The organism is Streptomyces sp. NPDC088766, from assembly GCF_044750845.1.
Classification (GTDB): domain Bacteria; phylum Actinomycetota; class Actinomycetes; order Streptomycetales; family Streptomycetaceae; genus Streptomyces.
On sequence record NZ_JBIVKQ010000019.1, the window covers coordinates 1 to 57671 of the forward strand.

Here is a 57671-nt window from a genome sequence, read left to right on the forward strand (position 1 = left end):
CACCGCCGCGTTGTCGCATCACCCGAGTACATCCGGTACGCGGGCAATGCTCCGCCTTGCGATGCACCGCACCGGACGCCGCGAGCTTTCCGGCAGACCTTTCCGGCCACAGCACTAGCACCCCGTCAGTCCGGCCTCGGTGCCTTCACGCCGTGCACGCGCGCGTACGTGTCCGCCAGCCAGGGCCCGAGATCCTCGACGTACCCCCGCAGCACGCCGGCGTCCCCGGTCGGCTCGTATCCGCGTACGGCCGCCGCGCGGAGCTGTTCCGCGCGCGCGGGGTGGTACGCGGCGAAGGCCTCCGCCATCTCGTGCAGGTCGCTGGTCCAGCCGTTCCAGCGGGGCATGACCAGGGTGAAGGCGGTGCGCACGAGGTGCCGGGACATGAACCGGACCAGTGGCAGCCGGGCCGCGTCGGTGTCGTCCGCCTCGGCGATGCGCGCGCGCCAGCGCGGGAGGAGCAGCGCGAGGTCACCGTTGGTCTCCCGTGCGAGCAGGGACGTGGGCCGGTAGCGGGGCAGGTGCCCGGCCAGGTCCTCGCCCAGCAGCGGCGTGCACAGGCACGCCACGAACCAGCCCAGGTCGTACCGCTCGGCGTCGCTCAGCAGCCGGGCGCGGCCGTGGAGCAGCGTGCCGGCCCCGTCGATCTGCGGGTACTCCCGGTCGAGGGCCTCGCCGAGGGAGCGGACGCCTGCCCGGTCCGCCCCGGTGGGTTCCTCGTGCAGCGCGACCAGGAGGTCGAGGTCGCTTCGCCCCACGCGCGCGGTGCCACGGGGAACCGACCCGTACAGATACGCGCTGTGCAGCCGCTCCCCGAACAGGTGCGGCAACCGGTCCCGTGCCGCGGCGACGACGGGACGGAAGACGTGCTGCACGCGCGCGAGGGAACCTTCGCGTGCGATGAACCCCTGGGCGTCCAGACCTGGACGGATGTCGCTCATGGGGCCACTGTGCTGCGGGAGGCGGCGACCGGCCTCACCTTTTTCACCTACGCCGAGGGCAGGGCCGCCCCGGCGCACGGGACCGAGGCCGCCCGGCGCACGGGGTCCGGGGACGGGCCCCTCCCGGCAACGCTCACACCGACAGCCCGGGCCCGCCGACGGTGGCCCACACGGACACGCCGTCGGCCGGACCCGGCGGTCAGCGGGACCGCTTGGCCAGTCGTTCCACGTCCAGCAGGATGACCGCCCGAGCCTCCAGGCGGAGCCACCCGCGCTGCGCGAAGTCGGCCAGCGCCTTGTTCACGGTCTCGCGGGACGCGCCGACCAGTTGGGCCAGCTCCTCCTGCGTGAGGTCGTGGACGACGTGGATGCCTTCCTCGGACTGCACGCCGAAGCGGCGGGACAGGTCCAGCAGGGCGCGCGCGACGCGGCCGGGAACATCGGAGAAGACCAGGTCGGACATGGCGTCGTTGGTCTTGCGCAGGCGCCGGGCGACGGCGCGCAGAAGCGCGGTGGCCACCTCGGGGCGGGCGTTCAGCCAGGGCTGGAGGTCGCCGTGGCCGAGGCCGAGCAGCTTGACCTCGGTCAGCGCGGTGGCGGTCGCCGTCCGCGGGCCCGGGTCGAAGAGCGACAGCTCGCCGATCAGTTCGCTGGGGCCGACCACGGCCAGCATGTTCTCGCGGCCGTCCGGTGACGTGCGGTGGAGCTTGACCTTGCCCTCGGTGACGACGTAGAGCCGGTCGCCGGGGTCTCCCTCGTGGAACAGGGAGTCGCCACGGGCGAGCGTCACCTCGCTCATGGAGGCGCGGAGCTCCGCGGCCTGCTCGTCGTCGAGTGCCGCGAAGAGCGGGTTGCGCCGGAGGACGTCGTCCACGAGTTCTCTCCTTGTCGACCTGCTCAGGGGATCTTGCTCCCCCGTGTGCCAGGGGTCCGTGTTCCCCATTTTGCCGGGCGGTCCAAACAGTGTGATCTGTCACAAGGATGCCGCACAGGTGTCCTGGGGTAAGCGTCAGGGGTCCAATTGGGGGCTGATCTTCAGGGCCCGGGGCGGATGTCGGTGTCGGGCTTTAGGCTGGCCGGGTGTCCGAACAGCCGGTGAGAACACAGGCCAAGGGGGCTGGGTGGGTGGTTGGACGTCGCGATTCCGCTGTGGGCGAACAGGGCTCCGGCGGTGACGGGAAGAGGGCGGAAACCGTGAAGAAAGCGGCCGCGAAGAAGGCGGCGGGGAAGAAGGCGGCCGCCGCCAGGACGACAGAGACTGCCGCGACCGCAGAGACAGCCGCGGCACCGTCGAAGCCGCCCAAGTCGCCCGGGCCTTCCAGGAGCGAGTCCCGCACCGCCCTGGTCCGCCGCGCCCGCCGCATCAACCGTGAGCTCGCCGAGGTCTACCCCTACGCCCACCCCGAGCTGGACTTCGAGAACCCCTTCCAACTCGTGGTCGCCACCGTCCTGTCGGCCCAGACCACCGACCTCCGGGTCAACCAGACCACCCCCGGCCTCTTCGCGAAGTACCCCACCCCCGAGGACCTGGCCGCCGCCGACCCGGAGGAAGTCGAGGAGATCCTGCGTCCGACCGGCTTCTTCCGCGCCAAGACCAGGTCGGTGATAGGGCTCTCCAAGGCCCTGGTCGAGCAGTTCGACGGAGAGGTTCCCGGCCGTCTGGAGGACCTGGTGAAGCTGCCCGGCGTCGGCCGCAAGACCGCCTTCGTGGTGCTGGGCAACGCGTTCGGCCGACCGGGGATCACCGTGGACACGCACTTCCAGCGGCTGGTACGGCGCTGGCGGTGGACCGAGGAGAGCGAGCCGGACAAGATCGAGACCGCCGTCGGCTCCCTCTTCCCCAAGAGCGAGTGGACGATGCTCTCGCACCACGTGATCTTCCACGGCCGCCGCATCTGCCACGCCCGCAAGCCCGCCTGCGGCGCCTGCCCCATCGCGCCGCTCTGCCCGGCGTACGGCGAGGGGGAGACGGACCCGGAAAAGGCGAAGAAGCTCCTGAAGTACGAGAAGGGCGGCTTCCCCGGCCAACGGCTGAACCCGCCCCAGGCCTACCTGGACGCGGGCGGCCGCCCCGCTCCCCCGCTGGGGGCCGGATGAGGCAGGGTGGGACCCCGCCGAACCGGAACGATCCGCGCCCCCTCGGGCGTTGGACCGGGCAGAACCGGGGGGTGGTGCGGTGATGGCGCGCGCGAGTGACACACAGGGCGGGGCGGTGACCCTCAGCAAGGAGGGGCTGCCGGCCTGGCTGGGGCCGGTGGTGGACGCCGTGCAGACGGTGCAGCCGCTCCAGCTGAGCCGCTTCCTGCCCCCCAAGGACGGAGGCGGGCGGCAGTCGGCGGTCCTCATCCTCTTCGGTGACGGCGAGCGCGGCCCCGAGCTGCTGCTCATGGAGCGGGCCAGCTCACTGCGCTCGCACGCCGGGCAGCCGTCCTTCCCCGGCGGCGCCCTCGACCCGCAGGACGGCGATCCGCACGGTGACGGCCCGCTGCGGGCCGCCCTGCGCGAGGCCGAGGAAGAGACCGGCCTCGATCCGGCAGGCGTCCAGTTGTTCGGTGTGCTGCCCAAGCTGTACATCCCGGTCAGCGAGTTCGTCGTGACCCCCGTGCTGGGCTGGTGGCGCGAGCCGAGCCCGGTCGCGGTGGTCGATCCGAACGAGACCGCCCGCGTGTTCACGGTCCCCGTGGCGGATCTCACGGATCCCGCCAACCGCGCCACGGCGTACCACCCCAGCGGCCACCGAGGCCCGGCATTCCTGGTCGAATCCGCCCTTGTGTGGGGCTTCACCGCCGGTGTGATCGACCGCCTCCTGCACTACGCGGGCTGGGAGCGTCCCTGGGACCGCGAGAAGCTGGTGCCACTCGACTGGCGGTCATGACAGGGTGTCGTCCGTGCTGTGTTACCCGGGGGGCGACCCTCCGGACCCCGGCCGGCCTGCCGTGGCCGGGTACGAAGAGGCGAGGCCTGAACGGTGAACGTGCTGGACATCCTGTTGCTGGTCGCGGCCGTCTGGTTCGCTGTCGTCGGCTACCGCCAGGGCTTCGTCGTCGGCATCCTGTCGGTGATCGGTTTCCTGGGCGGCGGTCTCGTCGCCGTCTACCTGCTGCCGGTCATCTGGGACTGGCTGACGGACAACTCCGAGGTGAGCACGACGGCCGCCGTCGTCGCCGTGGTCGTCGTCATCGTCTGCGCGTCCGTCGGGCAGGCCCTCACCACCCACCTGGGCAACAAGCTGCGCCGCTACATCACCTGGTCCCCGGCCCGCGCGCTGGACGCGACCGGCGGCGCCCTGGTCAATGTCGTCGCGATGCTGCTGGTGGCCTGGCTTATCGGGTCCGCCCTGGCCGGTACGACGCTGCCCACGCTGGGCAAGGAGGTCCGTAGCTCCACGGTGCTGCACGGCGTGTCCGAGGCGCTGCCCGCCCAGGCCGACACCTGGTTCGCCGACTTCTCCTCCGTCCTCGCCCAGAACGGCTTCCCGCAGGTCTTCAGCCCGTTCGCCAACGAGCCGATCACCGACGTCCAGCCGCCCGACCCGGCCCTGGCGAACAGCGCCGTGGCGGTCCGCGCGCAGCGCTCCATCGTCAAGGTCGTGGGCACCGCGGAGAGCTGCGGCAAGGTCCTGGAGGGCACCGGCTTCGTCTTCGGCGAGCGCCGCGTCATGACCAACGCGCACGTCGTGGGCGGCGTCGACGAGCCGACCGTCCAGATAGGCGGCGAGGGCCGCAAGTACGACGCCACGGTCGTGCTGTACGACTGGAAGCGCGACATCGCCGTCCTCGACGTACCCGATCTCGACGCGCCCGTGCTGCAGTTCACCACCGGGGACGCGGCGAGCGGGGACGGCGCGATCGTCGCCGGCTTCCCGGAGAACGGCTCGTACGACGTCCGCGCGGCGCGCGTGCGGGGCCGCATCACGGCCAACGGCCCGGACATCTACCACCGCGGCACCGTCCGCCGCGACGTCTACTCGCTGTACGCGACGGTCCGTCAGGGCAACTCCGGCGGACCGCTGCTCACGCCCGAAGGCAAGGTCTACGGCGTGGTCTTCGCCAAGTCCCTCGACGACGCCGACACCGGCTACGCGCTCACCGCGGACGAGATCCGGCAGGACATCGCCCGTGGACGCGCCGCCAACCAGCAGGTGGACAGCGACAACTGCGCCCTCTGACGTGGGGGGGGGGGGGGGGCGGGCCCCCCCCCCCCCGCCCCCGCGGGGGGGGGGGGGGGCCCCCCCCCCCCCCCCACCACGCCCTGTCGGAGGCAGCGGTTCGGCACTGTGGGAAACAGCGGTTCGTCACCGGGGGACCCGTCCCGGGAAGAGGACCGCGCGAGAGCGTCAGTCGCGCGGGTGACGCAGGCGTACCGAGACCCAGCGGGCCCGGCGGCGAAGGATGCGCGGAATGCCCACCCGGAGGTCGTTGCCCTGCAACTGCGGGCCGCTGCCTCGTTGGTGGGAGTCAAGACCACCGGCCGAGCGGCGGTCGCGTACTGCGTCACTGTAGTCGTGCGTCCAGCCCATACACCGACGTCTGCCCGGGCCCCAAGGTCGATAACCGCCCGGTAGCCCGCCAATTGGCCTATGCGCCGGGCAATTGGCTGTTCGTGGAACACGCGTTCAGTTCCGGATACCGGGCGCGACGATCCGGTCACCGATCGGGTTCGGGATCCTTCAGCCAGTTGACCAGTTCGGTGGAGAAGACGGCCGGATCCTCTTCGTGCGGGAAGTGCCCGAGCCCGTCGAACAGCCGCCACCGGTACGGCGCTTCGACGTACTCGCCCGAACCGGCCGCGCTGCGGGTGCGCATCACGGGGTCCAGGGAACCGTGCAGATGCAGAGTCGGCACGCGCACCGGCCGCTTCATGCGCCGGTAGAACTGGATCCCGTCCGGCCGGGCCAGCGACCGCACCAGCCACCGGTAGGGCTCCACCGAACAGTGCGCGGTGGAGGGGATGCACATCGCCCGCCGGTACGTCTCGATCGCCTCGTCCTCCGGCTGCCGGGGCCCGGACCACTCCCTGATCAGACGGCCGACCAGCTCGCCGTCGTCGGCGGTGAGCTGCCGCTCCGGGATCCAGGGCCGCTGGAACCCCCAGATGTGGGAGCCGGCCGTGGTCTGCCGGACGTCGGCGAGCATTGCGGAGCGCCAGCGCCTCGGGTGCGGCATCGAAACGACCGCGAGCCGTCGTACGAGCTTGGGGCGCATGACCGCCGCGGTCCATGCCAGATAGCCGCCCAGGTCGTGGCCGACCAGCGCGGCGTCCGGTTCGCCGAGGGAGCGGATCACGCCGGTGATGTCGAGGGCGAGGTTGGCCGGGTCGTAGCCGCGGGGCGTACGGTCGCTGCCGCCCACGCCCCGCAGGTCCATGGCGACGGCCCGGAAGCCGGCGTCGGCCAGCGCGGTCAGCTGGTGCCGCCACGTCCACCAGAACTGGGGGAAGCCGTGCACGAGCATCACGAGCGGGCCGTCGCCCAGCTCGGCGATGTGGAAGCGCGCGCCGTTGGCGGCGACCTCCCGGTGGGTCACCTTGGTCTCGCCGACGAACTCGGGCCGTACGACCGAGGCGGGCTGAGCCGAAGGGGTGGCGGGGTCCGTCATGACGACGAGCGTGCCACAGGCTCGAGGGCTTTGCGGCCACCGTCCTGGGTCAGCTCGGGCCGCGGGTGCGGCTTGGCGTTCTGCAGGACGCCCGCCGACTCCTTCACCGAGGCGGCGACCTTCTGTGCGCCCTTGCCCTTCTTGGCCTTCTTGGCGAAGGCGACGCCGATCAGCGCCAGGACCACGGCGACGAGGACGTTCGCCGCGAAGGACAGCAGGAAGCAGATCGCGAGATTCCAGTCGCTCCAGGTACGGATGCCGTACGCGAGGGCGAAGTTCAGCATCGGCAGCGAGAACAGCAGGATCGCGCCTGCCACCGTGAACGCGCCACCGCTCGTCGCTCCCCGTTTCACGTCCTGCTTGAGCTGGGCCTTCGCCAGCGCGATCTCGTCGTGCACCAGCGCCGACATCTCGGTCGTCGCGGAGGCGAACAGCTGGCCGATGCTGCGTTCGGCGCCGACCGGGCTGCCGTCGGGTGCGCTCATCGCGGTCTCCCTCGTCTTGTACGGTTCCGCCGTCTTCTGCCTGACTGCGTGCGGTCCCGTCTTTGTACCGTCCCGTCAGATCATGCCGGACGGTCGTCCTCCTCGCCCGCCCCGCCCGCCACTTCGGCAAGCCCGTGGCGCGCCGCGGCCTTCTCCGCGGCGAGCCGGCGGTGCTCGGCGGCCTTGCGGTCGTAGATCTCCGCCATGCGCGCGTGGTACGCCGGATCGTCCTCCTCGTAGACGTCCGGGATGCCGTCGAGGTCGTCGTCGCGCTCCTCGTCCTGGCACATCCGGCGGTACTTGGCGTTGCGCACCTTCAGCAGGACGGTCGCCAGGACCGCCGCGATCAGTGAGCCCGTCAGTACGGCCGCCTTGACCTCGTCGGTCAGGACCGCGTCGCCCTCGAAGGCCAGCTCCCCGATCAGCAGCGAGACGGTGAAGCCGATGCCGGCGAGCGAGGCCACGGCGAAGACGTCCGCCCAGGCGAGGTCCTCGCTGAGCGAGGCCCGCGTGAAGCGGACGGTCAGCCAGGTACCGCCGAAGATGCCGACCGCCTTGCCGACGACGAGCCCCAGGACGACACCCAGCGTCTCCGGCTTGGTGAACACGTCTGCGAGCGCGTCGCCGGAGACCGACACCCCCGCGCTGAACAGGGCGAACAGCGGAACCGCCAGGCCGGCCGACAGCGGGCGTACGAGGTGTTCGATGTGCTCGCCGGGGGATTGCTCCTCGCCCTCACGGGTGGTGCAGCGCAGCATCAGGCCCATCGCGACGCCCGCGATGGTGGCGTGGACGCCGCTGTTGTACATCAGCGCCCAGATCACCAGCGCGAGCGGCACGTACACGTACCAGCCGCGTACGCCCTTGCGCAGCAGCAGCCAGAACAGGCCCAGGCCGACGACCGCGCCGCCGAGCGCGGCGAAGTCGATGCCGTCGGTGAAGAAGACGGCGATGATCAGGATCGCGAACAGGTCGTCGACGACGGCGAGCGTGAGCAGGAAGGCCCGCAGGGCACTGGGCAGGGAAGTGCCGATGACGGCCAGGACGGCGAGCGCGAAGGCGATGTCGGTCGCGGTGGGCACGGCCCAGCCGTCCAGGGCACCGCCCCCGGTGAGGTTGGTCAGCACGTAGACCAGCGCCGGTACGGCCATGCCGCACAGGGCGGCGACGACGGGCAGCGCGGCGGCCTTCGGGTCCTTGAGATCACCGGCGACGAGTTCGCGCTTGAGCTCGATGCCGGCGACGAAGAAGAAGACGGCGAGCAGTCCGTCGGCCGCCCAGTGCTCGATCGACAGGTTCAGCCCGAGCGCCCCGGGGCCGAGGTGGAAGTGACCGACGCTCTCGTAGCTGTCGTGCAGCGCGGGTATGTTCGCCCAGATCAGCGCGGCGACGGCGGCGACCAGCAACAGCACGCCGCCGACCGTCTCGGTGCGCAGCGCGTCCGCGACGTAGTTCCGCTCGGGCAGGGACAGGCGTCCGAAGACCTTGCGGGGAGGGGTGGTGCGGGGGGTGTCGGCGCGGGGCGCGGTCACGGTGGGCCTCCGGTGGATGGACAGCACGGAACTCGTGCCGACCAGACTTCCCGGCTCACCTTTGTTTAGTTTACCTAAAGTGAGCCCGGAGCATTCCGGTGACTCCCACGGTAGGCGCGTCCTGGGCACCCGGCGCACCAGTGCGCCGGGTGCCCAGGACAGCTGTGCTCAGTCCTCGCTGCTCGCGGTCGGCAGGTTGGTCTGGATGAGGTCCATGACGGTGGAGTCGGTGAGCGTGGTCACGTCACCGAGCTGCCGGTTCTCGGCGACGTCGCGCAGCAGGCGGCGCATGATCTTGCCGGAGCGGGTCTTGGGCAGTTCGGCCACCGGCAGGATCCGCTTGGGTTTGGCGATCGGGCCGAGGGTGGCGCCGACGTGGCCTCGCAGTTCGGCGACGAGGCTCTCGTCGTCGGCGTTCGCGGTGCCGCGCAGGATCACGAAGGCGACGATGGCCTGCCCGGTCGTCTCGTCGGCGGCACCGACCACGGCGGCCTCGGCGACGGACGGGTGGGAGACGAGGGCGGACTCGACCTCGGTGGTGGAGATGTTGTGGCCGGAGACGAGCATGACGTCGTCGACCCGGCCGAGCAGCCAGATGTCGCCGTCGTCGTCCTTCTTCGCGCCGTCGCCCGCGAAGTAGCGGCCCTCGAAGCGCGACCAGTAGGTGTCGAGGAACCGCTGGTCGTCGCCCCAGATCGTGCGCAGCATCGACGGCCACGGCTCGGTCAGGACGAGGTAGCCACCGCCGCCGTTCGGCACCTCGTTCGCCTCGTCGTCGACGACGGTCGCGGAGATGCCGGGCAGCGGCCGTTGTGCGGAACCGGGCTTGGTCGCGGTGACCCCCGGCAGCGGCGAGATCATCATCGCGCCGGTCTCGGTCTGCCACCAGGTGTCGACGACGGGTGTGCGGTCCGCGCCGATGTGCTTGCGGTACCAGATCCACGCTTCGGGGTTGATCGGCTCGCCCACCGACCCCAGGACCCGCAGGCTGGAGAGGTCGAACTTCGCGGGGATGTCGTCACCCCACTTCATGAACGTACGGATCGCGGTCGGTGCCGTGTACAGGATCGTCACCCCGTACTTCTGCACGATCTCCCAGAACCGGCCCTGGTGCGGGGTGTCCGGGGTGCCCTCGTACATGACCTGCGTCGCGCCGTTCGCCAGCGGCCCGTACACGATGTAGGAGTGGCCGGTGACCCAGCCGACGTCGGCGGTGCACCAGTACACGTCGGTCTCGGGCTTGAGGTCGAACACGGCGTGGTGGGTGTACGCCGTCTGGGTGAGGTAGCCGCCGGAGGTGTGCAGGATGCCCTTCGGCTTACCCGTCGTACCTGAGGTGTACAGAATGAACAGCGGGTGCTCGGCCTCGAACGCCTCCGGGGTGTGCTCGGCCGACTGCCGCTCGACGATCTCGTGCCACCACACGTCACGGCCCTCGGTGAAGGCGACCTCCTGGCCGGTGCGCCGCACCACGAGGACGTGCTCGACGTTGTCCACGCGCGCGACGGCGTCGTCGACGGCCGGCTTCAGGGCGGAGGGCTTGCCGCGCCGGTACCCGCCGTCGGAGGTGATGACGACCCGGGCGTCGGCGTCCTGGATGCGGGTGGCGAGCGCGTCCGCCGAGAAGCCGCCGAAGACCACCGAGTGCGCGGCACCGATCCGGGCGCACGCCAGCATCGCGACGGCCGTCTCGGGGATCATCGGCATGTAGACGGCGACCCGGTCGCCCTTGCGCACGCCCAGCTCCAGCAGGGCGTTGGCGGCCTTGGAGACCTCGTCCTTGAGCTGGGCGTAGGTGATGGCGCGGCTGTCGCCCGGCTCGCCCTCGAAGTGGATCGCCACCCGGTCGCCGTGCCCGGCCTCCACGTGCCGGTCGACGCAGTTGTACGCGACGTTGAGCTCGCCGTCCTTGAACCACTTGGCGAACGGCGGGTTCGACCAGTCCAGTGTCTCCGTCGGCTCCTTGGCCCAGGTCAGCCTGCGGGCCTGCTCGGCCCAGAAGCCGAGCCTGTCAGCCTTGGCCTGCTCGTACGCCTCCGCCGTGACATTGGCGTCGGCGGCCAGGTCGGCGGGCGGCTCGAACCTGCGCTCTTCCTTGAGCAGGTTGGCCAGGCTTTCGTTGCTCACGACATCTCCCTTTCCAAGGGTGTCCGTTGTGTCCCAGGCCACAGCTCATCAGACCCGGGAGCCGGTGACAAGAGTCGACAGAAAATTGGTTTAGACCTGTCGGGGCCGTGTGGTGCGGCTCCCTTTCTGTCGCTCCGAGTCATCCGTACCCACGGACCCCGACCGGACGGAGTTCATGGGATGTAACGGCTTTCACACTCGCGGGAGGCGGGAGGCGGGAGGCGGGCCGAAGAGGGGAGGCGTGGTGAGGTGATAAGGCTGGGGGAGCCCGCAGGTGGATGGGGCCGGTGCGCGGGCACCGAGGGAGCGTGAGCCGGGCGATGCGGGGCGGGCTTGCGAGGAGTGGGTGGGCTTGCGAGGAGTGGGTGGGGCGGGCCGACCGCCGTGCGGCGCAGCCGGCCCGCCCCGCCCGGTCGCTCACGCGCTCAGATCCGCCACCCCCACATGGTCGAACACCTCGCGCCCGCCCGCGCGGTCCTCACCGAGCAGGTACGCCTGTGCTTCGCCCACGTGGAAGTACATCCCGTGCAGCTCGAGCTCACCGGCCCGCAGCGACCGCGCCACCGACTCATGGCCCCGCAGATGGTCCAACTGCTCGACCACATTGGTCAGGCACAGTTGCTCGACCGCGTCGGCTGTCGCCCGTCCGGCCAGCCGCGCCCCGGGCCGGCCGGCGTCGGCCATCCGCTCCAGGCTGGGCAGCCCGTGCCGCAGCCACCGCTGCAACGGTGTCTGCGCGTCACCCGGTTCGGCGTCGAGCAGCGCTTGCATGGCCCCGCAACCGGAGTGCCCGCAGACCGTGATGGACCGCACCTTCAGCACGTCCACCGCGTACTCGATCGCGGCTGCCACCGAGTCGTCCCCGCTCTCCTCGCCGGGCGGTGGCACGAGGTTGCCCACATTGCGCACCACGAACAGGTCGCCGGGACCACTGGAGGTGATCATCGACGTGACCAGCCGCGAGTCGGCGCAGGTGAGGAACAGCTGGGACGGCTGCTGCCCTTCCCGGGCCAGCCGTGCCAGCTCGCCCCGCACCAGCGGTGCGGTGTTCCGCTGGAACGCGCTGATCCCGCGGAGAAGCTGACGTGCACTGGGCCGGGAGCCGGCGGCGCCGAGGGCCTGGACATGCTCGGCCCGCTCGGCGGGGCCGGCCTGTTCGGCCCGTTCGACCCGCTGGGTGTGTGGGGTCTGCTCGGCCTGTCCGGTCGGCTCGGTGAGTGCCGGTGGCGCGGCGGACCTGGCGAGCCCGCTCGCGGCGGCCGACCGGGTGGACTCCGCGAACTCCGTGGGGAGCGTGCCGGTCCGTTCGTCCGGTTCTTCGCCGGACGGCTCCTTCGACAGGGCCTCCTGGTGCTCCGTGGCGTGGGCACCGGGCGGCGGTGCCGACATCGGGCCGTCGCACTGATGGTTGCGCCAGGGTGTCCAGGGACGGCAGCGACAGCCGGTGAGCGGACTGTCCGCCGTGCCGGCTGAGACGGCAGCTCCGACGGGCGGGACGGCAGGGTCGTCGCCCTCGCCGCCGGAATCGGAGCCGGAGCCTGAACCGACGGCCCCCGCGCCGGAGCGGCGGCCGGTCAGCTCGACGAAGCCGCCCTGCGCGGTGTGCGTTCTCTGCCAGTCCTGCAGTGTCTCGTACGCCGCGTGATCCATGAAGGAGCCGTCCAACTCGACGGTCACACGAGCGCCTTGGGGCACGTGATGCAAGGCGCGGCTGAGGCGTGGTACCGCCAGGAACGTCAACTGTCCTCGTACATGTACGTGATGGGTTCCTTCCTTCTCGTCGTGGGTGATGCGGGTGCGGGCGAGACGGTGCATGGAGACGCCGACGGCCACGGCGATCCCCAGAGTGACGCCCTGCAGGACGCCGAGGAACACCACGCCCAGGGTGGTGATGGCGTACACCGGCACCTCTCGGTGGCGGGTCACCGTGCGGATGTGGTGCAGGGACACCATCTGGATGCCGACGGCCATGACCAGGGCTGCGAGCGAGGCGAGCGGGATCAGCTCCAGGACCGGGACCATCAGCAGCGCGGCGACTACTACGAGAACGCCGTGCAGCATGGTGGAGTTCCGGCTGACGGCACCGGCGTGCACATTCGCGGAACTGCGTACCGCCACGCCCGCGACGGGCAGTCCGCCCAGTGCGCCGGAGACCAGATTGGCGGCACCCTGGCCCAGCAGTTCGCGGTCGAGGTCGGAGCGGCCGACCAGGGCGGGCAGGCCGGGGCGGGCGGCGATCAGCTTGTCCACGGCGACCGCACCGAGCAGCGACTGCACGCTGCACACCAGTGTGATGGTGAGGACGGCGGCGACGAGTCCGAGCACCGGCCCTTCCGGCATCCCCGCCAGGGCATGGCTGCTCCAGGACGGCAGCTCGACCCGGGGCTGGGTGAGCCCGGCGAACGCGGCGGTCGCGGTGGCCCCGGTGACGGCGACCAGCGCGGCGGGCACCTTGCGCAGCAGACCGCCCAGGCGGCCGGGCAGGCGCGGCCAGAGCAGCAGCAGGGCCAGCGTGAGAACGCTGACCGCCACCGCGGCCGGGTGCAGGTCGAGCAACTGGGCGGGCAGGGAGCTCAGATTGTCGAGTACGGAGCTCTGCGGGCTTCCGCCGAGGACGATGTGCAGCTGGGCGACGGCGATGGTGACACCGATGCCCGCGAGCATGCCGTGCACGATGGCGGGGCTGACGGCGAGCGCGCTGCGTGCCACGCGCAGGCAGCCGAGGCCGAGTTGGGCGAGGCCGGCCAGGACGGTGATGGCGCAGGTGGTCCGCCAGCCGTAGCGGTGGATGAGGTCGGCGGTGACGACGGTCAGGCCGGCGGCGGGCCCGCTGACCTGGAGGGGCGAGCCGCCGAACCGTCCGGCGACGAGCCCGCCGACGGCGGCGGCGACCAGGCCCGCCTGGAGGGGTGCGCCGGTGGCCAGGGCGATGCCCAGGGACAGGGGCAGGGCGATGAGGAAGACCGCGATCGCGGCGGATACGTCGGCGCCCGCCATGTGGAAGCGGCGGTGCGGTGCGGGCGGGGGGCTGTGGGGCGGGTGGACTCGCTCGGTCTGTGGCGAGTCCGGCGTACGAGTGGGGATGCAGGCTGACATGTTTCCCGTCTCCTCCGGGGCTGCGCGGTCGCATTTGCGGCCGTGGGTCACGGCGTACAGCGGCGGGATGGATCAACTATCAGTAAACGAATCGTAATGCAGAGTAAAGGCTAAGCATGTATTTTTCGGGCAAATAGGTCAATCGATCACCCGGATGAGCGAACCGGGCATTTTGTCGGCTTGTCGTATTAATTCCTTCTCGGGCCTCGTGCGACGTTGACGGCGCCGTTGTTGGCCCTGGAGAAGGAAGAAGGTGGGCGGAAGATGGCCGCCACCCAGAGGATCGCCGCGGGCGCCGTGATCGCCGCGGCGGTCGCGTCGCTCGCCGGCTGCGCTACGGGAACCGGGGGTTCCCACGGTTCTGAAAGAGGGGTGTCGGGGCCCCAGAAGGCGAAGCCGGCCGCCCCCGCACCCGGGAGCGCCGTCCGCCTCATCGGCGACGGCTCCACCGCGTTCACCGGGGCCCAGCCCCATCTGCCCAGACCGGAGCGCCTCAAGCCGGGGCAGAAGCCGCCGCAGTTCGTCGTCTTCTCGTGGGACGGCGCGGGCGAGGACAGTCAGCGGCTGTTCTCCCACTTCCGCAAGGTGGCCAAGGAGAACAACGCCACCATGACCTATTTCCTCAGCGGTGTGTACGTACTGCCGGAGCACAAACGCGACCTCTACAGGCCGCCCCAGCACTCGCCGGGCCGCTCCGACATCGGCTTCAACGACGAGCAGGGCATCGCCGACACCGTGAAGCAGCTCCGCCTGGCGTGGCTGGAGGGCAACGAGATCGGCACCCACTTCAACGGCCACTTCTGCGGCAAGGACGGCGGTGTCGGCGAGTGGTCGGTCGAGGAGTGGAAGGAGGAGATCGCCCAGGCCAAGCAGTTCGTCAAGACCTGGAAGACCAACACCGGCATGGCGAAGGCGGCCCCGCTGCCCTTCGACTACGACAAGGAACTCATCGGCGCCCGCACACCCTGTCTCGAAGGACAGGAGAACTTCCGCAAGGCCGGCCGGGAGCTGGGCTTCCGCTACGACACCAGCGGCGTCAACAACCAGGTCTGGCCCGGCAAGAAGGAGGGCCTGTGGGATCTGTCCATGCAGCTCGTGCCCTTCCCCGGCCACTCCTTCGAGCAGCTCACCATGGACTACAACTTCATGGTCAACCAGTCCGGTACCGCCACCCAGGGAGACCCCGCCAAGCACGAGTACTGGGGCGACCAGATGCGTGACGGCCTGCTCAGGGGTTTCCAGCGGGCCTACGACGGCAATCGCGCGCCGCTGATCATCGGAAACCACTTCGAGTCCTGGAACGGCGGGACGTACATGCGAGCCGTCGAGGAGGTCGTGGAGAACGTGTGCACCAAGGAAGAGGTGCGTTGCGTCTCCTTCCGGCAGCTCGCGGACTGGCTGGACGCCCAGGACCCGCAGACCCTTGCCAAGCTGCGCGGCCTCGGAGTCGGCGAGGCCCCGAAGCAGGGCTGGGCGTCCTTCCTCTCCGGCAGTCCCGCTCCGGCCCCGAAGGGCGTGCCCGGGGCACCGGCGGTCAAGCGGTAGCGGTCGGTCGCAGGCGGTGGGGGTCGCGCGGGCCGGCCCGCGCGACCGTCACACCGAGGCGGTCAGGCTCTCTCCGAGGACGAAGCCGGGGTCGATCTGCGCAGCCAGGTCGGCCCCCGTCCGCTCGTTCCCCCACGACTGGGCGTTCTTCAGATGGAAGTGCACCATCTGGCGCGTGTAGCGCCCCCAGTCGCGTCGCTCGTACGCCGAGTCGGCGGTCGTCCGCAGCAGCTCCAGGGCGCGGCGGTTGGCGTCCTCCAGGGCGTCGAACCGGGGCGGCCGGCCCTTCTCCATGGCGCGCACCCAGTCCGAGTGGCCGACCGTCACGAGCAGGTCGTCCCCGACCTCGGCGCGGAGGAAGTCGAGGTCGTCCTGGCCCTGGACCTTGTTGCCCACGACCCTCAGCCCGACGCCGAAGTCACGGGCGTACTCCTTGTACTGGCGATAGACGGAGATCCCCTTCCGGGTCGGCTCGGCGACGAGGAACGTGATGTCGAAACGGGTGAACATACCGGACGCGAAGGAGTCCGAGCCCGCCGTCATGTCGACGACCACGTACTCGTCGCGGCCGTCCACCAGGTGGTTCAGGCACAGCTCCACCGCCCCCGTCTTGGAGTGGTAGCAGGCGACCCCCAGGTCGGCGTCCGTGAAGGGGCCCGTGACCATCAAACGGACGGCACCGCCGTCGAGTTCCACCGGCCGGGCGCACGCGTCGTACACCGGGTTGTCCTCCGACACCCGCAGCAGCCGCGAACCCTCGCCGGGCGGGGTCGTCTTGATCATCGTCTCGGCGGAGGCGATGCGGGGGTTGGAGCCGCGCAGATAGTCCTTGATCAGCGGCAGCCGGTCCCCCATCGCGGGCAGTGCCGCGGCCGCCGCCTCGTCGAGCCCGAGTGCGGCGCCCAGGTGCTGGTTGATGTCCGCGTCGACCGCGATCACCGGCGCGCCACCGGCTGCGAGATGACGGACGAAGAGGGAGGACAGCGTGGTCTTGCCGCTGCCGCCCTTCCCGACGAAAGCAATTTTCATGTTCACCAAGAGTAGTGCCGCGTACGCACTGCGTCGCGTGCCCACGTGAAGAAGACCACTCCTTCGTGGGGTCCGCGCCTCCGTTGCGTAGTGTCGTACTCATGAGTACGACAGGCGCTACCGCCGATCCGCTCGCAGCCCTGGGATCGCTGCCCGGGGTGGCCGACTCCGTCGAGACCGTGCGCAAAGCCGTGGACCGCGTCTACGGGCACCGCATCATGCGACGACGCAGCACGGCGATCACCTCCGAGGCCGCCCTGCGCGGCTCCCGCGGCTCGGCGGCGCTGTCCGGGGCGGACTGGGCCCTGGAGGAGGTCCGTCGGCGCAGCGACTTCGGAGCCGACGACGAGGCACGGGTCGTCGGCGCGGCGCTGCGGCTGACCGCCGAGGCGGGCCAGTTGCTGTCCATCTGGCGGCAGTCGCCCTTGCGGGTGCTGGCGCGGCTGCACCTGGTCGCCGCGGCGACCGGCGGCGACGAGGTGGGGCGGCCGAGGCGGTCGGACGAGGCGGTCGCCGAGCCGCTGATCGAGCTGCCCCTGCCGAGTGCGGACGAGGTCTCCGGCCGGTTGGAGGGGCTGTCCGAGCTGATCCTCGCGGGGAGTTCCGCGCCCGCTCTGGTCACCGCCGCCGTCGTCCACGGCGAGCTTCTCGCCCTGCGGCCCTTCGTCTCGCACAACGGCCTGGTGGCACGCGCCGCCGAGCGCATCGTGCTGATCGGCAGCGGCCTCGACCCCAAGTCGGTCTGCCCCGCCGAGGTGGGCCATGCGGAACTGGGCCGGGCGGCCTACCTCGCGGCCCTCGACGGCTATGTCTCCGGCACCCCGGAAGGCATGGCGGCCTGGATCGCCCACTGCGGCAGAGCGGTGGAACTGGGGGCCCGCGAGTCGACAGCGGTGTGCGAGGCGCTTCAGCGCGGGGCGGCGTAACGGGTAAGGCGCCCCCGCGGGAGCCGGGAATCCCGGAAGAACCCGGAAAAGAGTTGCGGCGGTACGAGGTCTCGTACCGCCGCTGGCATGTTCACCGGGTTACCAAGCGTCCTCGATATGTGCCCATCAGGTCGGGAACCTCGCCCGTCACCTGGTGCGGCTGGCCCGTAATCGACGGGTCGACGTCGCGTGGGTGCCCGGCGTTCATGCTTCGGTCCGTGGGGCCAAATGCGGTATTGAGGTGATCCTCTCGGATGTCCTTGGTCTCGCGGGCCGTTGGTTCCTTTGTACTCCAGGACCCCGGCAAGCGGAAGTGCTGGCGTCCGTTCTTTACTTTTACTCTCAAACACGTGGTAATCGGGCATGGGGGGTCGTGCGTGATCGCGGCTCAGGCGGTCGCCGCCGCCCGCCGTCGGCTGGCGTACCAGACCAGACCCGCCGTGGCCGCCGCGGCTCCTATCGCCGCCACCGCGACGAGCGCCGGACGGGGCGGGACGGAGAACCCCGGAATCCGCTGCTTGAGTCGCACCGGCCGGTGGAAGTCCAGGATCGGCCACCCGCGCGCGACGGCCTCACGGCGCAGCGCACGGTCCGGATTCACAGCGTGCGGATGACCGACCGCCTCCAGCATCGGCAGATCGGTCACCGAGTCGCTGTAGGCATAACAACGCGCGAGGTCGTAGCCCTCGGACTCCGCCAGTTCCCGGACGGCCTCGGCCTTGGTCGGGCCGTACGCGTAGTACTCCACCTCCCCGGTGAAGCAGCCGTCCTCGCCCACGACCATCCTGGTGGCCACCACGCGGTCCGCGCCGAGCAGTTCGCCGATCGGCTCGACCACTTCCGCGCCCGATGTGGACACGATCACGACGTCGCGGCCGGCGGTGTGGTGCTGCTCGATCAGAGAGGCCGCCTCGTCATAGATGAGCGGGTCGATCAGATCGTGAAGGGTCTCGGCGACGATCTCCTTCACCTGTCGGACGTTCCAGCCGCGGACCATCGCGGAGAGGTACTCGCGAGTCCGCTCCATCTGGTCGTGGTCCATACCGCCGACGAGGAAGACGAACTGCGCATATGCGGTACGCAAGGCCGCCCTGCGGTTGATCAGCCCGCCCTGGTAGAAGGACTTGCTGAAGGTGAGTGTGCTCGACTTCGCAATGACCGTCTTGTCCAGGTCAAAGAAGGCCGCTGTACGGGGCAAGGAGTGGTTTTCCACATCCTTGAGCATAGGGGCAGCTCATTCGGCGTAAGGTCGGCGTGTGGGTTTGCCTGAGAAGGCTCTCGGGTACACCATGGAAGTCACGGATCGTTCGCGACCGTGCTAACCCGGCCCGACTCCTCCCCCCCCCGAGTCGGCCGTGGAGACGACCCCCGCTCTCCCCCCCGGCGGGGGTCGTCGCATGTCCGGACGGGTTTTCCCCTCCCTGTGCGGATCTGTTCCCGCACCGAAGCGACAGAGATCGCCTCTTCAGCACGTCCACAATTCGTCACTCTCCGTAGCCGTCGGGCTGCTCTGTGCGCGTCGTACACAGGGCGTACAGCGCTCACCGGTACGGGTGACGGTGATATTCACAACTCCCCACTGGTCCACAGTTATCCACCAAGATCCCCATGATTTCCGGCTTCGTTGCACCGTGAATCCCACACGTTCGCTCGCGCCGAGTTCCGGGCCGGTTCCGTTTGCCGGTCCTCCCGGGCCGGTTTCCGGCGGACCTCATAGGGAGACCGGGTGCCGGTTCTTCACACGTACGGGATTCGCGGGGCCGCAGAGGACTGCGCGCCACGCGGCGAAGGGGGAGGAAAACCGTGACCGGAGTCGTCACACACGACCCGCCGCCCGCCGCCGGAGGGCGGCAGGGCAGGCCACTGATCGTCACCGAGGACGCGGCACTCCTCGACGACCTGCTGCGGCTGTGCGCCGCGGCCGGTGCCACACCCGAGGTGCACCACTCGGTGCCCGCACAGCGGGGCGGCTGGGAGTCCGCGCCGCTCGTCCTGGTCGGCGACGATGCCGCGCGCCGCGTGCGCGGCGCCGTCCGCCGCCGCGGAGTGGTCCTCGTGGGGCACGATCAGGACGACTCAGGGGTGTGGCGCAGGGCCGTCGAGATCGGCGCCGACCACGTCCTGGTGCTGCCCGACGGCGAGCAGTGGCTCGTCGACCGGATCGCCGACGTCGCCGAGGGCGTCGGGCGGCCCGCCCTCACCGTGGGAGTCGTCGGCGGGCGCGGCGGGGCCGGAGCGTCCACGCTCGCCTGCGCTCTCGCCGTCACCTCCGCGCGTGAGGGACTGCGCACTCTCCTGGTGGACGCGGATCCACTGGGGGGCGGACTCGACGTACTGCTCGGCGGCGAGACCGTCGAAGGCCTGCGCTGGCCGGCATTCGCCGCCTCACGAGGGCGCGTCGGCGGCGGAGCCCTGGAGGAGTCGCTGCCCGCGCTGCATCAGCTGCGCGTGCTCAGCTGGGACCGCGGCGACTGTGTCGCCGTCCCGCCGCAGGCCGTGCGGGCAGTGCTCGCCGCCGCTCGCCGCCGCGGCGGCACGGTCGTCGTCGACCTGCCGCGGCGCATCGACGACGGAGTCGCCGAGGTCCTCGCCCAGCTCGACGTCGGCCTCCTCGTGGTCCCCGCCGAACTGCGCGCCGTCGCGGCGGCCGGACGAGTCGCGTCCGCCGTCGGCATGGTCCTGCGCGACCTGAGGGTGGCGGTACGCGGCCCGTACGCCCACGGACTCGACGACCGTGAAGTGTCCCGCCTGCTCGGACTGCCCTTGGCCGGTGAGGTGCCCATCGAGTCCGGCCTGCTGCGCCCGGACGGCGGCAAGGCACCGCCCGGTGGGTCCGCGCGCGGACCGCTCGCCCGTTTCTGCAAGGAGTTCTGGGAGCGGGCGCTGACCGAGGCGGGCGCCGTATGAGCACTGTGCCCCGGCTCGACCGGTCGCGAGGATCCGGCTCACTCCTCGACGGCGTACGGCAGTGGCTCGCCGAGAGCGGAGCCGAACCGACACCCGCACGCGTGGCGCAGGCGCTGCGCGAACAGGGGCGTGTCCTCGGGGACGCGGAAGTGCTGGGGGCGGCCGAACAACTGCGGTCCGAGCTGGTCGGCAGCGGCCCGCTGGAGCCACTGCTCGCCGACCCGTCGGTGACCGACGTCCTGGTGTCGGCCCCCGACCGGGTCTGGGTCGACCGGGGCGGCGGCCTGGAACTGACCGCCGTCTCCTTCCCGGACGCGGCCGCCGTGCGGCGCCTCGCGCAGCGTCTGGCCGCGGTGGCCGGACGCCGGCTGGACGACGCCCGGCCCTGGGCCGACGCGCGGCTGCCCGACGGAACCAGGCTGCACGCCGTACTGCCTCCGGTGGCCGTCGGCTGCACCTGCCTGGCGCTACGAGTGGTGAGGCCGCGGGCGTTCACCCTGGACGAACTCGTGGCCGCGGGCACGGTGCCGCCGGGTGGGGACGAGGTGCTGCGGGCACTGCTGCGGGCCCGTTTGTCCTTCCTGGTCAGCGGAGGCACCGGCACCGGCAAGACGACTCTGCTCAGCGCGTTGCTGGGGCTGGTCGGGCCGGGGGAGCGGATCGTGCTGGCGGAGGACTCGGCGGAACTGCGGCCGGACCACCCGCACGTCGTCCGGCTGGAGACCCGGCCGGCCAACCAGGAGGGCGCCGGGCTGGTCACACTCGAGGACCTGGTGCGGCAGGCGCTGCGGATGCGGCCGGACCGGCTGGTCGTGGGCGAGGTGCGCGGAGCGGAGGTCGTCCACCTGCTGGCCGCGCTCAACACCGGCCACGAGGGCGGATGCGGGACGGTCCACGCGAATGCCGCCGCCGACGTCCCCGCCCGGCTCGAGGCGCTGGGCACGGCGGCCGGGCTCGACCGGGCGGCTCTGCACAGCCAGCTGGCGGCCGCGCTCTCCGTGGTGCTGCACCTTGTGCGCGACCCGGCCGGGCGGCGGCGGATCGCCGAGGTGCATGTGCTGGAGCGGGACCCCTCGGGGCTGGTGCGGACCGTGCCGGCGCTGCGGTGGCAGTCGGATGCGTTCGCGTACGAGCGTGGCTGGGAGCGGCTGAGGGAGCTGCTGCGAAGCGAGAGGAGTCAGGGGAGCCATGAGCGTGACAGGCGGGATGGGTGAGGTGCCGATGAGTGCGGCCGTTGCATGTGCCGGGGTGGCGGTCCTGCTCTGGGGCGGACCGTACTCGGCGCTTCGGCGGGCACAGTTGCTGCTGGCCGGGGGCGAGGTGGCCGGCAGTGGGCCACCGTCATGGCAGGACCTGGCGCACGACCTGCGGCGCGTGCGTGGACGCTGGCGGCCCGAGTGGTGGTCACCGGTCGTCGGACTGCTCGTGGCCGTGCTCGGCGGCTCGGTGCTGCCGGTCGCCGCGGGGGCGGCAGGGGTACCCCTGCTGCGTCGTGCGTGGCGGGCCCGGTCGGCGCGGCGGGCGGGCGAACGCCGGGCTGACGCGGTGATCGCGCTGTGCGCGGCGCTCGCCGGGGAGGTGCGTTCCGGGAGGCAACCCGGTGAGGCCTTGCAGCGCGCCGCCCGCGACTCGGGAGGGCTCGGCGAGGCCCAGGCGGCCGTGCTGGCGGCCGCCCGGTTCGGCGGTGATGTGCCCGGCGCGCTGACCGGTGCGGCACGGCAGCCCGGGGCCGACGGTCTGTTGGGGCTCGCGGCGTGCTGGCGGGTGGCCGTGGACCAGGGCGCGGGGCTCGCGGCCGGACTCGACCGCCTCGAAGGGGCGTTGCGCGCCGAACGCGACCAACGCGCAGACCTGAGAGCGCAGTTGGCGGGGGCGCGCTCCACCGTGGTGATGCTCGCCTGCCTGCCGGTCCTGGGGCTCCTCCTGGGCGCGGCACTCGGCGCGGACCCGCTGCAGGTCCTGCTGCACACCGGAGCCGGCCTCGGGTGCCTGCTCGTCGGCGGGGTGCTGGAGGGGCTGGGGATGTGGTGGGCGCTGCGGATCATGCGAGGTGCGGAGGGCGCGTGAGGTGGAGGGAAGAGAGCGTGCGAGGCGGGTTCGCGCCGGTCGGCCGGGTGAGGCGAACGGAGGACGAGTGGGTGGGAGGAAGGCGGGATGAGTGCGGAAGTTGTCCACAGGCTGGGGGTGGCCGTGGGGATCGTCATGGCCCTCGCGTGGGCGGTGCGGTGCGCGGACGCCCTGCGGTGTCGTCGGCGGGCGAGGCAGCGGCTCGCCGAGGTGCTGGCCCGCCCGGCAAAGCCGGAGATCCCGCGGCCCGGGGTGCGGGAGGCCGTACGCCGGTGGCTGCCGGAGGCGGCGGTGGTGGGTGCCGGGTGGATGGTGGGCGGTGGGGTCGTCGGTCTCGGCCTGGGGCTGACCGGGGCGGCGGTGCTGTGGTGGTGGCGCCGCAGGCGGCAGGCGACGGAGTCCATGAGTGAGGCCGACGTGCGGGCCGCGGCCCGGCAGCTGCCGCTCGCGGCCGACCTGCTGGCCGCGTGCATCGCGGCGGGGGCGAGGCCGGTGATCGCGGCGCAAGCCGTGGGGGAAGCACTCGACGGGCCCGTCGCAGGAGCATTGGCACGTGGTGCCGCCGAGGTGCGTCTGGGAGGCGAACCCGCCTGTGCCTGGCGGAGTTTGGCGGCGATGCCCGGGGCGGAGGCGCTGGCCCGGCTGCTGGAGCGGGCCGACGTGTCCGGTCTCCCGGCGGCGGTGCCGGTTGCCCGGATCGCGGCCGACGCCCGCGCCGACCGGGCCCGCGCCGGCACGGCTCGGGCCCGACGAGCCGCCGTCATGGTCACCGCACCGGTGGGGCTGTGCTTCCTGCCCGCCTTCATCGCCGTGGGCATCGTTCCCGTCGTGATCGGCCTGGCGGGCGGGGTGCTGGGAGGGAGTGGGCCGTGAGGCGGATCTGAGGGGCGGCCGGGGCAGTCGGTCCGGGCCGGCCATGTCGGGCAAGGCGGTCGGCGGGTCCGTGCTGTGAGCTCAAGCGGTTGGAGAAGCACGGCAGTGAAGGCGGCTGAAGCAGGTCGAGCAGGCAGAGCAGGTCGAGCAGGTAGAGCGGGTCAAGCAGTTCGGCTGGTCCACGGGGACCGGTCGTCGAGCAAGTGGGATCGAGACTCACGGGGGTCGAAATGAGCAAGGCGGTACGAGCGAGGCTGCGTTTCCTGGTGCGCCGGGTGCGTGCGGCGCGGAGGGACGCGGGGATGGTGACCAAGCGTGTCGCGGCACTTGCTGTGTCCCACCCGATTGGGTCGCTTTACCCGTGGGCTGAGCCTCGTCGGCGAAGATCCGCACAGTGAGTCATCGTGTCTCTTTCCCCGCCCACGCTGGTGATCTATGTCACGCTTGATGGTCCGGCGGCCTGGTGCCTGGGCCGAGTGTGACTCTACGCCCGACGGCAGTGCTCAGGCATGGCATTCGCGTTGGAGTAGGCAGATACGGATGATGGACGCCAACGTCGGCGGCACGGACGTCGTCGGCCGGGGGAGGGTTCGTACGATGGTGCTGGACTGGAGCAAGATCGGCGCGGGGGACCAGGAGCCTCTGCTGCGCCCGCGTGAAATCTATGCGGCATTGCCTAGTAGGCCGTGGCCTTACCTTCGTCAGGAACAGGGCGAGGTCCTTGAGGGCTGGTTCCGCCGCAAGGACGACCGCGATGTGGTGATCAAGCAGAACACCGGCGGCGGCAAGACTGTCGCGGGTCTGCTGATCGCCCAGAGCACGCTCAACGAGGGTGTGGGAAAGGCTGTTTACCTCGCTCCTGACACCTACTTGGCTAAGCAGGTACGCAGGGAGGCTGACCGACTGGGGCTCGTAACCGTGGACGACCCCTCTGACATCGCGTTCCGCTCTCAGCAAGCCATCCTGGTTACTACCTTCCAGAAACTCATCAACGGCAAGTCCGTCTTCGGTGTGGCTGGCGATGGCCGGGAGACGATCGACCTGGGCATCGTCGTCGTCGACGACGCCCACGCGGCGCTCGCCACCACCGAGGGCCAGTTCCGGCTGACTGTCCCCGCGAATCACAGTGCCTACAAGGCCCTCACGGCACTGTTCGCCGCTGATCTACAGCACCAGTCCGCCAAGGGATGGAGTGACATCCAAGCGGGTGACTACACCGCTGCTGTCCGAATCCCGTTCTGGTCGTGGGCGAATCGGCACAGCGAGGTCATGGCTCTGCTGCACCCCCACCGTCTCGAGGACGACTTCAAGTTCGAATGGCCACTCATCGCCGACAACCTGCAGTTGTGCGCGGCTACCGTGACCAGTAGGGGCTTGGAGATCCGTCCGCCCTGTCCGCCCATCGGCATGATCCCGGCCTTCGCCCGGGCGCGCAGACGGGTATACCTGACTGCCACTCTCGCGGACGACAGCATCTTGGTGACCGACCTGGACGCTGATCCGGCACTCGTGGCCCGCCCGGTCACACCAGGCAGCGCATCTGACCTCGGCGACCGCATGATCCTTGCCCCAGTAGCCCTCAATCGGACTCTCGACGACGACGCCGTGCGCCTCCTGGCCTGGCAGTTTGCCCATGGTGACCGCAACGGAGACAACGTCCCAGACGCACAGCCGATCAACGTCGTCGTCCTGGTCCCCAGTCGACGTGCCGCTGCGGCGTGGGAACCCTACGCCGACCGTACGCATTACGTCGGAGGCCTGGAAGCGGGCGTTGCGGAGCTCAAGGCTGGCCATGTCGGCCTCGTCGTGCTGGTCAATAAGTACGACGGCGTCGACCTCCCCGGCAACGCCTGCCGCCTGCTCATTCTGGACGGCGTCCCCCGTCCGATGGACGCCCTGGAACGCCGTGAGGCAGTCGCGCTCGCCAACAGCCCCACCCGGCTGGCCCGGGAAGTGCAGCGGATCGAGCAGGGTATGGGCCGCGGAGTGCGAGACAGCGAGGACCACTGCGCGGTGCTCCTGCTCGGCGCCAATCTCGGAGTGGCCACCCACGATCCGCTCCATCTCGGCCTGTTCTCCCCCGCTACCCGAGCCCAGCTTGCCTTGAGCAGGGATATCGCCCAACAAATCCACGGGAAGGGGCTGGAGGCCGTGCGCGGGGCGATCGAAGCCTGTCTCGGCCGGTATCCGCAGTGGCTGGAGCGCAGCCGGCGGGCGCTGGCGGAGATCCGGTACGCCGACACCAGCGTTGTTCGACCGGAGACCATCGCCGCTCGCGAGGCCTTCGACCTCGCTGCCACGGGCCAGCCACGGGCAGCGGCTGACCGGCTTCAGCAGGCTATCAACGGACTGGAAGATCCTGCTCTGCGTGGCTGGTTCATGGAGCAGAAGGCCGCCTACCTGCATCTGGTCGACCCGGTTGCGGCGCAACAGCTGCTTACGTCGGCGGTCAACGAGAATGAGTTCGTGCTGAAGCCTGCCGCAGGAATCGCGCCCGCGAAGATCAAGGCAGCAGCTGTCCAGGCCCGCGCGGCAGCCGAGTTTCTAGCCAACGCGTATCAGGACGGGATGACTTTGGTCCTGGGAGTGAGAGCGTTGCTGGAGGAGATCGTGTGGGACGAGGACCGCACTGATGACGCCGAGGCCGGCTGGCAGCGGCTTGGACAGCACCTCGGCTTCACTAGCACCCGTCCCGAGAAGCTGTACGGAACCGGTCCCGACAACCTGTGGGCACTGTCCGCCGACCGACATGCCGTTACTGAGCTGAAGACTGGCTGCACCACGGACAGCATCGCCAAGAAGGATCTCGACCAGCTCGGCGGCAGCGTCCGCTGGGATGTGGAGCAGCATCCTGGCGTGACCGCACTGCCGGTGATGGTCCACCCCAGCCGGGATCTCGACGAGCGGGCGATCGCTGTGCCGAACATGCGGGTGGTCACCCCGGACAAGCTCCAGGCGCTCAAGCAAGCAGTCGTGGCCTACGCTGTCGCACTCGCCGACGGACAAGGTCGCTGGGGCGATGAGCAAGCCGTTGCCGCACAGCTCGCTCACCACAAGCTCACTGCGGGAAATCTCTTTCAGACGTACGCCGAACCGCCGCGTACCGCACCGGGAGCGTGACCGCCGGCTCCTTGGTCGGCCGAGGACGGACCCGGGCTGTGTTCCACCTGACGCCTTCCCGCTGTCTGCGAAGATGATGAAGGCGGCCGACCCCACAAACGCTGGGGTCGGCCGCCGCTCTTCGTGGCGGCCGTCTCACATCACGGCTGCTGTCTGTTCAGGCCAGGTGGTCGAAGGCGTCGGCCTTCGTTCCTGCCAGTAGGGCCCCGAAGCTCTACTACACCCGCGACCGCTAGCCGCTGACGGACATCCGTAACAGCTTCCGTGCACCGCCTTCACGTAGCGGCGGCTCTAGCGGCCTCCGCTCTGCCAGTGGGCCAATCACCGGCTCTGCTGCCCCTCTGCCGCCCGCAGTTCGGCCATCTTGCCCGCCGCTGCTGTGATCAGTGGCCATGCAGATGGGTTCTCACCCCTCTCCGGCGTCGGTGATCCGACAGGTTTCCCGCCCATGCCCTGAGCTCTCGGACGGTTAGTGGTTTGCCATTGGTCTTCCAAGCGAGCTTCTCAAGGCGCGCTTGTTCCACTTTGTCGTGCAACACGGATCCCATGGCGGCGATGGTCTCCACTCCCTCCTGTGTGAGCAGATTGGTCCACGGTATGGCCTGGGTTCTATCCGGACAGGAATCGATGATTCGGCACACATCGCGCATCCATGAAACGGTACTCACCGGTACACCCAGCGAGATTGCGAGCGCCTCGGCGTTGTTCTTTCCTTCGCTACGGTTGAGCAGCTCCCCGGTGAAACGCATGCCGCCTTTGTTGAGTTGGTCACGGTATGGCGTAAAGGCCGCGACATCGGAAAGACTCTGTTTATCGACCAAGGTCATGAACTCTGCGGGCCGGGCCTTAATGAGCGGTTCCAAAGATGGGTCACTCGGAGCTCCCTGTCTGAGATCCTCGGAACCGAGTGCCAAGTCGAGCAGGTCCAGAGCAGCTTTCAGATAGTTGCCGGAGCGGGCGCCAACTTCGGCACAAGCTTCGGCGTACCACTCTGACGGAGTTAGCAGCTCCCCTTCTAGGTCCGCTGGTTTGCCTAGTGCAGCAGCCTGGTATATGCGCACCATTATTTCCATATCATTGGCGAATTCTGCCAGGCGGTCGCGAGGGGTTGTGACGGGGTGATTTGGTAGCTTCCCGCCATCGGTCAAGCGACGAACAGTCGACAGCAAATGCGCGCATTCGTCAATTGCACAGCCCTTCTGGGTCTCCCACTCCCTCTTCTTCTCGGCAACTACGGAGTGGGGCTGCAGCTGGGCGGCATGCCGCCCAGTCGATATTTCTCGCTTCAAGGCGAGAATATAGTTGAGACGGGCATTGACGAGTACCAATTTGGCCCGCAAGCGGAGCGCTTCATATCCTTGTTCCTGCAATTGCCAGAGATGATTGCAGAAAGCATCAAGGCGGCCCACATACGCCTGTTCATTCTTGCTCGTCCCAACAAGATCGCCGGAACGGTAGTACAGATAGCCGAGGCGAGCCGCATCGTTCTTGCGATCCTTTTCAACCGCGACGGTGAACAGTTGCTCCTGATCCTCTCGGGCGTACGGCTCGGTGCCGGCGAGCACTTGGCAAGCAAGACTGCGCCACTTAGTCGTCCCACACAGGCCCACCGCGAGTAGCTGATGGCGCTCACTGAGTCTGATCAAGAGGAATGCTGCGGCCGCCGTAAGCAACTCATGCGTCGCCGACGGGTCAGGAATCGCCTGCCTTGACTTGTTCTTGAGTCCTAGTGCTGCTCTGGTGATGAGCGTGGAATCTGCCGACCTGCCGTTGCGGCTGAGCTCGACCGTTACCGTGCTGTCGTCAACGATGACCACTTGAGCTTGCCACGGATTGACGGACGTAACTGCTCGTAGCACACTCAGCAGTGTCGCGACTACTTTACCCTCGGTGGCTGGAAGCGCTGAAATGGCCTCGCTCGGTAGTTGCATGACATCCGCGCCCTGGGGCGCCCGAAGCCCTCGTGGTCTGTGACTTCCCATGGTTTCTACTCGCGACGCTACATAGGCGACTCCTGTGGGTTGCTCCTTCCCATCGGCACCGATCACTTTCAGACCGATCCTCAGCCGTTGCCCTAGCCCGACATATCCGAAGTAATACAAACCCAGTGCAGTCCCTACGGCAAGGGATGGGTACCCAGATCGACCGTCGTGTGAGGCGAAGAGCACCACGCACGCATCGACCACTATGCAGCCTGCCGCAACAATCCACCACTGTCGGCCAGTGATTCTATGCCTCGCGAGATCGCAAAGGGTGGCCAGGAAAGCGGCGGTGGACACAGCCAGAATGGAGATGATCATCCGTTGTGGCGCCGTGCCGTGTCCGCGCGAGAAGCCGGACCACGCTGCCGCTGCCAGCGCGAGTAGTCCAAAACCGCTCCAGGCTCTCCAAAGCCAGTCTCGGTCACTCATTCCGGTTCTGGCATTAGGTCCGACCAGGAGGGCGGCGAGACGTGCACAGATGAGAAGTCCCGAAGCGATCAGCAGAACGGTGAGAGTGGCACTCCAGAATTCCGCAGACCCAAGAACCGTATCGCCAGCAATCACATCGTTCACTTCCCCGACTGCATGGGGTGTTCATGAGGTGTCACTTCTACGTTGCTGCATCTGCCCGAGTTGCGCTACTGAGAGCCCGGTCTCGCTGTTGCCGACCACAGCCGCAAGTAGCTGCTCGTGATGTTCAGGCCACCGTTCCGGTCGCGTCGTCCTCGGCGAGGATGCGGTGATCGTGGCGACCGAGGGGTCCGTCCTGCGGCTGGCTGGTGACGTCCACCGTTCGCGACCGCGGTCCCGCACCAAGGCCCCGGGGTGTGCCATCGTGACTGCCTCCGGCCACAGAGCATATCGACAACTCTGGCTCTTCAAGCAGGTGTTGCCTACGAGATCGCTGGATCAACCGGTGCCTTGCGGCAAGCCACCAGGCACCGGCGAATCAGCGTCAGCCGCACGATCCTTACGGGGCCGTCCTGCTGCGGCCGACGGGAAGGCGGCGGACCTCGCCGACCTGGGCGGCCTGTCCCCGCAGTCGCTCGATCTCCTCGTGCTGGGCTGTGAGCCGGGAGACGGCCAGGGTCTTGAACGCGGTGAGTTCGGCCAGTGCCTTGTCCCGTTTCGCGACCCGCTCCTTGAGCTCGGCGACCTGGGCCTTGAGCCGATCGATCTGAGATGTTCGGGGATCAGGGGTCTCGCCCGCGTCGCGCTGGGCCTTCAGGCGACGCTCGAACTCCTCGCCGAGGTGCTGGTAGGGGCCGGGGCGGGTGGTGCCGTCGCGGTTCTTCTTCGGGTAGAAGCCGGTTCTGGTCACCCCCGCTTCGGCGGCCAGGGTCTTCAGATCGCATTTGCCGCCGGGCGGGAGTTCGCCCCGCAGCAGCCGGTCGATCGCGGCGCGGATCGCTTCCTCGTTGCGAACCCGGTCCGCGTCACTGATCCGTGGCATGTCACTGGCCTCCGCCCGTTGAACCGGCCGTCGTCATGATCTCGTCCACCACCCGCTGGGCCCGCTCCACCTCTGGCTCGAGCCGCTTCTTCTCGCCCTTGGGGAAGCGCGGGTTGGCCAGGAAGACCTTGCCCGTGCCGACCTGGCTCTGCCAAACGGGCAGGTGACAGGGGTGATGGGTGGCCTGCGGGCAGCGTGCGGAGTCGCACATCCCGCCCAGCGGCTTCGTCGCGTCCGGGGTGCCCGCCAGCTTCAGGCACAGAGCCTTGTGAGGATCCCGGAACCAGCAGTAGTTCGCGGTCTGCAAATGCAGGTGCTTGGACTGCTGCCGCAGCAGGTTCTCCAGCCGCCGCTCGGCCTCCATCACTGCCGCGGTGCCCGGCTCGTGGTCCTTGAGCGCCGCGTCGATGTGCTCGAACGCCTTGATCAGCTCGCGGGCCCCGGGGCCTGCCGGCATGCGGCCCGCGCGGTAGTCCTCGAAGGCCTCCTTCGTGAGCTTTAGGTGGTGCTTGTCCTGCTCCCGCTCCACCTCGGCCAGCAGGTTGCCCTGGGAGCCGCCGGGCCGCATCGCATAGCCCTCGGTCGTGACCACGGAGACGTGCTTGAGGTGGATCTTTGCGGCCAGCAGCCCGCCGGGGCGGTGGGCCAGTGACAGGGCGAGCGTTCGCCGCAGCATCCGCCCGTTTACCGGCCCGGCCGGGATCGGGGCCAGGCCGAGGCGCTGGCCGGCGGGGCTGTTGACCCACTCGCGCAGTTTCTTGTGCATGACGTCCATGGGCGAGCGGGCGAAGGCCCGATCGCCGCCCCGAGCCTGGTTCAGGCGGGCGGCGAGCTTCACAGCCCGCCAGGCCGGCTCCAGCACCACCCATTCCTCGGCGACGCCGCCGAACCCCTGCCCCTTGATCAGCTTGCTGCCCAGCTTGAAGCGTTGGGTGCCGCCGGAGACGGTGACCGGCGGCTGCGGGGAGGCGGCCGTCAGCTCGTCCAGTTCCCCGGCCCGCATGCCGCTCAGGGCCGCGACCAGGACCCGGCACGCCGCCAGCAGAACGAACTGCAGGCTCCGCAGCTCGTCCCCGGTCAGCGCAAGCGTCCACGGCACCAGCCGCTGTGAGTCGTCGGCACGGGGCACCCGGGAGGCGTCCCGGCCGAACATGCCCGCGACCCCCACCTTGGCCACCACGGGCTCCAGGAACGGACGGAGATCCTCGACCAGGTGGTCCGCGACCCTCGCGTATCTGGAGCGGGTTGCCTGGCCGAAGAACTCGCCGACATCGACGTGCAGCAGCGGATCGTCGGGCCGCCAGCCCCGCTTGACGCGCCGTGTGACCTGTCGGGCGTCGATCGCCAGCAGTGGCACCTGCTCGCTGACATGCCAGTTGGCGGCGGCCGTGACGGCGGCCCGGTGCTTCGCGGTGACGGCCCGGGGGTTCTGCCCGCCCTTGTTCGCCCGAAACTCCAGCAGACGCTCGAACTCCTCGGCCACCAGCGGCCCGAGCGTCTCTACCAGATACAGGGCCGCGGCCACCGTCGGCTGGAACACCTCCTCCGCCACCGGCGGGGTCGACGACGCGGCATAGGTTTCCCAGCCCGCGACCTCGCTGACCGTGTGCCCCTCCCATGGGGTGAACCCGGGCCGGTAGGCGTCCACCGAAAACAGCTCGCGGTAGGTGGCCAGGTCCACGACCGGCCGCAGGATCGTCAGCATGGTGCCCGGCGTGATCGGCCCGCTGCCCTGCCGGCGCTTGCGGCTCCGGACCGATCGGATCTGCCGGTACACCTCGCAGTGCTCCTGCATCACCTCGCTCAGCGACGACATGCCCTGCTCGGTCACGAAGTTCATCCACCGCACCAGCTGCACGCAGAAGTTGAACGCCGACTCCGGCTTGTACGGCTCCCGCCGGGCCTCCGGAAGAGCCAGGACACGCTCGTGATCAGGCACGACCAATGCGAACAGGTACTCCTTGGCGGTCAGCCGCAGGGCCGGGTTGGTGATGCCGGTGAAGTCCAGGCGCTTGACGTTGCTCCGCACCCCCTTGGGGAACTTCACTCCTGACAGGTCCCAGAAGTCCTCGTCGAACACGGGACGCGGGCCGTCCGGCCACATGTCCCATCCGGCCTCGCGGCACACGTCCAGTCCCGCGAACGGGGACTTCAGGGCCCACTGGCGGGGGATGGGACCAGCGGGGCTCTCGACGACCAGGGCGGTAGCGCGGGTCACTGGGTTCCTTCCTCGGGCCGAAGCGGCAGCTCGGAGTCGATGTCGTCCACCTCGCCGGCCGCCTTCTCAAGCAGGCGGGCGTCGAAGCGGGGCAGGATGTCGTGGTCGAGGCGGTCGGCGTAGGGGCCGAACACCGCGAGGAACTGCTGCACGGTGAGCTGCCGTGACTGACGGGCGAAGTAGGCCTTCAGCCGAAGCAGATTCGGTGCATGCCGGGGTGTGAAGACCGCCAGTGGGCACAGCAGGCACACCCAGGGCCGGGCCGGACAGGGCTTGCCCTTGGGGCCGTGGAGTCCAGCAAGCTGGTTGGCGCACGCCGCGGTGAACACGTCCATCTCGCCGCCCAGCAGCTCGGCCACGGCCTCGGCGTCCAGGCCCAGGCGGGCGGCCTGCTCGGGCTGCTCGGTGACGAACTCGGCGGCCTCCTCGTCACTCAACACGATGGGCGGGCGACTGCGCCGCAGAATGTCGGCCTGGGCGTCCTCGATGATGGCCTCCACCGACTCGGCCTGGGCGGGCGTCGTGGACGAGACGTAGTGGCTGCCCTCCACCGCAGCCGTGTGATTCGGGTCGATCTTCGTTCGGCCGGTCCAGCCCCGACGCGCCAGGACGTTGTGGTACGTCGTTCGGATCCGCGCCGAGTGCAACAGCAGCGGCTCCCCAGCGTCCGTACGCAGATCCAGCTCCTTCGCCAACTGGCGCCGGGCCTTGTTCCCGCTCTTGGGGGCGGCCCGGGTGGACAGCGCCGACAGCTGGGACTTCGCTCCGTTCGTGCTGCGGTACTCGGTGTCCAGAAAGACGAACAAGTCGCCGGCTATCGACGCCGGAGCCAGTTGTCGCACCGGCTCCGACAGCTCCAGCCAGCGCTCCAGCAGCCGCACGGCCCGAGCCGGAAGGTTCACCGATTCCGGGCCGCGGCGCCCCTTGACGTAGTCCATCAGGACCGTGCGGTCCCCGGTCCACGTGAAGTCTTCCAGCCCCAGATCGCGGATACCGTCCGGGACGACGCCGCTGTAGACGCCGAACAGTAGACGCATGGCCGTTGCCACCTGTACCGGCGGGTACATCGCACTCCGCACGTCCCGGTACTGGCCGCCGATGCCGTCGCGGAAGTAGTCGACGGTCAGCCCCATCACCCTGGTGACGTCCGCGACTTTCAACGGGCCGTGCTCGCGCAGCAGCCACGCGAAGTTCTGCCGGTTTCGGCCGAGATCGGAGCTGTCAGGACCGAGCGCGGCCAGGTCAAGGACCTCCCGCTGACGGGCCACGGCCTGCTGCACATAGTCCCGGAGCCCGGCCTCGATCTGCCGCCACTCGCCGTCCGTGTACGGCTTCAGTGGCTTGCCTCGAGGGCGGCCCTTGATGGCCTTCCCCTCCAGGTAGGCCCGAATGCCGGCGTCCACGCGGTCCCCGCAGCCGGCCAGCAGGCGCCGGGTGTGGAAGACGCGTCTGCCCCCGACGGACATCCAGTACGACAGGACGTGACTCGCTCGCAGATCCGCCAGACGCCCGTGAAAGCCCATCGCGGCCAGCTCCGCGACCATCCGGCGGATCGTCGACGTGTACGTGACCGCGCTCTGACGTGCGGCGATGCGCCCCAGAGGGTGCACCATCTGGACTAGGCCATGGGCGAGGTCCTCCGCCAGCCTGTCGTTGGCCGTGGCGCTCAAGTCACCTGTCCAGGCGGGGTCGTGGGGGAACGTGAACTCGATGCGCAGCGGGTCGTATTCGACACGGGTCACCATGCCGCATCCTCCTCGTCAGCGAACTCGGCTTCGGCTTCCGCGGCGGCCTGGCCGCTGTACTTGCCCGCCTCTTCGTAGAGCTCGCGGTAGATCCGCTGCACGTCCAGGCGCTGGATGTAAATTTCCGTGGTGGTCACGCTGGAGTGCCCGAGCAAATCACGCAGCACCATCAGCGGGTCCGCCTTCGTCAGATACAGCGACAGCGCGGCGTCCTCGTCGGCGTCTGCCACCAGGGCAGCCGCCCGCTGGTAGTGCCCCTTGACCAGCCTCTCCAGCGTCGCCATCGCGAACGTGTGACGTAGGACGTGGGGACCGACTGTCGGGAACCGCGGCTCGAAGTCTCGCCGGATGCGTTCTGAGGTCCGGCGGAAGACGGTCGCCCAGTCGACGAACGGCGTCCCATCTGACTGCACCGCGATGATCGCGGGTGCCCCCTCCGGCGTCACCAGCCGCAGCCGCTCGTTCAAGGTCAGCTTTCGCCAAGAGACCCGGCGGCCGTTGACCTTCCCGCCCTCCCAGTCCGGCTCGGTGATCATCAACGGCTCGCCCAGCCGCGGATCGGGACGGTACTGGCGGCCCTCAGTCAGCATCGCGCGGTCCAGCTCGACGTACTGGTGCATATCGGCCAGGGGGTCGTAACTGACCCACGTCTCCCGGGGCTTCTTGCCCTTGGTGATCTGCGCTGACAGCGGGAACCGAGCTGGAACGGCGCTGCTGCGGGCCGGCAGAGCGGGCAACTCGTACGTCAGCAAGTGCGTGAACTCCTGGGCCCGCAACCCACTCGATGACACCAACGCGCCCATCGCGGCGTTGCGCCCCAGATGACGGCCGCGGAACGAGTCCGGCTCCCCATCCGGGCGCAGTCCGGCCAGCGCCCGGAGGAACAACTCAAGGAAGTCGCTCTCCAGATACTTCACCGTGACGTGCGGCTTCGCCCGCCGCACCGTAGCGGTGTTCCGCCGCGCGAGCTGCACGCCGGCCTCGGTGTACCGCCGGACCATCTGGTACGTGAACGGCACAGAGGCACAGAGGCCTTCATCATCGGCCCACGCGTAGAAGCGCGCCACGGTGTTGATGTTCTGGTCCCACGTTCCCTCGTCCCAGCGGGCCTCCAACGGACCCGCGAACCGGTACTCCGAGAACGCACTCAGAGCGGCCCGCAAGGGCTGCCGCTCCCCGAGCGGATCCACGCCGATTCTGGCCAGGAACTCCAGCCAGCTACGCAGAGCCTGCGCGTAGTTTTTCCAAGTCCTCCGAGACCGAGCCCCGTTGAGGGGGAGTTCGCGCAGCCAGCGGTTGGCCGCCACTGTGGGTCGGGGTACGCCGTCATCCTCGAAGACCAGGTCATCGTCGATAAGGACCGGCATGCCTTCGGGGATCAGCGGCTGACGTCCAAGCCCCCAGTTCTCCCAGCCCGTTCGGCTGTAGAAGATCAGATGCATGTCACGCACCGTACGATTGAGACTCAAAAGAGTGCAATAGACATTGATGCCTCTCCTGATCTCGGGCTACCTCAAAGAGACACGAGAACTAAGCAAGGACTACGTCCGAGTACGCGATGGGAATCGTTGCGGCGGTGGCGTTCGCCGTGGCCCTCTACCAGGTCGTGACGAGCGGGGCGGTCGCGGCGGAGTTGCAGAACATCGTGAAGCGGGCACTCAGTGCGGGCACGTGAGCGGAACCGGCCGCGAGGCGGGGACCGGGGGTTCGTGACGGCGGAGGCGGCCGTGGTGCTGCCGGTGCTGGTGGCGTTCGCCATGGCGCTGGTCTGGGGGCTGCTGGTCATGGCCGCCCAGATCCAGTGCGTGGACGCGGCCAGGACCGGCGCCAGGGCCGCCGCCCGGCAGGATCCGGCCGACGCGGTCGTGGAGGCGACGCGGGCGACGGCACCGCGTGGGGCACGGGTGTCGGTCACCCGGGAGGGCGACCAGGTCCGGGTGGTGGTCGTGGCGAAGCCGCCGGTGCTGCGCGGGTTGCCGTTCGAGGTACGGGAGGAAGCCGTGGCGGCGGCGGAGGACGTGGGGACCACGGTGGACGGCGGCGGGACCGGGGCTGGATCGGAGACGGGACCGTGAGGGGGCGTGGGGGAGGCACGACGCGTTTCCGGGCCGGTCGGAGTGCTCCCGGACATCGGCGCCGGCGGGGACGCGGTGTCGGCGCTCCTGCTCGTGGGACGCCCTCGGGAGTGGAAGGGCCCCACGGCTGGAGGGACGGTCTCGTGGCATGGAGTCGAGGCCGGACCGACCGTGGGTCCGCGACCGTATGGACTCTCGCTGTGCTCGCCGTGCTGTGTGTGGTCTTCGGTGCCGTACTCGCCCTCGGACAGGCTGTCCTGGCCCGGCACCGCGCCGCCGGGGGTGCCGACCTCGCAGCACTCGCGGCCGCGGACCACTGGACGGAGGGCACCGATGCGGCCTGCGCCCGCGCGGACCGGTTGGCTCGGGCACAGGGCGCACGGTTGGTGCGGTGCGTGGTGGTGGGGGAGGTGTCGGACGTGACGGCGGCGGCGGGACGGGGGCTGTTCACGGTGGAGGTCCGGGCCCGGGCAGGGCCTGCGGGGCCGGCGCTGCCGGGGGAGGCGACGGTGTCCTCCCCGTCGCTCCCCTGGGCGGCCCCGCGCCGCACCACCTACTTCATCCGCTCTCCCGGCTCCCTCTCCTCCACCGTCCCGCCGTTCTCCACCGGCTTGTCGTCCTTCACCGTTCCGGAGTCCTCTGCCGGCCTGTCGTCCTTCACCGTTCCGGAGCCCTCCGCCGTTCTGCCGTCGTCGGCCGGCTCGCCGTCCTCCGCCGGCACGCCCCGCAGCAGTTCCGTCAGGAGTCTGACCGCGCCTTTCTTGTGCAGGGGGTCGTTGCCGTTGCCGCACTTGGGGGACTGGATGCAGGACGGGCAGCCGGCCTCGCACTCGCAGGAGGCGATGGCCTGGCGGGTGGCTGTCAGCCAGGAACGGGCCGTGTGGAAGGCACGTTCGGCGAAGCCCGCACCGCCGGGATGGCCGTCGTAGACGAAGACCGTGGGGAGGAGGGTGTCGGGGTGCAGGGGGATCGAGACGCCGCCGATGTCCCAGCGGTCGCAGGTAGCGAAGAGGGGCAGCATGCCGATGGACGCGTGCTCGGCGGCGTGCAGGGCTCCGCCGAGGATCTCGGGGTTGATGCGGGCGGCGTCCAGTTGGTCCTCGGTGACCGTCCACCACACGGCCCGCGTGCGCAGTGTACGAGGAGGCAGGTCGAGTTTCGACTCGCCCAGTACTTCACCGGTGATGACGCGTCGGCGCAGGAAGGAGACCACCTGGTTGGTGACTTCGACGGAGCCGTAGCACAACCGGCCGTCTCCCCAGGGGATTTCGGCGTCCGTCTCCAGCACGGAGATCGCCGTAGTGTCGCGGGCGACCGTCGTGTACGGCGGATTCGCCTCTTCTACCAGGGCTACCGAGTCCTCCAGAACCAGGGAGCGCACCAGGTAGGTGCGGCCCTGGTGCAGATGGACCGCTCCCTCGTGGACGGTCGAGTGGGCGGCGCCCTCGTCGACCGTGCCGAGCAGGCGGCCCGTGCCGGACTCGACGATCTGGACCGGCCGGCCACCTCCGCCCCGGATGTCCGTGAGGTCGGCGGCTCGCTCGCGGCGGGTCCAGTGCCAGGCCTTCGTCCGGCGGCGCAGCAGTCTCGCGGCCTCCAACTGGGGCAGCAGTGCCTCGGTCTCGGGGCCGAACAGCGCCAGGTCCTCCTCGGTGAGAGGGAGTTCTGCGGCGGCCGCGCACAGGTGCGGGGCGAGGACGTAGGGGTTGTCGGGGTCCAGGACGGTCGATTCCACCGGGCGGTCGAACAGGGCTTCCGGGTGGTGGACGAGGAAGGTGTCCAGCGGGTCGTCCCGGGCGACCAGCACGGCCAGCGCTCCCTGTCCCGATCGTCCCGCCCGTCCTGCCTGCTGCCACAGCGAGGCGCGGGTACCGGGATATCCGGCGATGAGGACGGCGTCCAGACCCGAGACGTCGATCCCCAGTTCGAGGGCGGTCGTGGCGGCCAGGCCGAGGAGTTCACCCGAGTGCAGGGCCTGCTCCAGGGTGCGGCGTTCCTCGGGGAGGTAGCCGCCGCGGTAGGCCGCGACACGCCCGGCCAGTGAGCGGTCCACCTCGGCGAGGCGTTCCTGGGCGATGAGGGAGATCAGTTCGGCGCCGCGCCGGGAGCGGACGAAAGCCACGGTGCGGACGCCCTGGACAGCCAGTTCGGTGAGGAGGTCAGCGGTCTCGGCGATGGCGGTGCGGCGGACGGGGGCGCCCCTCTCGCCCTGCATCTCGGTGAGCGGCGGCTCCCAGAGGGCGAACACCAGTTCGCCGCGTGGTGAGGCGTCGTCGGCCACCTCGACCACCGGGAGGCCGATGAGGCGGCCGGCGGCCACCGAGGGCTCGGCGGCCGTCGCGGAGGCCAGCAGGAAGACGGGGGAGGCGCCGTAGCGGGCGCACAGGCGGCGCAGGCGGCGCAGTACCTGGGCCACGTGGGAGCCGAACACGCCGCGGTAGGTGTGGCACTCGTCGATGACGACGTACTTCAGCGATTTCAGGAAGGAGGACCAGCGGGGGTGGGACGGCAGGATGCCGCGGTGCAGCATGTCCGGGTTGGTGAGGACGTAGTTGGCGTACTGGCGGATCCACTCGCGTTCCTCGACCGGCGTGTCGCCGTCGTACACCGCCGGGCGTACCGCGGTGCCCAGCGGTTGTGAAAGTTCCTTCACAGATCGGCACTGGTCCGCCGCCAGCGCCTTGGTCGGAGCCAGGTACAGCGCCGTGGCGCCACGCCCGTTCGGCGCCTGCGAGCCGTCCAGGAGGGTCGACAGGACCGGTACGAGATACGCCAAAGACTTGCCGGAGGCGGTTCCGGTCGCGACGACCACCGACTCGCCGTCCAGGGCGTGCTCCGCGGCGGCGGCCTGGTGCGCCCAGGGATGCTCGATGCCGCAGGCCTGCAGGGCCGCGATGACCTCCGGACGAATCCGGTCAGGCCAGACGGCATGGCGGCCCGCGCGCGGGGGCACATGCTCCGTATGAGTGATGCGCGACGCCCGGTTCGGTCCCGGGGCGAGCCGGTCCAGGATCCGGCCCGGCGACAGGCGGGGCGCGGGCTGTGCCGAGGATCGATCGGATCGGTGATTCTTGGCCATCGGCACCGAGTGTGTCACTGGCGTGACGGACAATGGAGCCAAGGCGTCGTGCACGCCTGCCGGTAAGTGATTGAATGCCATCGCGGCTGGCGTACCGTCCCGGGGGCTCCTGCTCAGGTGTTCCGAGGGACGACCGCTCGATAGCAAGGTGCTGGAGGATCCGTGGACCTGTCCCTGTCGACCCGTACCGTCGGCGATCGTACGGTCGTCGAGGTCGGTGGCGAAATCGACGTATATACCGCGCCCAAGTTGCGCGAGCAGCTGGTCGAGCTGGTGAACGACGGCAATTTCCACCTTGTCGTCGACATGGAGGGCGTGGACTTCCTCGACTCCACCGGGCTCGGCGTGCTGGTCGGTGGCTTGAAGCGGGTGCGTGCCCATGAGGGCTCGCTGCGCCTGGTCTGCAACCAGGAGCGCATTCTGAAGATCTTCCGCATCACCGGTCTGACCAAGGTGTTCCCGATTCACACCTCGGTCGACGAAGCGGTCGCAGCCACCGACTGACCACTCCGTCCGGGCCCGTGTGGCCCGGACGGCCCAGTTGAACACACCGGGGTACCGGGCTTTCGGCAGCCCGGCCCCCCGACAGCACGCCCGTAGTTCCGAGGGGGATGCATGGCCACCGTTGAGCTCCGCTTCAGCGCGCTGCCCGAGCACGTCAGGACCGCCCGACTGGTGGCGGCAGCGGTGGCGCGCAGGTCCGGAGTGGACGAGGCCGTTCTCGACGAGGTCAGGCTCGCCGTCGGTGAAGCCTGCTCCCGTGCCGTCGGACTCCATCAGAGCGGTGGCATCACCGCTCCGGTGAAGGTGTCGCTCATCGAGGAGGAGAAGCAGTTCTCCATCGAGGTGGGCGACGAGGCTCCGCGGACCGCCCCCGGCGACCGGGTGCCGGGCTCCGGTGACATCGACGCGGACGCCGAGGAGGACGAGATGGGCCTCGCGGTCATCAGCGGCCTCGTCGACGACGTGGAGGTCACCGCCGGCGAACACGGCGGGCTGATCCGTATGACGTGGCCGACCACACCGTCGGCCGCGGCGCTCGGCTGACCCGGCGCTCCCCGTCCGGCCCGGCCGGACGCACACGTACCCGAAGGGCCCCACGAGGTGGGGCCCTTCGGCATGTGCGCAGGTGCGACGGCGCGCTTACAGTGGTGCCAGCAAGTGAATCTTGAAAAAGTGAATCTTGCCGGGCGGACAAGTGAATCTTGCCGGAGTTTCGTGAATCCATTCACGAGTGACAATGCCTTGAGGGCATTACCGTGACGGATTTTCGTGCGAAGGAGAATTCCGTTTACCGCACACTGTTTTGATCAGGTTCCGGTACCTAGAATCCGTCCACATCTTGAGCTCAGCCCAAGCGTCAAGGAGGACGAATGGCGGGGCTTTCTACCTCTCATCGGCTGGACCACTCCACAACCTTCGCGGCCGCAGTGCTGACCGACGGCAACCGGCTCCTCGTGGCGGTCATCGGGGTCGTCGCACTGGCCGCGCTCGTGGTCGCGGGCGTACTGCTGCGCCAGGTGCTCGCGGCGGGCGAGGGCACCGAGAGCATGAAGAAGATCGCGGCGGCGATCCAGGAGGGCGCCAACGCCTACCTGACCCGGCAGTTGCGCACACTCGGCGTATTCGCCGTCGTGGTGTTCTTCCTGCTCATGCTGCTGCCCGCGGACGACTGGAATCAACGTGCCGGACGATCGATCTTCTTCCTGGTTGGCGCGGCGTTCTCGGCGGGCACCGGCTATATCGGCATGTGGCTCGCCGTGCGCAGCAATGTGCGTGTCGCCGCCGCGGCCCGGGAAGCGACTCCGGCGGAAGGGGAACCGGAAAAGGACCTCACCGCCGTTTCGCACAAAGCGATGAAGATCGCTTTTCGCACGGGCGGCGTGGTCGGCATGTTCACAGTCGGGCTCGGTCTGCTCGGCGCCTCGTGCGTGGTGCTGGTGTACGCGGCCGACGCGCCGAAGGTGCTGGAGGGCTTCGGTCTCGGCGCGGCGCTCATCGCGATGTTCATGAGGGTCGGCGGCGGCATCTTCACCAAGGCCGCCGACGTCGGTGCCGACCTGGTCGGCAAGGTCGAGAAGGGCATCCCGGAGGACGATCCGCGCAACGCCGCGACCATCGCCGACAACGTGGGCGACAACGTCGGCGACTGCGCGGGCATGGCGGCCGACCTGTTCGAGTCGTACGCCGTGACACTGGTCGCCGCGCTGATCCTCGGCAAGGTGGCCTTCGGTGACGCCGGCCTCGCCTTCCCGCTGCTCGTGCCCGCGATCGGTGTGATCACGGCCATGATCGGCATCTTCGCGGTCGCGCCGCGCCGCTCCGACCGCAGTGGCATGTCCGCGATCAACCGGGGTTTCTTCATCTCCGCGGTGATCTCGCTCGTGCTGGTCGCCGTGGCCGTGTTCGTCTACCTTCCCGGCACGTACGCCGACCTGGACGGCGTCACCGACGCGGCGATCCTGGGCAAGGACGGCGACCCGCGCGTCCTGGCCGTCGTCGCCGTGGCGATCGGCATCCTCCTGGCCGCCGTCATCCAGCAGCTGACCGGTTACTTCACCGAGACCACGCGCCGCCCGGTGCGCGACATCGGCAAGAGCTCGCTGACCGGTCCGGCCACCGTCGTCCTCGCCGGAATCTCCGTCGGCCTCGAATCGGCCGTGTACACCGCCCTGCTGATCGGCCTGGGCGTGTACGGGGCGTTCCTGCTCGGCGGCACGTCGATCATGCTGGCGCTGTTCGCGGTGGCGCTGGCCGGCACCGGCCTGCTCACCACGGTCGGTGTGATCGTCGCGATGGACACCTTCGGACCGGTCTCCGACAACGCGCAGGGCATCGCCGAGATGTCCGGCGACGTGCAGGGGGCGGGAGCGCAGGTGCTCACCAACCTCGACGCCGTCGGCAACACCACCAAGGCCATCACCAAGGGCATCGCCATCGCCACGGCCGTACTGGCCGCGTCGGCGCTCTTCGGGTCGTACCGCGACGCCATCACCACCGGCGCGCGGGACGTCGGCGAGAAGCTCTCCGGGGACGGCGCGCCGATGACCCTCATGATGGACATCTCGCAGCCCAACAACCTGGTCGGCCTGATCGCGGGCGCGGCGGTCGTCTTCCTCTTCTCGGGGCTGGCGATCAACGCGGTGTCGCGTTCGGCGGGTTCCGTGGTCTACGAGGTGCGGCGGCAGTTCCGCGAGAAGCCCGGGATCATGGACTACAGCGAGAAGCCGGAGTACGGCAAGGTCGTCGACATCTGCACCAGGGACGCCCTGCGGGAACTCGCCACGCCCGGACTGCTCGCGGTGCTGGCGCCGATATTCGTCGGGTTCACGCTCGGCGTCGGCGCCCTCGGCGCGTTCCTCGCGGGCGCGATCGGCGCGGGCACGCTGATGGCGGTGTTCCTCGCCAACTCCGGCGGTGCCTGGGACAACGCCAAGAAGCTCGTCGAGGACGGCCACCACGGCGGCAAGGGCAGCGAGGCCCATGCGGCGACCGTGATCGGCGACACCGTAGGCGACCCCTTCAAGGACACCGCGGGACCCGCGATCAACCCGCTGCTGAAGGTCATGAACCTGGTGGCGCTGCTCATCGCGCCCGCGGTGATCAAGTTCAGCTACGGCGGCGACGAGAACCTCGGCGTGCGGGTCGCGATCGCTGTCCTCGCGCTCGTGGTGATCGTCGGCGCGGTCTACGTCTCCAAGCGGCGCGGCATCGCGATGGGTGACGAGGACAACGCCGACGAGCCGGCCAAGTCCACGGATCCGGCGGTGGTTTCGTAGGGGCCGGGAGCGGCCCCCGGCTCAAAGGGCGGGTGGACGGCACGTGGTGACGCGTCGTCCGCCCGCCCCGCTGCGTGCGGTGCGGGGTCGTGAGCCTTCTCTCTCTTGGTATAAATGGCTTCATTTATTTTCATAGCGGACATTCGTCCTGGGGTTGTCGCCCGGTCGGCGTGTATGTTCCGGGGCCGAGAGCCATGGAAGGGACCGATCCGGTGAACAAGAAGCTCGCGGCCGCACTGTCCGGCGGTGCGGTACTCGTACTGGCGTTGTCGGGATGCAGCAGCAGCAGCGACGACGGCAACAAGGAACTCGACGCCTGGGCCAAGCAGGTCTGCGACGCGCTGCCCGCACAGGACGCGAAGGTCGACGCGGCCAACGCCGCGATCAAGAGCGCCGCCACCGACAACAACGCCCCGGTGAATGTCCAGAAGACCGACTCCCAGGCCTTCCAGGACATGTCCGATGCCTACAAGGCGCTCGCGCAGGCCATCCAGAAGGCGGGGACGCCACCCGGTGTCGAGGGCGGCGAGAAGAAGAAGCAGGACGCCGTGACCGCCCTGAACGGCCTGTCCACCTCCTACGCCGGTCTGAAGAAGCAGGTCGACGCGCTCGACACGAAGGACCAGGGGAAGTTCGCCGACGGACTCCAGGACATCGCCACCGAACTCGGCAAGCTCAGCAAGAGCGGCAACACCGCGCTGAAGAACCTCGAGGAGGGCGACGTCAAGTCCGCCATGGCCCAGCAGGACAGCTGCAAGAAGGTGGCGGCCTCGTCGTCGGCCCGGGCCACGACCAGCTGACGGCGGGGGCCGGCCGGGGCGGGGCGTGCGGTTCGCCCGCGGGACACAATGGGGGGCGTGAGTAACGCCACCCTGTCCCCCCTGCCCTCCGCCGGCCACCCCGACGTCGCCGCCCGGCTGCGCGAGGCCCTGCTCGCGGCCTCCTTCACCGCCGACGGTCTCCTCGACCTGCTCGGCGCCCCCGCGTACGCGGCCCTCGCGCGCAGCGAGACCGTGCCCGCGCTGCGCGCGACCCGCGGCGACACGCCACTGGAGACACTCGTCCGTCTCTTCCTGCTCCAGCAGCCGGTGCCGTACGCGCGAGTGGAGGACGTGCTGCCCGTGCACGCGTGCGTGGAGACCGGCTGGCTGACGCGCGCGGGCACGGACGACGTCGCCGCGACCGTGGACGTACGTCCCTACGGCGGGCCGGACGGTGAGGACTGGTTCATCGTGTCCGACCTCGGCTGCGCCGTCGGCGGGGCCGGCGGCGTCGGCAGCCGTGCCGAGGGTGTCGTCCTGGGCGTCGGCGGGGCGTCCACGACGCTCGCCGGGATCACCGTCCGCACCCCGGTCCCCGCCGCGCTGGACCTGGGCACCGGCTCCGGGATCCAGGCCCTGCACGCCGCCCGGCACGCCACGCGCGTGACGGCGACGGACCTCAACCCGCGCGCGTTGCACATCACCGCGCTCACCCTGGCCCTGTCCGGCGCGCCCGCCGCCGATCTGCGCGAGGGCTCGCTGTTCGAGCCGGTCCGGGACGGCGAGACGTTCGACCTGATCGTGTCCAACCCGCCGTTCGTCATCTCTCCGGGGGCCCGGCTGACGTACCGCGACGGCGGGATGGGCGGGGACGATCTGTGCCGCTCGCTCGTTCAGGGAGCGGGGGAACGGCTGAACGTGGGCGGGTTCGCGCAGTTCCTCGCCAACTGGCAGCACGTCGAAGGGGAGGACTGGCAGGACAGACTCAGGTCGTGGGTGCCGCGCGGATGCGACGCGTGGATCGTGCAGCGCGAGGTGCAGGACGTCACGCAGTACGCCGAGCTGTGGCTCAGGGACGCCGGGGACCACCAGGGCGACCCGGTGGAGTACCGCGCACGGTACGACGCGTGGCTCGAGGAGTTCGAGGCGCGCAAGGTGAAGGCCGTCGGCTTCGGCTGGATCACCCTGCGCAGGACGGCGTCCGACGAGCCCGTCGTCACCGTGGAGGAGTGGCCGCACTCCATCGAGCAGCCGCTCGGTGACACGGTCAGGGCCCACTTCGAGCGGGTCGACTATCTGCGCGGGCACGACGACGCGGCCCTGCTGGCGGGGAACTTCCGGCTCGCCGCGGAGGTCGTGCAGGAGCAGGTCGGGCTGCCCGGAGCCGAGGACCCGGAGCACGTGGTGCTGCGCCAGCACCGTGGCATGCGCCGCGCCACCAAGGTGGACACGGTGGGCGCCGGGTTCGCCGGCGTGTGCGACGGCTCGCTGAGCGCGGGCCGGATCCTGGACGCCATCGCGCAGCTCGTCGGCGAGGATCCCGTCCTGCTGCGCGACCGTACGCCCGCGCAGATCAGATTGCTGGTGGAACAGGGGTTCCTCGAGCCGGCCTGAGCCGCTTGGGAGCGAAACAGGCCAACATCTTTCTCTCACCGGCACTTCGCGATCACAGGCGACCGAACCGCGCTCACGGATTGCGGAAAAGCGGTGGAACGAGAACGGCAGGGGAGAACGGCGGCGCCGGGAAGACCGGGATCCGCGGCACCGTGTTCGAGGTGTCACGGGTGCTCACCCGGCGCGAGGGGCGGCGCCGCCCGGTTGCCCAGCCTTCCGGTTGCCCAGCCGTCCGGGCAGCGAGGGCCGCGCGTCCGGGACGGGTGTGAGGCCCGTCGCATGTGCCGCTCGCGCCCGCCCTGCGCACCCGCCGGTCGCCCCGGCCGCCGTATCCCCGCCGGTGACCCGTCGCCCCCGTCCGTGGGCCCGGCATTCACCTCGGGTTCGTCCGGGCGCCGCCCGTGCGTGCCAGTCTCCGGGCGACGGGACACGCGCGGGTGGGAGAGAAGGAGCGCGGGCGATCATGGAGAGTGGACCGGCGATCTTCACCGGGATGGTGTTCGCGCTGTTGGGTGGCGGTCTGCTCGTGTGGACCGCGGTGCGCGTGCGGCAGCGGCAGCCCGTCGCCCAGGGTGTGAGCCCTGTCGCATCGGCGACCGTCGCGACGCTCGCCGCGGTCGTCGCGCTCGCCGTCGGCGCATGGTGCCTCGCCCGCGTCTGAACCGCTTCCGGGGATCTTGTCCATGCCCTGGTGAGATCCGTGCAAGGGATCGGCGGCGGACAATCGACAGACGTCGCCGCGGTGCGCGGAAAAAGAGCCGGTGGACACTCCGGGCGGCAGGAATGGCGGTAGTCGGGTTACCGTTCGAGTGGCCGTTGCGGGCTTTTCCCGTTTGACACGGGGGCGGGATGTACCGTCACACTCCGCAGCGTCACCATGACCCGACCCCGGGAGCAAGGCCTGGGGAGGCCCCAGCGTCGACCGGAGAGAAGAGCGAAGTTGTCCCCGACCAGCGAGACCGCGAAGGGCGGCCGCCGACTCGTCATCGTCGAGTCGCCTGCCAAGGCGAAGACGATCAAGGGCTATCTCGGCCCCGGATACGTTGTCGAGGCGAGCGTCGGGCACATCCGCGACCTCCCCAACGGCGCCGCGGAGGTGCCGGAGAAGTACACCGGTGAGGTCCGCCGCCTCGGCGTGGACGTCGATCACGACTTCCAGCCCGTCTACGTGGTCAATGCCGACAAGAGGGCGCAGGTCAAGAAGCTCAAGGACCTGCTGAAGGACTCCGACGAGCTGTTCCTCGCCACCGATGAGGACCGTGAGGGCGAGGCGATCGCCTGGCACCTCCAGGAGGTGCTCAAGCCCAAGGTCCCGGTCAAGCGGATGGTCTTCCACGAGATCACCAAGGCCGCGATCCAGGCCGCCGTCGCCAACCCGCGCGAGCTGAACCAGAAGCTTGTCGACGCCCAGGAGACCCGCCGCATCCTCGACCGTCTCTACGGCTACGAGGTCTCGCCGGTCCTGTGGAAGAAGGTCATGCCGCGTCTGTCGGCGGGCCGTGTCCAGTCGGTCGCCACCCGGCTCGTCGTGGAGCGGGAACGCGAGCGCATCGCCTTCCGTTCCGCCGAGTACTGGGACCTGACGGGCACCTTCTCCCCCACGCTCGACTTCGCTCGCGCGGGGGGACCCCCAGCCGGCCGCGCGGGAGACTCGTCGGACCCGTCGTCGCTGGTGGCCCGCCTCCAGACAGTCGACGGCAGGCGGGTCGCGCAGGGCCGCGACTTCGACTCCCTGGGCCGGATCAAGGGCGCGAACACCCTCCACCTCGACGAGGCGGGCGCCCGCGCGCTGGCCGCCGCCCTGGAGAACACCCGGTTCTCGGTGCGGTCCGTCGAGTCGAAGCCGTACCGGCGCTCGCCGTACGCTCCGTTCCGTACGACGACGCTCCAGCAGGAGGCCTCGCGAAAGCTGGGCTTCGGTGCGAAGGCGACCATGCAGGTGGCTCAGAAGCTGTACGAGAACGGCTTCATCACCTACATGCGTACGGACTCCACGACCCTGTCGGACACGGCGGTCAACGCCGCCCGCGCCCAGGTCACCCAGCTCTACGGCGCCGACTACCTGCCGGCGCAGCCGCGGACGTACGCCGGGAAGGTCAAGAACGCGCAGGAGGCGCACGAGGCGATCCGCCCCTCGGGTGATCGTTTCCGCACGCCTGCCGAGACCGGCCTGACCGGCGACCAGTTCAAGCTGTACGAGCTGATCTGGAAGCGGACGGTCGCCTCCCAGATGAAGGACGCGACCGGCAACAGCGTCTCGGTGAAGATCGGTGGCACCGCCGCCGACGGCCGGGACGCCGAGTTCGGCGCCTCCGGCAAGACGATCACCTTCCACGGCTTCCTGAAGGCCTACGTCGAAGGCGCCGACGACCCGAACGCCGAGCTGGACGACCGCGAGCGCCGTCTCCCCCAGGTCGGCGAGGGCGACGCGCTCACCGCCGAGGAGATCACGGTCGACGGGCACGCCACCAAGCCCCCGGCCCGCTACACCGAGGCCTCGCTGGTCAAGGAACTGGAAGAGCGCGAGATCGGGCGGCCGTCGACGTACGCGTCGATCATTGGCACGATCCTCGACCGCGGTTACGTCTTCAAGAAGGGCACGGCGCTCGTCCCGTCGTTCCTCTCCTTCGCCGTGGTCAACCTCCTGGAGAAGCACTTCGGGCGGCTCGTCGACTACGACTTCACCGCCAGGATGGAGGACGACCTCGACCGCATCGCCCGCGGTGAGGCGCAGGCCGTGCCGTGGCTGAAGCGGTTCTACTTCGGCGAGGGCACGAGCACCGGCGGAGCGGCCGAGGCGGGCAACGGCGACGGGGACCACCTCGGCGGCCTCAAGGAACTGGTGACCGACCTGGGCGCGATCGACGCGCGCGAGGTGTCGTCGTTCCCCGTGGGCAGCGGCATCGTGCTGCGGGTCGGCCGCTACGGCCCCTACATCGAGCGCGGTGAGAAGGACTCCGAGAACCACCAGCGGGCCGACGTCCCCGAGGACCTCGCCCCGGACGAGCTGAGCGTCGAGTACGCGGAGGAACTGCTCGCCAAGCCGAGCGGTGACTTCGAACTGGGCGCCGACCCGGATACGGGCCGTCAGATCATCGCCCGGGCGGGCCGCTACGGCCCGTACGTCACGGAGGTGCTCCCCGAGGGCACCCCGAAGACCGGCAAGAACGCGGTCAAGCCGCGCACGGCCTCGCTGTTCAAGACGATGTCGCTGGACACCGTCACGCTGGAGGACGCCCTCAGGCTGATGTCGCTGCCGCGCGTCGTCGGCACGGACGCCGAGGGCGTGGAGATCACCGCGCAGAACGGCCGCTACGGCCCGTACCTCAAGAAGGGCACGGACTCGCGGTCGCTCCAGAGCGAGGACCAGCTCTTCACGATCACGCTCGAAGAGGCGCTGGAGATCTACTCCCAGCCCAAGCAGCGCGGCCGGGCCGCGGCCAAGCCGCCGCTGAAGGAGCTGGGCGAGGACCCGGTCAGCCGGCGGCCGGTCGTCGTCAAGGACGGCCGCTTCGGGCCGTACGTCACCGACGGGGAGACCAACGCGACCCTGCGCTCCGGCGACAGCGTCGAGGAGATCACCCCGGAGCGCGGCTACGAGCTGCTCGCGGAGAAGCGGGCGAAGGGGCCCGCCAAGAAGACGGCGAAGAAGGCGCCCGCGAAGAAGGCGCCCGCGAAGAAGGCGACGGCGAAGAAGGCCGCGCCGGCCAAGAAGACCGCCGCCAAGAAGACCGCCGCGAAGACGACCACGGCCGCGAAGAAGACCGCGACCAAGACCGCGACGAAGAAGGCGACGGCGTCCAAGGCGTCCTCGACGGCGGCTCCGGAGGACTGAGCCGCGCCGCGGTTCCCCGGAAGCCGTCCACAAAACGCACGCCCCGGCATCACTTTGGTGTCGGGGCGGACGTAGGTGTGGACGGGCTCTCCGGGCCGTCAGTCGCTGCCGATAGGCTGAAAGCATGACGCGAGCCGAGCAGCCAACGGCCCACCCGCCGGCCCCGGACGACGCCCTGGTGGCGGACTCCCGAGAGCGCGCCGTACGCGCACTGTTGCGTGAGCCGCAGCTCAGGCGGTTGTGGAGCGCACAGTTGGTGAGCGGTGTCGGCGACGCCCTCGCCCTCCTCGTGCTCGTCCTCCTCGCCCTTCAAGCGGCCATCACCGAGGGCGCGTTCGGCGGCGGCTACCGGGGCGTGGCGTTCGCGGTCGCGATCGTCTTCGCGGTCCGGGTGCTCGCCACCGTGCTGTTCGGCGCCGTCCTCCTCGGTCCGCTGACCTCGCTCACCTCGCCGGACGGACCGCTGGACCGCCGCTGGACCATGGTCGGCGCGGACGGTGTGCGGGCCGCCCTGCTGATCGTCGCGCCCCTGTGGATCGACTGGACGCCCGACGACGCTCTGGCGCTGCTGCTGGTCACCGTCTTCGTGACCGGTGTCGCCGAGCGGTTCTGGACGGTCGCCCGCGAGGGCGCCGCCCCCGCGCTGCTGCCCGCCCCGCCCCTGGAGGGCGCGACGGTAAGGCCGCTGCCCGACCACCTGGACGCCCTGCGCCGGCTGTCCCTGCGGACCACCTTCCTCGCGATCCCGCTGGCGGCCGTCACCCTGGTCGCCGCCGCACTGTTCAACAACCTCCTGGGCGCCGGCATCGACTGGTTCGGCCAGCACCAGGCGGCCCTCGCCTCGTACGTCGCGGGCGGGCTGTTCGCCGGCTCCCTGTCCGTCGTGGTCTTCCTGGAACTGCCCGGCACCCGCACCCCGCGCGCACGGTCGCCGCTCGAGGGGCTGCGCCGCCCGCGCACCGCCACCGGTGCCGAAGCGGGCCGCACCGGCGCCATTCCGGTGCTGGTCCTGGCCTGCGCCGCCGTGGCCGGGGCGATCGCCGCCGCCGTCGCCGTGGCGGTGCTGCACGCCACGGACCTGGGCGGCGGCCCGGTGCTGTACGGCCTGCTCGTGCTCGCGCTGACCGGCGGCGTCGCCGTCGGCGTCCGTACGGCACCCAAGGTGCTGGTGACGCTGTCGCGGCGCCGGCTGCTCGCGCTGGCGATCGCCTTCACCGGCGTGGCCCTGCTCGCCGCCGGGCTGGTCCCGGACGTCACCACCGTGCTGCTGATCACGACCCTGGCAGGTGTCGGCGCGGGCGTCGCCGCCAACACCGGGCACGCGCTGCTCGACCAGGAGACCGAGGACCAGCGCCGCACGCGCGTCACGGAGCACCTGCACGCGGTCGTACGGGTGCTGGTGGCGCTCGGCGCCCTGATCGCCCCGCTGGTGGCGGCACTGATCGGGCCGCACCGGCTGGAGAACGGCAAGTTCGTCTTCGCCCACGGCGGAGCCGCCTTCACGCTCATGCTGGTCGGCGCGCTGCTGCTGCCGGTGGCCGCGCTGGTGCTCGCCAAGGTCGACGACCGCTCCGGCGTCCCCCTGCGCAACGACCTGCGGGACGCGCTGCTCGGCGGCGACGACCCGGTGCAGGCAGCCGCGACGAACGGTTTCTTCATCGCCCTGGAGGGCGGCGACGGCGCCGGCAAGTCCACCCAGGCCGAGGCCCTCGCCGAGTGGATCAGGGCCAAGGGCCACGAGGTCGTCCTCACCCGCGAGCCGGGCGCCACGCCCGTGGGCAAGCGGCTGCGGTCGATCCTGCTCGACGTCTCCAGCGCCGGTCTGTCGCACCGGGCGGAGGCCCTGCTGTACGCGGCGGACCGCGCGGAGCACGTCGACACCGTCGTCCGGCCCGCCCTGGAGCGCGGCGCGGTCGTCATCACCGACCGGTACATCGACTCCTCCGTGGCCTACCAGGGCGCCGGCCGTGACCTGTCCCCGACGGAGATCGCGAGGATCTCGCGCTGGGCGACGAACGGCCTCGTACCGCATCTGACGATCCTGCTGGACGTCTCCCCGGAGACCGCCCGCGAGCGCTTCACGGAGGCGCCGGACCGCCTGGAGTCGGAGCCGGCCGAGTTCCACGCGCGCGTGCGTTCCGGCTTCCTCACGCTGGCCGCCGCCGACCCGGGCCGCTACCTGGTCGTCGACGCCGGCCAGGAGCCCGAGGCCGTGACCACCGTCGTACGCCACCGGCTCGACCGGATGCTGCCGCTCTCCGAGGCCGAGATCAAGGCCCGGGAGGAGGCGCGGAGGAAGGCCGAGGAGGAGGCCCGCCGCAAGGCCGAGGAGGAGGCCGCCCGCAAGGCCGAGGAGGAGCGCCTGGAGCGGGAGCGCCAGGAGCAGCTCGCCAAACTGCGAGCCGAGGAGGAGGAGCGCAAGCGGCGCGAGCTGGAGGAGGCGCAGCGGCGCGAGGCCGAGCGGCAGGCCGAGGAGGCCCGGCAGCGCGCCGAGGACGCACGCCGGCGCGCCGAGGAGGAGCGGGTGCGGCTCCTCGCGGAGGAGAAGGCCCGCGCCGAGGAGGAGGCCCGCCGCAAGGCGGAGGAGGAGCGGCGCCGCAAGCAGGCCGAGGAAGAGGCCCGGCTGCGCGCCGAGGCCGAGGCGCAGCGCCTGGAGAAGCAGCGCAAGGCAGAGGAGGCGCTGCTGCGGGCCGAGGAGGCGCGGCGCGCGGCGGAGCAGGCCGCCGCCGCGGCCCAGGCCCGGCTCCGGCCCGCCCCGCCCGCGGCGGCCACGGTCGCCCCGGACGCGGCGACCGAGCCCACTCCGGTGGTCACCCCGACGAACGCGTCGGGCGGGCCGGTCGAGGACACCGCCGTGCTGCCCCCGGTGCGGATGGACAAGGACCCGGTCGAGAGCGCGGCCGGCACGGCGCCGCCGACTGCCGGGAAGTCCGGGGCGCGGGCGTCGGACGCCGAGGTGACGACCGAGCTGCCGCAGCCGCCGGCGCCTGCAGGGGCCACGGACGAGACGGCCGTACTGCCGCCGGTGCGCGGCGGGAGCCGCGAGGACGAGACGGCCGTACTGCCCGCGGTCTCCGCGGAGCAGCCCGACGACCGGGTGCCGCCGGGGTACTTCCGTGACGAGCGCGCGGCGCGGCCGGACGGTACCGAGGACCGTACGCGGGAGCTGCCACAGGTCGACGAGACGGGCGCCCCCCGTCAGCGGCCGCGCTCCGACTGGGCCGAGGAGACGCCGCTGGACGACCTGCCGTCGCTGGCGGACGAGCTGCTGGGCCCGCACCGGGACGACGACTCCGACGAGGGCCGCGGGCGGGGCCGGCGGCGCTGACGTCCGTGCCGTGGGCGGGGGCGGCGGTGCTGTCGCCCCGCCTCGGGCGGTCGGCGCCGCTGCCGCCCGTGAGCGCCGGACCGGTTTGTCAGTGGCTGCCCGCACAATGGAACCGGCAAGGCGCAGGGTGATCCGCGGCGCGGACCGGCCGGCGCCGCGGGACGTGAACGTGACGGAAGGGCGGCGTGGGCCATGACCGTGTGGGACGACCTCGTCGGGCAGGAGAGGGTGAGCGAGCAGCTCGCCGCCGCCGCCCGGGACGCCGACGCGCTCGTCACCGCGTCCTCGGCCGGCACCGCGCCGCCCGAGGCGTCGAGCATGACGCACGCCTGGCTGTTCACGGGGCCGCCCGGCGCCGGCCGGATCCGGACGGCCCGGGCGTTCGCCGCCGCGCTCCAGTGCGTGAGCCCGGACCGGGCGCTCGGCGGTGTCCCCGGCTGCGGCTTCTGCGACGGCTGCCACACGGCCCTCGTCGGCACGCACGCCGACGTCTCGACGGTCGCCGCCGTGGGCGCGGAGATCCTCGTCAAGGACATGCGGGACACGGTCCGCAAGTCGTACACCGCCCCGGCGACCGGACGCTGGCAGATCATCCTCGTCGAGGACGCCGAGCGGCTGAACGAGAAGTCGGCCAACGCCGTGCTCAAGGCCGTCGAGGAACCGGCCCCGCGCACCGTCTGGCTCCTGTGCGCGCCGTCCATCGAGGACGTCCTGCCGACGATCCGCTCCCGCTGCCGGCACCTGAATCTGCGCACCCCCTCCGTGGACGCGGTCGCCGACATGCTCGTACGGCGCGAGGGCGTCGAACCGGCCGTCGCCGCGGCCGCCGCCCGCGCCACCCAGGGACACGTCGACCGGGCCCGCCGCCTCGCCACCGACCCGGCGGCCCGCGAGCGCCGCGCCGCCGTGCTGAAGCTGCCGCTGCGCGTCCAGGACGTCGGCGGCTGTCTGAAGGCGGCGCAGGAACTCGTCGACGCCGCCGCCGAGGACGCCAAGCAGCTCGCCGAGGAGCGGGACGGCAAGGAGACCGACGAGCTGAAGGCGGCGATGGGCGCCGTGCAGGGCGGCCGGATGCCGCGCGGCACGGCGGGCGTGATGAAGGACCTGGAGGAGATGCAGAAGCGGCGGCGTACCAGGACGCAGCGCGACAGCCTCGACGTCGCGCTCGCCGACCTCACCGCCTTCTACCGCGACGTCCTCGCCCTCCAGCTCGGCTCCCGCATCGCCCTCGCCAACGTGGACGCCGAGGACGCCCTCGAGCGGCTGGTCCGCGCCGGTACCCCCGAGTCCACCCTGCGCCGTATCGAGGCGATCGCCGCCTGCGGAGAGGCTCTCGACCGGAATGTGCCTCCGTTGCTGGCGGTCGAGGCCATGACGATGGCGCTGAGAGCGGGCTGAGGGCGGCGCGGAACGACCGGCGCCGGGTGAGGGGCGACCGGTGGGTGTCCGAGGGCCGGTCCGGGGACCGGTGGGTGCGGGCGGATTGACGGGGTCACTCGTCCGTGGCAGTTGGCGTACGCACGGCGTTCGATCCGTTGCACACGGTTACGCTCGCTGGATGCACACCAGGCGCTCCCCCCACCGGTTCCGTACCGGCGTCACGCTCCTCTCCTTCGCCGCCCTGCTCGTGTCGGCCTGCTCCTCCGGCAGCTCGACGAGTTCCGCCAGCCCGGCGGCCGCCCGTGCGGCCCTGGCCGCGCTTCCGCAGGCCACGCCGTCCGCGCTGGCGTCGTACTACGGGCAGAAGCTGAGCTGGCGGGACTGCGGCGTGCCCGGCTTCCAGTGCGCCACGATGAAGGTGCCGCTCGACTACGCCCGGCCCGGCGGGGGCGACGTCCGGCTCGCCGTCGCCCGCAAGAAGGCGACCGGCCCGGGCAAGCGGATCGGCTCGCTGCTGGTGAACCCGGGCGGGCCGGGCGGCTCGGCCGTCGGCTACCTCCAGCAGTACGCCGGCATCGGCTACCCGGCCCAGGTCCGCGCCCGCTACGACATGGTCGCCGTCGACCCCCGTGGCGTGGCCCGCAGCGAGCCCGTGAAGTGCCTCGACGGGCGCGAGATGGACGCGTACACACAGACCGACGTCACCCCGGACGACCAGCGGGAGACCGGTGAACTCGTCGGCTCCTACGAGAGGTTCGCGGAGGGCTGCGGTGCCCGGTCGGCCAGGCTGCTGCGGCACGTCTCCACCGTCGAGGCGGCCCGCGACATGGACGTCCTGCGCGCGGCCCTCGGGGACCGGAGACTGACGTACGTGGGCGCGTCGTACGGGACGTTCCTCGGGGCGACCTACGCGGGGCTGTTCCCGGAGCGGGTGGGGCGGCTCGTGCTGGACGGCGCGATGGACCCGTCGCTGTCCGCCCGGCGGATGAACCTGGACCAGACGGCGGGGTTCGAGACGGCTTTCCGGTCGTTCGCGAAGGACTGCGTGCGGCAGCCGGACTGCCCGCTCGGCACCAAGGCCGGGGAGGTCGGCAAGAACCTCAAGGCGTTCTTCGACCGGCTCGACGCCCGCCCGCTGCCCACCGGCGACGCGGACGGGCGCAGGCTCACCGAGTCCCTCGCCACCACCGGCGTGATCGCCGCGATGTACGACGAGAGCGCCTGGGAGCAGCTGCGCGAGGCGCTGACCTCGGCGATGCGCGAGAACGACGGCGCCGGTCTGCTCCTCCTCTCCGACAGCTACTACGAGCGGGACGCCGAGGGCGGCTACGCCAACCTGATGTTCGCCAACTCGGCCGTGAACTGCCTGGACCTGCCGGCCGCGTTCAACGGCCCCGACGAGGTGCGCAAGGCGCTGCCCGCCTTCGAGAAGGCGTCCCCCGTCTTCGGTGAGGGCCTCGCCTGGGCTTCCCTGAACTGCGCCTACTGGCCGGTCGCGCCCACCGGAGAACCGCACCGCATCGAGGCGAAGGGCGCGGCCCCCATCGTCGTCGTCGGCACCACCCGCGACCCGGCGACCCCCTACCGCTGGGCCCGGTCCCTGGCCCGCCAGCTCGCCTCGGCCCGTCTGCTCACCTACCGCGGCGACGGCCACACCGCCTACGGCCGCGGCAGCACCTGCATCGACTCCGCGATCAACGACTACCTCGTCCGCGGCACCCCGCCGGCGGACGGAAAGCGCTGCTCGTAGCCCTGTGGCCACCCCGGGGCGGCCGCCTCCCGGGGTGGTTCTGAGCACTCCCGGAAACTGTGTAGACTTACCGACGTTGCTGATCGCACCATAGGTGCGCACAGCGCGCCGCCTTAGCTCAGATGGCCAGAGCAACGCACTCGTAATGCGTAGGTCTCGGGTTCGAATCCCGAAGGCGGCTCGGAATTACCCCAGGAATCACTCGCCGTGACCTGGGGTTTTTCTTTTCCTTTGCCATGCGAGCAGTGGCGGCTCAGTACGAGAACCGTTGTTGAGGGTCGCCGGTGGACAATCGGTGGATACGCGTGCAGTGGGTGTGCTGGTCGCGAGGGCATCGGATACCGACACGGAGGCCGGCAGGCTCTTGGCGTTGCAGGCCGACCTTTACGGCCTCGGGCAGTCGTGCCGGCGGACGCATCGGGCGGGCGACGGAGACGCTTCCGTTCAGCCCTGAGACCGGGGTTGCGAGCACCGTCCTGAAATTCCTCCTCACCTCGGCTCAGCCTCACGCCATCAATGAGTCTCGCCTCGGTGGAGACCTGCGGATGGAGCTGGAGGTCACCGGCACGCTTCCCCATGCCTCCGGCCACCCCGGGAGCACGACAGAAGTGCTGCACTTTGGCGTCGCCAAGAGCCGCTGGACCGATCACGTCAACGCTCTCGGCCCCTCCGTCGCCTTCGAGATGCAGGTCCCATTCCCCCTTGAGGACGACCCCCGCGCCGAGCCGGCCCAGCGTCTGCGTGCCGCGCGGCGTCGGCTCCTGGAGAACCACATCGACGGCGTGATTCCGGAAACCCGCCGGCCTGGAGTGCATCCGGCTTCACAGCGGATGGACCTGGCCTCTTCACGAAGATCCCCGTCAGCGTGGCAAGGACGAGCGGTGGGCGGCGATCCGTGTAGCCGTGGAGGACCAGGCCAGTGGATCGGTCCATGAGGACGAGGTCACGAAGACGTTCACGTGCAACTGGGACGAGGCCAAGGCGCTGATCGCCATCGCTGCCGCGGTGCTGACGGTGGTGGACCAGCCCGTCCGAGCCGCTGGACGCGGGGCGACAGCAGGGTTTGTACCTGCTGACGCGACTGGGCAGGATCGAGGCCCTGCTGGGCCGGCGGCTCGATGAACCGGACTACCCGAAGCATCGCCGAGCTCGTGGGCACTCCTGTCACCCAACGCTGCATCAGCCCCGATCGACCACCGGCCTGCTGCTCGGCTTCGGTCGTTGTGCCGAGCGCGTGCTCGTCAGGCCGCACATACCCTGAGGAACGCGCAGGCGGGCGCGGGCCAGTAGCAAGGGCAGGGGCGGACCACCATGAGCGGGGCCAGGTTCTCAACTCGTGTCATCCATGGGTGTCGAACCAGATGGTCGGCACAGTCTGGCTGTCCCTGTCCCTGTCCCTGACGCCGACGCCGAGGATCGCACCTCGCTGACTGAGGTGTGTTGCGCCATGTCTCCGAGCCTGCGCGCCGAACGGACAGCGCGCCGCCCGGAGTACTGAGCCCTCGGCGTCAGTATCAAGGTGCGCTGGCGTCAGCGTCCTGAGGTGCGGTCGCCTCCTCCATCGGGGAACCGGTCGGCTTTGTCCTCTCGATCAGAAAAAGGCCCTGCAACGTGAGGGGAGGGTGGGGGAGGCGCCTTGCGGGTGATCAGGTCGGGAGCCGAACTGTGAACACGGTTTCCGTGCCTGGGCTGCTCACCACGGATACCTCTCCGCCGTGCGCTTGCACGAGGTGTCTGACGATGGACAGTCCGAGACCGCTGCCCCCGGTGTTCCTGCTGCGTGACTGTTCGGCTCGCCAGAAGCGGTCGAATATGCGGGGCAGATCGTCCGGTTGGATGCCGCTGCCGGTGTCGGCGACGTGGAGTTCGACGCCGCCTTCCACCCGATGGGCGCTGACTGTGATGGAGCCGTTCGGCGGTGTGTGGCGTATCGCGTTCGACAGGAGGTTGCCCAGTACCTGGCGTAGGCGGACGGGGTCGCCTTCGATGGTGAGATCGTCCGTGAAGTAGCCGGCCAGTGCGACTCGGCCTGCCTGCGCGGCTGTCTGGTGGGCGTCGAGTGACTGTTCGGCCAGCTCCCGCAGGTTCAGCTTGCGGGGGTTGAGGCGCAGGGAACCGGCGTCGGCCGCAGCGAGCACTTGGAGGTCGTCGATGATGTGCTGCAACAGGCCTGCTTCCTCCTGGAGCGAGGCGACGAGCGACGAGTCCGGATCTGCCAGACCGTCCTGGGCTGCGTCCAGCCAGCCGCGTATGTTGCTGAGTGGGGTCCGCAGCTCGTGCGCGATGTCGCTGACCATGACCCTGCGCTGTTCGTCGGTGCGTTCGCGCCGTTCCGAGAGCTCGTTGAGGGCCGCTCCCAGATAGCCGATCTCGTCCTTGGTGGTGATGGGGATCCGGATGTGCCGTCCCGAGGGGTCGCGGGCCGCG

At 70.3% G+C, this 57671-nt stretch carries 39 protein-coding genes, 1 tRNA gene and 1 pseudogene (1 of these 41 running past the window's edge); 24 read left to right on the forward strand and 17 right to left on the reverse strand.

The features are described 5' to 3' along the window. Positions 1 to 125: 125 nt before the first annotated feature. Together ACIP5W_RS24315 and ACIP5W_RS24320 are read right to left on the reverse strand one after the other, a co-directional pair. On the reverse strand, positions 126 to 941 hold the full coding sequence (locus ACIP5W_RS24315) for a nucleotidyltransferase domain-containing protein (protein ID WP_401477278.1): 816 nt from the start codon (positions 939 to 941) through the stop codon (positions 126 to 128). 199 nt (positions 942 to 1140) lie between these two features. Continuing rightward, positions 1141 to 1815 (reverse strand): Crp/Fnr family transcriptional regulator, encoded by a 675-nt coding sequence (locus ACIP5W_RS24320; protein ID WP_020129286.1) that lies wholly within the window; start codon positions 1813 to 1815, stop codon positions 1141 to 1143. 320 nt (positions 1816 to 2135) lie between these two features. On the opposite strand from ACIP5W_RS24320, the gene nth reads away from it, so the two are divergent. From nth to ACIP5W_RS24335, 3 genes are all read left to right on the forward strand, one after another. After that, the gene (gene nth / locus ACIP5W_RS24325) at positions 2136 to 3038 is read left to right on the forward strand and encodes an endonuclease III (RefSeq protein WP_401477281.1); all 903 of its coding nucleotides are present in this window, start codon (positions 2136 to 2138) and stop codon (positions 3036 to 3038) included. A gap of 82 nt (positions 3039 to 3120) precedes the next feature. After that, positions 3121 to 3816: an NUDIX hydrolase gene (locus ACIP5W_RS24330; RefSeq protein WP_401477284.1), complete on the forward strand. Its 696-nt coding sequence runs from the start codon at positions 3121 to 3123 to the stop codon at positions 3814 to 3816. A gap of 93 nt (positions 3817 to 3909) precedes the next feature. Next, positions 3910 to 5109, forward strand: a complete 1200-nt coding sequence (locus ACIP5W_RS24335) for a MarP family serine protease (RefSeq protein ID WP_401477287.1) — start codon at positions 3910 to 3912, stop codon at positions 5107 to 5109. Positions 5110 to 5277: 168 nt separating this feature from the next. Here the strand turns inward: ACIP5W_RS24335 and ACIP5W_RS24340 are convergent, their stop codons facing one another. The 6 genes from ACIP5W_RS24340 to ACIP5W_RS24365 form a co-directional block, all read right to left on the reverse strand. Beyond that, positions 5278 to 5460: a hypothetical protein gene (locus tag ACIP5W_RS24340; protein ID WP_401477290.1), complete on the reverse strand. Its 183-nt coding sequence runs from the start codon at positions 5458 to 5460 to the stop codon at positions 5278 to 5280. Positions 5461 to 5587: 127 nt separating this feature from the next. Next, positions 5588 to 6538, reverse strand: coding sequence for an alpha/beta fold hydrolase (locus ACIP5W_RS24345; protein ID WP_401477293.1), 951 nt, complete (start codon positions 6536 to 6538; stop codon positions 5588 to 5590). Next, entirely contained in the window at positions 6535 to 7023 is a 489-nt protein-coding gene (locus tag ACIP5W_RS24350) for a phage holin family protein (RefSeq protein WP_401477296.1), read from the reverse strand. The genes ACIP5W_RS24345 and ACIP5W_RS24350 overlap by 4 nt, the downstream gene beginning before the upstream one ends. 80 nt (positions 7024 to 7103) lie before the next feature. Then, positions 7104 to 8555 (reverse strand): Na+/H+ antiporter NhaA, encoded by a 1452-nt coding sequence (nhaA, locus tag ACIP5W_RS24355; protein WP_401477299.1) that lies wholly within the window; start codon positions 8553 to 8555, stop codon positions 7104 to 7106. 168 nt (positions 8556 to 8723) lie between these two features. After that, positions 8724 to 10724: an acetate--CoA ligase gene (gene acs / locus ACIP5W_RS24360; protein WP_401477302.1), complete on the reverse strand. Its 2001-nt coding sequence runs from the start codon at positions 10722 to 10724 to the stop codon at positions 8724 to 8726. A 375-nt stretch (positions 10725 to 11099) separates the two neighbouring features. After that, positions 11100 to 13778, reverse strand: a complete 2679-nt coding sequence (locus ACIP5W_RS24365; protein ID WP_401477305.1) for a SulP family inorganic anion transporter — start codon at positions 13776 to 13778, stop codon at positions 11100 to 11102. A gap of 264 nt (positions 13779 to 14042) precedes the next feature. Between ACIP5W_RS24365 and ACIP5W_RS24370 the strand changes: the two genes are divergently transcribed. Further along, complete coding sequence (locus ACIP5W_RS24370; RefSeq protein ID WP_401477308.1) at positions 14043 to 15323, forward strand: hypothetical protein; 1281 nt, start codon at positions 14043 to 14045, stop codon at positions 15321 to 15323. 48 nt (positions 15324 to 15371) lie between these two features. On the opposite strand, the gene ACIP5W_RS24375 is transcribed toward ACIP5W_RS24370, so the two are convergent. Continuing rightward, positions 15372 to 16352: an ATP-binding protein gene (locus tag ACIP5W_RS24375; RefSeq protein ID WP_401477311.1), complete on the reverse strand. Its 981-nt coding sequence runs from the start codon at positions 16350 to 16352 to the stop codon at positions 15372 to 15374. 101 nt (positions 16353 to 16453) lie between these two features. Between ACIP5W_RS24375 and ACIP5W_RS24380 the strand changes: the two genes are divergently transcribed. After that, positions 16454 to 17278, forward strand: a complete 825-nt coding sequence (locus ACIP5W_RS24380; protein ID WP_401477314.1) for an oxidoreductase — start codon at positions 16454 to 16456, stop codon at positions 17276 to 17278. A gap of 388 nt (positions 17279 to 17666) precedes the next feature. Here the strand turns inward: ACIP5W_RS24380 and ACIP5W_RS24385 are convergent, their stop codons facing one another. Continuing rightward, a complete protein-coding gene (locus ACIP5W_RS24385; RefSeq protein ID WP_401477317.1) occupies positions 17667 to 18503 on the reverse strand; it encodes an HAD family hydrolase in 837 nt (278 codons plus the stop codon). 578 nt (positions 18504 to 19081) lie between these two features. Here ACIP5W_RS24385 and ssd point away from each other — a divergent pair. From ssd to ACIP5W_RS24410, 5 genes are all read left to right on the forward strand, one after another. Beyond that, entirely contained in the window at positions 19082 to 20185 is a 1104-nt protein-coding gene (ssd, locus tag ACIP5W_RS24390; RefSeq protein WP_401477320.1) for a septum site-determining protein Ssd, read from the forward strand. Beyond that, positions 20182 to 21399: a TadA family conjugal transfer-associated ATPase gene (locus tag ACIP5W_RS24395; RefSeq protein WP_401477323.1), complete on the forward strand. Its 1218-nt coding sequence runs from the start codon at positions 20182 to 20184 to the stop codon at positions 21397 to 21399. The genes ssd and ACIP5W_RS24395 overlap by 4 nt, the downstream gene beginning before the upstream one ends. Continuing rightward, entirely contained in the window at positions 21374 to 22252 is an 879-nt protein-coding gene (locus tag ACIP5W_RS24400) for a type II secretion system F family protein (RefSeq protein ID WP_401477326.1), read from the forward strand. The genes ACIP5W_RS24395 and ACIP5W_RS24400 overlap by 26 nt, the downstream gene beginning before the upstream one ends. Positions 22253 to 22339: 87 nt before the next feature. Beyond that, complete coding sequence (locus ACIP5W_RS24405; RefSeq protein WP_401477329.1) at positions 22340 to 23125, forward strand: type II secretion system F family protein; 786 nt, start codon at positions 22340 to 22342, stop codon at positions 23123 to 23125. Between the two features lie 540 nt (positions 23126 to 23665). Continuing rightward, positions 23666 to 26245, forward strand: coding sequence for a DEAD/DEAH box helicase (locus ACIP5W_RS24410; RefSeq protein ID WP_401477332.1), 2580 nt, complete (start codon positions 23666 to 23668; stop codon positions 26243 to 26245). 383 nt (positions 26246 to 26628) lie between these two features. Here ACIP5W_RS24410 and ACIP5W_RS24415 read toward each other — a convergent pair whose 3' ends face one another. The 5 genes from ACIP5W_RS24415 to ACIP5W_RS24435 all read right to left on the reverse strand — a co-directional run bounded on the left by ACIP5W_RS24415 (position 26629) and on the right by ACIP5W_RS24435 (position 35085). Continuing rightward, positions 26629 to 28800 carry a hypothetical protein gene (locus tag ACIP5W_RS24415; protein WP_401477335.1) on the reverse strand — a complete coding sequence of 724 codons (2172 nt, stop codon included), beginning with the start codon at positions 28798 to 28800 and terminating at the stop codon, positions 26629 to 26631. 397 nt (positions 28801 to 29197) lie between these two features. After that, positions 29198 to 29680, reverse strand: coding sequence for a hypothetical protein (locus ACIP5W_RS24420; RefSeq protein ID WP_401477338.1), 483 nt, complete (start codon positions 29678 to 29680; stop codon positions 29198 to 29200). Position 29681: 1 nt separating this feature from the next. Next, positions 29682 to 31898 carry a hypothetical protein gene (locus ACIP5W_RS24425; RefSeq protein ID WP_401477341.1) on the reverse strand — a complete coding sequence of 739 codons (2217 nt, stop codon included), beginning with the start codon at positions 31896 to 31898 and terminating at the stop codon, positions 29682 to 29684. Then, entirely contained in the window at positions 31895 to 33643 is a 1749-nt protein-coding gene (locus ACIP5W_RS24430) for a hypothetical protein (RefSeq protein ID WP_401477344.1), read from the reverse strand. The genes ACIP5W_RS24425 and ACIP5W_RS24430 overlap by 4 nt, the downstream gene beginning before the upstream one ends. Beyond that, complete coding sequence (locus ACIP5W_RS24435) at positions 33637 to 35085, reverse strand: site-specific integrase (RefSeq protein ID WP_401477346.1); 1449 nt, start codon at positions 35083 to 35085, stop codon at positions 33637 to 33639. The genes ACIP5W_RS24430 and ACIP5W_RS24435 overlap by 7 nt, the downstream gene beginning before the upstream one ends. A gap of 116 nt (positions 35086 to 35201) precedes the next feature. Between ACIP5W_RS24435 and ACIP5W_RS24440 the strand changes: the two genes are divergently transcribed. The 3 genes and pseudogenes from ACIP5W_RS24440 to ACIP5W_RS24450 form a co-directional block, all read left to right on the forward strand. Continuing rightward, positions 35202 to 35318 carry a DUF4244 domain-containing protein gene (locus ACIP5W_RS24440; RefSeq protein ID WP_401477349.1) on the forward strand — a complete coding sequence of 39 codons (117 nt, stop codon included), beginning with the start codon at positions 35202 to 35204 and terminating at the stop codon, positions 35316 to 35318. Positions 35319 to 35352: 34 nt separating this feature from the next. Continuing rightward, on the forward strand, positions 35353 to 35718 hold the full coding sequence (locus tag ACIP5W_RS24445) for a TadE family type IV pilus minor pilin (RefSeq protein WP_401477352.1): 366 nt from the start codon (positions 35353 to 35355) through the stop codon (positions 35716 to 35718). A gap of 143 nt (positions 35719 to 35861) precedes the next feature. Next, positions 35862 to 36221: pseudogene (locus tag ACIP5W_RS24450) on the forward strand (Rv3654c family TadE-like protein); the annotation flags it as partial. A 50-nt stretch (positions 36222 to 36271) separates the two neighbouring features. On the opposite strand, the gene ACIP5W_RS24455 reads toward ACIP5W_RS24450, so the two are convergent. After that, complete coding sequence (locus ACIP5W_RS24455; protein ID WP_401477355.1) at positions 36272 to 38878, reverse strand: DEAD/DEAH box helicase; 2607 nt, start codon at positions 38876 to 38878, stop codon at positions 36272 to 36274. A gap of 81 nt (positions 38879 to 38959) precedes the next feature. Between ACIP5W_RS24455 and bldG the strand changes: the two genes are divergently transcribed. The 11 genes from bldG (at position 38960) to ACIP5W_RS24510 (ending at position 55425) form a co-directional block, all read left to right on the forward strand. Beyond that, entirely contained in the window at positions 38960 to 39301 is a 342-nt protein-coding gene (bldG, locus tag ACIP5W_RS24460) for an anti-sigma factor antagonist BldG (protein ID WP_009189842.1), read from the forward strand. A gap of 111 nt (positions 39302 to 39412) precedes the next feature. Beyond that, positions 39413 to 39844: an ATP-binding protein gene (locus ACIP5W_RS24465; RefSeq protein WP_401477358.1), complete on the forward strand. Its 432-nt coding sequence runs from the start codon at positions 39413 to 39415 to the stop codon at positions 39842 to 39844. Between the two features lie 326 nt (positions 39845 to 40170). Beyond that, on the forward strand, positions 40171 to 42576 hold the full coding sequence (locus tag ACIP5W_RS24470) for a sodium-translocating pyrophosphatase (protein WP_401477361.1): 2406 nt from the start codon (positions 40171 to 40173) through the stop codon (positions 42574 to 42576). 194 nt (positions 42577 to 42770) lie between these two features. Further along, positions 42771 to 43376, forward strand: a complete 606-nt coding sequence (locus ACIP5W_RS24475) for a small secreted protein (RefSeq protein WP_401477364.1) — start codon at positions 42771 to 42773, stop codon at positions 43374 to 43376. Positions 43377 to 43424: 48 nt separating this feature from the next. Further along, positions 43425 to 44951, forward strand: a complete 1527-nt coding sequence (locus ACIP5W_RS24480) for a methyltransferase (protein ID WP_401477367.1) — start codon at positions 43425 to 43427, stop codon at positions 44949 to 44951. A gap of 463 nt (positions 44952 to 45414) precedes the next feature. Next, positions 45415 to 45612, forward strand: a complete 198-nt coding sequence (locus tag ACIP5W_RS24485; protein ID WP_401477370.1) for a hypothetical protein — start codon at positions 45415 to 45417, stop codon at positions 45610 to 45612. Between the two features lie 279 nt (positions 45613 to 45891). Then, positions 45892 to 48786: a type I DNA topoisomerase gene (topA, locus tag ACIP5W_RS24490; RefSeq protein ID WP_401477372.1), complete on the forward strand. Its 2895-nt coding sequence runs from the start codon at positions 45892 to 45894 to the stop codon at positions 48784 to 48786. A gap of 124 nt (positions 48787 to 48910) precedes the next feature. Further along, positions 48911 to 52114, forward strand: coding sequence for a dTMP kinase (tmk, locus tag ACIP5W_RS24495; protein WP_401477375.1), 3204 nt, complete (start codon positions 48911 to 48913; stop codon positions 52112 to 52114). A 192-nt stretch (positions 52115 to 52306) separates the two neighbouring features. Beyond that, positions 52307 to 53512 (forward strand): DNA polymerase III subunit delta', encoded by a 1206-nt coding sequence (locus ACIP5W_RS24500; protein WP_401477378.1) that lies wholly within the window; start codon positions 52307 to 52309, stop codon positions 53510 to 53512. 160 nt (positions 53513 to 53672) lie between these two features. Then, positions 53673 to 55244: an alpha/beta hydrolase gene (locus tag ACIP5W_RS24505; RefSeq protein WP_401477381.1), complete on the forward strand. Its 1572-nt coding sequence runs from the start codon at positions 53673 to 53675 to the stop codon at positions 55242 to 55244. 107 nt (positions 55245 to 55351) lie between these two features. Continuing rightward, a tRNA-Thr gene (locus tag ACIP5W_RS24510) sits at positions 55352 to 55425 on the forward strand. A 1465-nt stretch (positions 55426 to 56890) separates the two neighbouring features. Here ACIP5W_RS24510 and ACIP5W_RS24515 read toward each other — a convergent pair. Continuing rightward, positions 56891 to 57671, reverse strand: the 3' end of a protein-coding gene (locus tag ACIP5W_RS24515; protein WP_401477383.1) for a sensor histidine kinase. It continues 1004 nt past the right edge of the window; the window shows 781 of its 1785 coding nt (coding positions 1005-1785); the start codon falls outside the window, past its right edge; it ends in the stop codon at positions 56891 to 56893.

Coding starts and splice junctions, on each gene's coding strand:
- ACIP5W_RS24315 (WP_401477278.1), bottom strand. CDS start 941: ATGAGCGACATCCGTCCAGGTCTGGACGCCCAGGGGTTCATCGCACGC.
- ACIP5W_RS24330 (WP_401477284.1), top strand. CDS start 3,121: ATGGCGCGCGCGAGTGACACACAGGGCGGGGCGGTGACCCTCAGCAAG.
- ACIP5W_RS24340 (WP_401477290.1), bottom strand. CDS start 5,460: ATGGGCTGGACGCACGACTACAGTGACGCAGTACGCGACCGCCGCTCG.
- ACIP5W_RS24345 (WP_401477293.1), bottom strand. CDS start 6,538: ATGACGGACCCCGCCACCCCTTCGGCTCAGCCCGCCTCGGTCGTACGG.
- ACIP5W_RS24350 (WP_401477296.1), bottom strand. CDS start 7,023: ATGAGCGCACCCGACGGCAGCCCGGTCGGCGCCGAACGCAGCATCGGC.
- ACIP5W_RS24365 (WP_401477305.1), bottom strand. CDS start 13,778: ATGTCAGCCTGCATCCCCACTCGTACGCCGGACTCGCCACAGACCGAG.
- ACIP5W_RS24370 (WP_401477308.1), top strand. CDS start 14,043: ATGGCCGCCACCCAGAGGATCGCCGCGGGCGCCGTGATCGCCGCGGCG.
- ACIP5W_RS24375 (WP_401477311.1), bottom strand. CDS start 16,352: ATGAAAATTGCTTTCGTCGGGAAGGGCGGCAGCGGCAAGACCACGCTG.
- ACIP5W_RS24380 (WP_401477314.1), top strand. CDS start 16,454: ATGAGTACGACAGGCGCTACCGCCGATCCGCTCGCAGCCCTGGGATCG.
- ACIP5W_RS24385 (WP_401477317.1), bottom strand. CDS start 18,503: ATGCTCAAGGATGTGGAAAACCACTCCTTGCCCCGTACAGCGGCCTTC.
- ACIP5W_RS24395 (WP_401477323.1), top strand. CDS start 20,182: ATGAGCACTGTGCCCCGGCTCGACCGGTCGCGAGGATCCGGCTCACTC.
- ACIP5W_RS24400 (WP_401477326.1), top strand. CDS start 21,374: ATGAGCGTGACAGGCGGGATGGGTGAGGTGCCGATGAGTGCGGCCGTT.
- ACIP5W_RS24405 (WP_401477329.1), top strand. CDS start 22,340: ATGAGTGCGGAAGTTGTCCACAGGCTGGGGGTGGCCGTGGGGATCGTC.
- ACIP5W_RS24410 (WP_401477332.1), top strand. CDS start 23,666: ATGATGGACGCCAACGTCGGCGGCACGGACGTCGTCGGCCGGGGGAGG.
- ACIP5W_RS24420 (WP_401477338.1), bottom strand. CDS start 29,680: ATGCCACGGATCAGTGACGCGGACCGGGTTCGCAACGAGGAAGCGATC.
- ACIP5W_RS24430 (WP_401477344.1), bottom strand. CDS start 33,643: ATGGTGACCCGTGTCGAATACGACCCGCTGCGCATCGAGTTCACGTTC.
- ACIP5W_RS24435 (WP_401477346.1), bottom strand. CDS start 35,085: ATGCATCTGATCTTCTACAGCCGAACGGGCTGGGAGAACTGGGGGCTT.
- ACIP5W_RS24440 (WP_401477349.1), top strand. CDS start 35,202: ATGGGAATCGTTGCGGCGGTGGCGTTCGCCGTGGCCCTCTACCAGGTC.
- ACIP5W_RS24455 (WP_401477355.1), bottom strand. CDS start 38,878: ATGGCATTCAATCACTTACCGGCAGGCGTGCACGACGCCTTGGCTCCA.
- ACIP5W_RS24465 (WP_401477358.1), top strand. CDS start 39,413: ATGGCCACCGTTGAGCTCCGCTTCAGCGCGCTGCCCGAGCACGTCAGG.
- ACIP5W_RS24470 (WP_401477361.1), top strand. CDS start 40,171: ATGGCGGGGCTTTCTACCTCTCATCGGCTGGACCACTCCACAACCTTC.
- ACIP5W_RS24475 (WP_401477364.1), top strand. CDS start 42,771: ATGGAAGGGACCGATCCGGTGAACAAGAAGCTCGCGGCCGCACTGTCC.
- ACIP5W_RS24480 (WP_401477367.1), top strand. CDS start 43,425: ATGGGGGGCGTGAGTAACGCCACCCTGTCCCCCCTGCCCTCCGCCGGC.
- ACIP5W_RS24485 (WP_401477370.1), top strand. CDS start 45,415: ATGGAGAGTGGACCGGCGATCTTCACCGGGATGGTGTTCGCGCTGTTG.
- tmk (WP_401477375.1), top strand. CDS start 48,911: ATGACGCGAGCCGAGCAGCCAACGGCCCACCCGCCGGCCCCGGACGAC.
- ACIP5W_RS24500 (WP_401477378.1), top strand. CDS start 52,307: ATGACCGTGTGGGACGACCTCGTCGGGCAGGAGAGGGTGAGCGAGCAG.
- ACIP5W_RS24505 (WP_401477381.1), top strand. CDS start 53,673: ATGCACACCAGGCGCTCCCCCCACCGGTTCCGTACCGGCGTCACGCTC.